This window comes from Nostoc sp. (genome assembly GCF_036916975.1).
GTDB lineage: Bacteria > Cyanobacteriota > Cyanobacteriia > Cyanobacteriales > Nostocaceae > Nostoc.
In genome coordinates this window covers 1-57,671 of record NZ_JBALFF010000059.1, presented here as the reverse complement: position 1 = coordinate 57,671, position 57,671 = coordinate 1, and the positions used below count along the sequence as shown (strand labels likewise).

The window sequence follows — 57,671 nt, the reverse complement described above, 5'->3', positions numbered from 1 at the left end:
TACCAATGGGCAGGTGACAGCTGGATTGTGCTGTTCTCTCACCCTGCTGATTTTACACCTGTTTGCACAACAGAACTCGGCACAGTTGCCAAGCTAAAACCAGAATTTGACAAGCGCAATGTCAAAGCGATCGCTCTGAGCGTTGATGATGTAGAATCTCACAAAGGCTGGGTGGGAGACATTGAAGAAACGCAAAATACCACCCTTAATTACCCAATTTTGGCAGATGGCGATCGCAAGGTTTCTGAGCTTTACGACATGATCCACCCCAATGCTAACGCGGCGGTGACAGTGCGATCGGTTTTCGTGATTGACCCCAACAAGAAACTCCGTCTCTCTTTCACCTATCCTCCCAGTACCGGACGGAATTTTGATGAAATTTTGCGGGTAATTGATTCTCTGCAATTGACTGATAATTACAGCGTGGCGACACCAGCTGACTGGAAAGATGGAGACGATTGTGTAATTGTCCCCTCACTCAAAGATCCAGAAGTACTTAAAGAGAAATTCCCCAAAGGCTACCAGGAAGTCAAACCCTATCTGCGCCTAACTCCTCAGCCTAACAAGTAAATGTAAATCTGAAAATGATTTCGGATAAAAAAGCAAAGACGCAAAGTTATATCTTGGCGTCTTTGGTTTTTGCGTGAGAATATAATAATAGGACTTAGGCTTTCAAAGCAGCGAAAGCCCTGAATCCTTACGGGGAAATTCATGAATTGCCCCTACATTTGGTACTTGATGCGTAAGTCCTATAATAATTAGGCTAGGCATCTAAAGCTGAAGGAAATACCTATGTTTTCATCTCCTTTGGTTTTGCAAATTCCGTCATCAATGCAAATGACAGACGAACAATTTTTTGAGTTCTGTCAAATTAATCGTAATTTACGCATTGAGCGAAATAAATTCTTACTGGTTGTACCAGCTTTTTCGCCACTGCTGCATTTGTTTAATCTCTGTATTTTGTGCTTTGATAATTTCTTGGGCTAATTGCTTGATTTCAGGGCGCTTAGACTTACTCAAAACATCTTTTGCCATTGTTACAGCCCCTTCGTGGTGAGGAATCATCGCATTAATAAAGCGCAGATCAAATTTAGCATCAGATGCACCTAAATCCTGACTCATCATCATAGCTTGCATCTGATCAGATGACATTTCCATCATGTGGCCCATTTGACTGTCATAAGCCATTGGTTTATTTCCCGCCTTGGGATACCAAGCTTGTCGCCACTGCTTCATCTGGGTGATTTCTTGGTTTTGCGATTTGATGATATTGTCTGCTAGCTTTTTGATTTCAGGATGTTTTGATTTCTGCTGTGCTTCTTTAGCCATTTCCACAGCCCCTTGATGGTGCGGGATCATAGCATCGATAAATCGTAAATCAAAATTAGCATCGGCTGGGCCTAAATCCATTCCCATGCTGTGGTTCATCATGCTACCGCCGTGGTTCATCATCTGCTTGTCGTTAGCATTGGTGGTGGTTGCTTCTGGCGCTTGGCTTTGGATCTGGGAATCAGTACTAGTACAGCCTGTGATTAATCCACCTGCTGAGGCGATCGCACTAAAGGTTAACACCAAAAAGCCATTCCTCAAAGATAGCAGTTGCATAAGTCTCACCTAACAGTTTCTTAATTCTATATTTACTCCTTATTTTTGCAGCCAGAGATGAAATTAGGATGAATCGCCACTCCCGGATCTGAAAATCCTGGTGTTTACGAAGAAATTGTGGACATTTCATGCTATTTTCTGACTTATTTTATAGTAAATTTCATATAAAATGGACAATGACGAGAGTATTATAGAAATTCCTTTACGACCTCTGGTTTGGATGGGAGACTCTCTCAAAAATATCCGTTCATTCCCTGAAGAGGTGCGTGCATCAGTAGGCTATGCACTGCAATTGGTGCAAGCAGGGGAAACACCAATGGATGCCAAGCCTTTTAAAGGGGTTGGAAGCGGCGTGTATGAAATCGTCAAACGCTACGATACCGATACTTACAGGGCAGTCTATGCGGTAAAGATTGGAGAGAAAATTTATGTCCTGCACGCTTTTCAAAAGAAATCAAAGCAGGGGATTAAAACTCCACAGGCTGATGTTGATCTGATTAAACAACGCTATAAGGACGCGGTAGCCAGGGAGAAACAACAATGACACAGGAACCCGTTTTTCAAGAAAGCAGTGGCAACGTATTCGCTGATCTTGGTTTAGAGGATGCGGATGAACTTTTTACGCGGGGCAAGATAGGGGTTCAGGTACTGCGCCTTCTGAAACAACGCAACCTGAAACAGCGCGAAATCAGCGAACTTCTTGGCATTTCCCAGCCAGAAGTATCTCATTTAATGAAAGGAGAGTTTCAACGCTTTGGCGAGGGTAAACTCCTCATTTTCCTCAAGCGACTCGATACGGAAATCACCTTACATCTTCGCCCTCGTCATGCGTCGGGCCAATCTGCTGAAACTATAATATCGCTATAGGGCAACAAACTTGGGCCGAGCGAAGTTGAGGTATTACGAATTACGAATTATGAATTACGAATTATTTATTGGTCACTCAAAATTGTGTAAGCTTCATTAACTAAATGCATTTTCTCTTGAGCTTGTTTTTGTAGTTGCGGCTGATTCACAAACAAATCTGGATGCCATTTTTTTACTAAAGTTCGATAAGCCTGTTTTACCTCAGCCAAAGAAGCATTTGTTTGTAATCCTAAAATGTTGTAAGCGCGAGTAGTCTTATCTTTTTGGGCTTGGGTTTTTGGTTGATTGGGTGCTTTATTGCTTTGAGTTGTATTTTCCTGTTTGCTAGTTTGATAACCAGGCATTTGCATCTCTGCTTTCATTCGCGCTATTTCTTCATTGAGTTCCCAATCACGAAATTTAGCCTCTAACTCTTCAGGACGTGGAGAGGGAGAAGCTTTTGGCGGTGGTGGTGGAGAAACAGATTTTACCCTTGTCCCAGTATTTTTAACACTATTTTCCTGTTGTTGCTTAACACCAGGATCTTTTTTAGTATAAGTTTGAACTCTTTCCGGCTGTGGCGAATATTTTCTATTAGTATTCGTGTATTTAGGTATTTCTTTATAAGGTTGATGATTTGAGAGAATTTTAGCTTTTTCTAACTCTCGTAGCAACTGATTAAAACCCTTTTGTAACTGCTGCAAATTTTCCCGTTTTTGAGTAATTTCTCTCGGTTCTTGACTAAATTCAAAACAAATTACTTTTTTGGCTTGCTGTTCATATTCAGTCAAAATTGATAAGCTTTGATTACTGAAGTGAGAGAAATAATCTTCAATTGCAGTTATGCAAAGTTTAGCAACTTCCTGATGATAAGATTCTTGTGCTAATTGTTCGTCTTCTTTTTCGATGTTCTTGTTTAACAAATAAGAAATACTCCCGACGACAGCAGCGCCTACCGGGCCACCTAACAACCAACCAATACCACCACCAACAGCGATAGAACCTGGTTCACTTAAATTATCAGTATTGCTTGGTTTTGAGGGTAGTGTTACTTGTGGTTCGCTAGGAAAGGGAATTAATAAATCTTGTGGTCGTTCTTGTTGGAAAAATTCGTAAGCTTGATAAAGCCATTTGACCACAGCAAATTGCAACTGAGTCAGGTCTTTTTTAAGAGTATTTATTTGCCAATTTTTAAAGTTATTTTCTGCCAATGCAACTGCTGCATCAGCTTGATATTTTGTGAGTAATTTGGGCAGTGTTAACCAATCGTGTAACTCTTGGATGCTAGTAAAAAACCCTTTATAAATTAAATTGGCTGCTTTTTGTTTAATTTCAATTTTAGTATTTTCTTTATCATCAAAGGATTTTATTTCAATAGCGATCGCGTCAATTTTAGCTTTTAATGAGAATTGGATTTGAGAAGCGATCGCTTGCAATCTTGGCAACCGCACACTACCACGATTTGGTTGCAAAATCCCCACAATATTTTGCAAAGCTGTTTCAAAAGCCGCTAACCCGCTACTATTAGCAGCCGCTACATCGCCTTTTAATCTGGCTCTTAAAGCAGGTAAAGCATCAACGCGATATAAATTACTAAAACCTGGAGGTAATTCGGATCGAAAGCTTTCCGCAACAAACAGCAGACGATTTTGGACTTGTTTTTGCTCGTCGGGTTCGAGTAAGTTAAGAAAATTGGCAACAAATATAACTGTTTTAATACCGCGATCTAATAGCCAATCTCGTAAATTTTCCCGTTCACCCAAAGTCATTAATTTCCGTGCATCTAATAATTGAATAACTAAATCTACACTTAAAAGTTGTTCTCGAACTAAATTATCTTGTTCATCTCGATCATTAGTTCCCGGTAAATCGAGAAATTCTACACCTGTTTCCAAAAATGGATGCGGGCAAAAAACTTCTACAGATGCTACATCTTTTCGCATCTGCCTATTTCCATCAAGAATTGCAAATTGCTGTAAAACTTCTGTGCCACTGCGGTAGATTTCTGTACCATCTAGCAACATGATCCGAGTCCGCACATCAGAGCCATATTTAACAGTAATTGCCGCGCCTGTGGTGGGAATTAAATCAATTGGTAAGGTGCGATTCCCCAACATGGCATTCAGCAAGGTAGATTTGCCATGATTAAATGGGCCAAATACCGCAATCCGAAAGCTAGGATTAACTAGATGATTGCAAATGGTAATTATATCTTGATGTAGTTGCGATTTGCGCTCTAAATTTAGTAATGCAGATGCAAATTTCAGAGAATCTACTAAATCCTTATAACCTTCATACTGTTGTTGCATAATTCCCCTATCTTCCTCGTTCCCAGTGTTCAGGCTGGGAATGCCTACTGGGAGGGCTTCCGCCTCCGATAATCATAAGAATGTGAGGCGGAGCCTCAATGAATTGCATTCCCAGCTTCTTAGCTGGGAACGAGAGTGACGAGAGTAATCAGATATATTAGCTATAATAAGCTAATAGATTGCTGTATGCCGCCTCAATTTTTTGCAACTGAGCTATTACATCTTCCTGTAAATTTTTTAACCGTTTGAACTCACTCTCACGATTTATTTCGCGGGTTTCTTTTTGTTTGACTAGATTATCTAATTCAGATTTACGAGATCCAATATCATCGTTAATCCGCTTAGTCACTTCTTTTTCGTAAGAGTCAAAACACTCTTTTACAGCATTGTATACAACTTGAGATTGCTCGGATGCTACTTGGGGTAGATGTTTAACTAACTCTTTTTTAGCAGTTTTAACTAACTCTTTACGTGCTTGGTCTGCTTGCAAAAATCCTACTCCTAAACCTAGCAGCGCAAACCCAATTGGCCCAAGTAAAATACCTGTAAATGCCGTAATTATACCACCAATGCCAATTACAGTAAAGTAGTTTAGCAAGATATTTTTCCAATCAAATCCGGCTCCGGCTAGTGCGAAACCAGCAAGATTTCCGTTAGACAGCGATAACAATCCCATTGCCCATTTTGCCCAGCCGGGAGAATTGTCTTCTTCAGCAGTTGTAGTGGTATTTACCTTTACGTCTTGTCCGGTGAGCTTTTCGGTGATTTGATCTGTGATTTGACTGTAAGACGCGCCATATTGTGCAGCACTGCGAGAAAGTTCTCTAAAAGCTGCATTGATATCTTTTTCAGCTGTTAATGTCCAAGCCGCAGATTTGTCAGTGATATATTGCTCAAAGGCTTTTTGTAGGGCGATGTTAAATGCTTCTCGTTTACCGCTACTGAGAAAATCAAACAGATTTAATTCCGGCTGATAGCGTAAGAAATCGTTTTCAAAGGTATTACCTAAATTTAAAACGTAGCTGCGAAAAGATTCAGAAATCATTCTTGCTTGAGTGTCTCTGGTATTGATAATTTCTTTTTGGAATTCATTCCGAATACCTGTGAGTTTGTTAAACTCTGGTTCCACTGAATCAATCCGTTTTTTCAATTCATTTACATCTTGATCAAGTAATGGTATGCGTCTAGCCACTGCTTCGCGGGTATGATTGCAAACTTGTCTTGCTAAAGTTCTGACTTGACGGAGTTCTGCGATCGCCCGTTCTCTGGTAAGAAAAGTATTAAGCGAATCCATAAACTTGGGAAACCCAGTCCCCTCTAAATCAGCTTGGGGATTTTTTAACCGTCGTCTAAGTGCTTGAATTGACGAAAGCTCAAACACCCGTTCGTCATAAATATTCTGACCTTCTACAGTACAATATTCTGTTAAATTCGCCTGAAATACTTGTCGTAATCTATCCTCAGATGCTTTGAATTCTTCCACATCATCAGGATCAATCAATGATTCCCGCACTTGATCCCAAGCATTAACTAAAAAGAAAACCGTCAACCCTCGACCTTTGATATAATTTTCTAGGTAGCGACGCTCACCCAAGGTACAAGGTTGAGAAGCTCTCATCACAAACAAAATCGCATGACAATTATTTACATAACCCAAAGATAATTCGTTTCGCGCTTCTGTATCATTCAATCCTGGACTATCGACAATTTCAATTCCCTTTTCTAGTAAGGTTAAAGGATACTCAACTACTGCATAATCAACATCGGGAAAGGCTTGTTTTTTCTCCTGCTCTAATTTTTTAGCTTCCGATGGATCAATGGTATATTTATATTTAAAATTCTGAAAATCTAGCTGTTGGGGACTTTTCCCATCATTAAAATGAATCGTAACTTTCTTTTCTGCGCCATAGCGTAAAACTGTTAACACTGCGGTACAAGGGTTAACATCGCTGGGTAATAAGTTTTCCCCAATTAAGGCGTTGAGAAAGGTACTTTTTCCCCGTTTCATATCTCCCAATACCAAAAGGCGAAATACACCTTGGCTGAGGTTTTTACTAGCTATCGTAATATCTTCGATATCTCGTTCTAAACTGAGTTTTCCTGATGAATAATCTCCAGCCAATTCAGCTTGATTAATTGTTTGTGCCAGCTTATTCAAACATATAGACATCTGCGATCGCACTTGACCAACACGCTCTAAATCTTGGATAAATCTGTCACTTGCTACTTGATCAGTCATCATAGTTACACCTTTATTAAAGATTGGTTTTCTTTGAATCAAAAAATAATTTATAACACATCCACACCAGGATTGTAACAATAATAAACCCAGCCAACACTGAGGCTATTTTCACTGCAACCAGCGCTACCACACCAAGAACAAACAGCTTCCCGCCCAAAATCACTTTTTTCATCCAAGGCTTCTGGGAATTTTCCGGCTGATGCTTCACAGTTTGATGAAAAGCCGCATCGGTAGCATGGATATTACTTTCCATTTCCCGGAGTCGTAATTCAATTTCTCGTTCTCGGAGTAAACGTTCCCGGTGTTCAAGTTCTTTTTCCCTATCTCTTTCAGATGTCATCGGTGTTCACCCCATCTAAGACAATGAAATGATATCAGCATTCACTTGCTAATCATGCAGTATACTAACTTACCCCAATATTGACTAACCCCAGTAAAATTACTATTTTAATCTTGATCGCTTGTGAAACTGAAGCTGGAAGTTAGATACGATAAAATGCGATCGCTTTCGGTAAATTTTTAGCCAAAACGACTATTCCCGCTATTATCTTTCAATCCCAGCAGCCCTCAAGGTTAATAACTTGCGTGAGAATAAGAAATACAAGCCAATCGGATAGACAGCAAAACCTAGAGGAAATCATCATGCTTTCATCCCCTTTAGTTGTGCAAATTCCTCCCTCAATGCAAATGACAGACGATCAGTTTTTTGACTTCTGTCAGGTGAATCGCGACTTACGCATTGAACGGAATCAATTTGGAGAAATATCAATTATGCCGCCCACTGGTTCAGAGACAGGTAATCGTAATTTTAACTTAGCCGGTCAATTGTATATTTGGGCAGAAAAAGATGGTACAGGTATTTGTTTTGACTCCAGCACAGGATTTAAGCTATCAACGGGTGCAGAGCGATCGCCTGACGCTTGTTGGATTAAATTGGAACGGTGGAATGCTCTCTCGCCAGAACAACAGCAAAAATTTGCCCCCATCTGTCCAGATTTTATAGTTGAACTGCGATCGCCTTCTGATAACCTCAAACCGTTAAAGGAAAAAATGGAGGAATATATGAAGGAGCCAGGAATACAGCTAGGCTTGTTAATTGACCGCAAGCATCGCCGAGTCTATATTTATCGTCCTGGTGTACCAGAGGAATGTCTGGAAAATCCCGCGACTATTAGCGGTGAATCGGTATTAACTGGGTTTGTTCTGAATATGAGTAAAGTGTGGTAGGAGCAAATGAATACCTAAGTCTTAAATCATTAGTAGAATCCCCATTTAATGCTTGCTGAATTCAACAGCAACAATGATTTGCGTGAGAATAAGAAATACAAGCCAGTCAGGTAGACAGCAAAACCTAGAGGAAATCATCATGCTTTCATCCCCTTTAGTTGTGCAAATTCCTTCCTCAATGCAAATGACAGACGAGCAGTTTTTTGACTTCTGTCAGGTGAATCGTGACTTACGCATTGAACGGAATCAATTTGGAGAAATATCAATTATGCCGCCCACTGGTTCAGAGACAGGTAATCGTAACTTCAACTTCGCCTTACAGCTAGGAGTTTGGGCAGAAAAAGATGGTACAGGTATTTGTTTTGACTCCAGCACAGGATTTAAGCTATCAACGGGTGCAGAGCGATCGCCTGACGCTTGTTGGATTAAATTGGAACGGTGGAATGCTCTCTCGCCAGAACAACAGCAAAAATTTGCCCCCATCTGTCCAGATTTTATAGTTGAACTGCGATCGCCTTCTGATAACCTCAAACCGTTAAAGGAAAAAATGGAGGAATATATGAAGGAGCCAGGAATACAGCTAGGCTTGTTAATTGACCGCAAGCATCGCCGAGTCTATATTTATCGTCCTGGTGTACCAGAGGAATGTCTGGAAAATCCCGCGACTGTTAGCGGTGAATCGGTATTACCTGGGTTTGTGCTGAATTTGAATAAACTGTGGTAGGAGCAAATGAATACCTAAGTCTTAAATCATTAGTAGAATCCCCATTACAAAACAAAATTTATGAATTACGAATTACGAATTACGAATTATTTTAATGCTTGCTGAATTCAACGGACAGGTAAGCTATGACACACACAAGCGTGATCAACCAATCCCTCGCTTTGTTTTAAACCAAGGAGATATTAAATGAAGTGGCGTGTAATTCTTGAACCAGATCCAGAAACAAGTGACTGGGCTGTTTGGTGCCCAGAGTTACCAGGTTGTGTCTCAGCAGGAGAAACAGAGCAAGAAGCCTTAGAAAATATTTGTGAGGCGATCGCACTTTATCTTGAGCCTGACACTATCGACCTAGCACCAGGTGCGCTGACGCGCGAGGTCACTGTCGGATGAGCCGTACCCGACGGATGAATGCTGATGATGTTGAGAGTATTTTACAACGTTACGGGTTTGAGCTAGTTTCTCAAAAAGGTAGTCATCGCAAATGGCGAAATATTGAGCGACAACTTCAGGTAATTGTGCCATATCACAAAAGTCGTGATTTACCCATAGGAACGCTACGCAACATCATGATGGGAGCAGATATCCCAGAGTTTGAATGGAAAGCGTAAAATATAGGATTTTAGACAAATCAGTTGTAAATCATGCGATCGCTATCATAGGACTTACGCTTTCAAGGCAGTGAAACCCCTGAATCCTTACGGGGCAATTCATGAATTGCCCCTACATTTGGTACTTGATACGTAAGTCCTATATCAGCCAAAATTTTTATAGATACTCACACAGGTATACTCAAAATGGATATTAAGAATGGCTTCCTCGGTGCTGTTGGTAACACCCCTCTGATTCGCTTAAACAGTTTTAGTGAACAAACAGGATGTGAAATCCTCGCTAAAGCTGAATTTCTCAATCCTGGCGGTTCCGTCAAAGACCGCGCTGCACTTTATATCATCCAAGACGCAGAAGAGAAAGGTTTACTCAAACCCGGTGGCACAGTAGTAGAAGGAACTGCTGGTAATACTGGCATTGGGCTGGCGCATATTTGCAACGCCAAAGGCTACAAATGCCTAATTATTATACCCGATACTCAGTCACAAGAAAAAATAGACGCACTAACAGCATTAGGCGCAGAAGTTCGTCCCATCCCTGCTGTACCCTACAAAAACCCAAACAACTACGTCAAGCTATCTGGCAGAGTCGCTGCTGAGTTGGAAAACGCTATTTGGGCGAATCAGTTTGATAACTTAGCCAACCGCCGCGCCCACTACGAAACCACAGGGCCAGAAATTTGGAAACAGACAGATGGTAAAATAGATGCATGGACAGTTGCAACTGGTACTGGTGGTACTTATGCTGGTGTAGCGTTGTACTTAAAAGAACAAAATCCGGCGATTAAATGCGTTGTTGCTGATCCGCTAGGTAGTACACTTTATAGCTATGTCAAAACCGGCGAAATCAAAATGGAAGGAAATTCCATCACCGAAGGCATCGGTAACGGTCGTGTCACAGCCAATATGGAAGGCGCACCTGCTGATGATGCCATCCAAATCGATGACAAAGAAGCTTTACGGGTAGTTTACCAACTGCTAAGGAAAGATGGGTTGTTAATGGGCGGTTCAACAGGTATTAATGTTGGCGCAGCTGTCGCCCTAGCGAAACAGTTGGGGCCAGGACATACCATTGTCACCATCTTATGTGATAGTGGTTCCCGCTATCAGTCGCGGATATTCAACCCTGAATGGCTAGCCTCAAAAGGACTTTCAATAGATTAGTCATTTGTCATTAGTCATTGGTCATTAGCTTCCGACTTTTGACAAAGGACAAATGACAAAGAATAAAGAACAATGGACAAATGTCAAACATAACTCAACCATCAAACTTCCCCAGAATAGACCAACCCTCTTCTCCTAAATGCGTGCGGGTTTGTCAAAATCGCACTTGCAAAAAGCAAGGTGCAGTTAAGGTTTTAGCAGCATTTGCAGCTTTGCCAATCCCTGGTGTAACGATAACGGCTAGCAGCTGTTTGGGACAATGCGGCAATGGGCCGATGGTGCTGGTATTACCCGATATGGTTTGGTATAGCGGGGTTCAACCCGATGAAGTATCTCTACTGATAGAAAATCATTTGCTAGGTGGTCAAACAGTCCAACAGATGCTCTATTATCGGTTTCATCCCCAGAAATCAAACTAAATTTTCAATATTAATGTCTGCAATCTTGTTGAGTGAAGTGAGGCATCCAATGAATATCCAACAGCTGCGTCAATCCTTAAAACAAAACTGGCTAAGTTACTACGAGCAAAATATTTCCTGGCTGGTCAAAATGCGAATTTGGGGTACTTACAATGGTCTGCGCCGTCCTTTGTCCGGTTTTATTTTGGCAACACTCTCTGTTTTAGAACCCCAGTTTGATGAAATACTTGCTTTTATGGTGGAGTTGAATAACGATCCAGATAAAATAGTCGCTGCTTTAGGTCTTAACTTCAATCCCGATCAAGAGTTACGTTTAATAAAATCAGACGATTCTATGGCTATAAGCCAAGTTGAAAGCGAACCGCCAGATGAGAATCATTCTGAGGATGAATATCTGTCATCGGCTGTAACTACCAGCAACATTGCGCCTCATTCTCTTGCCAAGACTCTAGATTCTAACTTTTCACGCGCCGATGAACTTGTGCCATCAATTACAGCTACAACTGAAGTAATTCTTAAACGCAAACCGGAGTTGGTAGTTGCTGCAACTAAAATTGCTCCAGATACTCCGGTAAAAACGCCATCCTCCGGTTTGCTAAGGGAATCTCAAGCAGTACGCTGGCACTCTGGTCAGTTACCTTCAAGAGCATCGGCGACAATGACTGCTGAGGTTAACAGCAAAGCTAAAACTATGCCATCTGTGGCATTAGCTACTGAGGTTAAAAGTAACGCCCCATCTGTCAGAATCCCTGTGGGCGCATCATTGGCAATTACCACTGAGATTTCTAGTAATCGTAAACCAATGCGATCGCCCCTTGGGCGGCTCCCTTCAAAAGCATCGCTAGCAATTACTACTGAGGTTAAAAGCAACGGCAAGCATCCGAATATTCAACCAGAAGAAGTTAAAAGCAACGGCAAGCATCCGAATATTCAACCAGAAGAAGTTAAAAGCAACGGCAAGCATCCGAATATTCAATCAGAAGATGTTAATAGGAAAGCGAATCTAGCAACCACTAATGCCCGTAGTATAGCTTCTTGGGTAGATGAATTTTGTTACGGCGCTAGCAATAAAGAAGATGTTTTGACTTGAATTAGTTATGGGTAATCGTGAGAAACAAACGGGATTTCTATGACTTCACCTTCAGTTTCTCCCACTTTGACTTTTAACCCTACGCCACCAGCTTTAGTGCGAATGTAACCTAGTCCAAAGTAACCATCAGTGGTTTCTGTGTAACTGGTAAGTTTACCGACTTTTTCATCTCCAACTGCGATCGCACTTCCAACTTCAGCAGGAGCATTGAGCCTTATACCTAAAAGGTGTTGTTTTACACCTTTATATGTATTTAATCGAGCAATAGTTTCTTGCCCAATATAGCAACCTTTAGTAAAAGAAATTGTTTGCCACAAACCAACTTCCAGAGGATTGTAATCATCTGTGAGCTCCGCATCTGGGGCGGGGCGGCCTTGTAAAATTCGCAAAGCATCCCAGGCGCGATCGCTCATCTCTACCGCCCCAGCTTCTAACAATTTGTTCCACACCGAAGATTTGTCAGTATAGGGGAAAGTAAAAGTGTATCCGGGAGCCGCTAACCCACTACCTACAGCAATCCGCACTCCTTCAGCCGCAGCAATGGTGTATACTTTGTGACTACCGTAAGGTTGCCCAATCAGTTCGCCAATACCCAACTTTTCTAAAACAGCGTCACTTCCTGGGCCAATCAGGCTGAAGGTATTGGTGTATTGTGTAATATCAGATAATTCCACCTTATCGGCATAGAAAATATATTTATCCAGCCATTCCATCAGATATTGGCGGCGGTTGGGTGAAACTAGCAAGATTACTGCATCTTCTCTAACGTAGGCGGTTGCTAAATCAATTGTTCTGGCTGTGGAAGTGACAAAAACCGTATCACAACCTTGTCCAGGCTTGAGTATTTGGAAATTGTTAGTACTTTGGTTGTGTAAGAAATTGAGGCGATCGTCGCCAGCTACTTTGATCCGTCCCCAGGCGGTGCGATCGCATATCGCAACCCCAACTTTGGCGGCTTCGATAGCTGCTGCGTCTTTATCGTCAATTGTAGATGTTGGCATGGTGATGAGAAGTTGCCCTGTTTGAATATTGTCGCACTGAAAATCTTAGCAAATAAGCGTTTGCGGCTTCAATGCATCTCCGATTTTCTTCTAGCCTATAATTAAATCAAAAGAAAGTGCCGAACAATAAAAACTTATGAAACGAACTTTTACTGCAAGTGTATGGCAGGAAGGTAACTGGTTTGTGGCACAGTGCTTGGAGATTGATATTGCTAGCCAAGGTGAGGCTGAAACTGAGGCATTGGCTAATCTTGAGGAAGCTTTGTCACTACATTTTGAACCACCAGTAGCTACTGTTCTTCCTCAGATTAAGACACTTCAGGTAGAAATAGCCGCTTAAACCATTATCTTATCGTGAGGTTAAGCGTAGATTAGAGGCAGCAGGCTTTGAGGAAGTTAGCCAAAAAGGAAGTCACGTAAAGTTTGTCAAATTTACCGAAGAAGGAACCCGTACTGCGATCGCGCCTCGTCATCGAGAAATTACTATTGGTACGCTGGGCAGTATTATACGACAAGCGGGGATAAGTGTAGAAGAGTTTGAGGTTTTGTAAGGGCGCTTAGGCGTGAAAGGGGTTATGCTTAAAGCGATCGCTTTACGGAAAGTATCTGTAAACATCTTTCCTATACAATACTCTCACAAAAATTACTATACTCTCTGATACTGCAATTCCAACTCTGTAGTCTCCAATTCTGACGTGATAATAGTTGCCATCAGCTTGGACTTTTTTTATATTACTTATATCCGCTAGATTTTCGGTGTTTTGTACTTCTTCAATTACCGCTTTAATCTTTTTAAGTAAGGCTTCGTCCCGAATATTATTTAAATCTTTCTCAAAGCTTTTTCTGAAGTCTATATTCATCCTTTAGTTTCCAAAATTTGGAAAATAGCTTCGCGGCTGACAGTTTCACTATTTTCACCTTCTTTAATAGCTCTTTCTAAAGCTATATCTTCTATAATTTCTGTCAATAAATCATAAAGTACTTCTTTCTGCTCTTGAAGTACCTCAGCAATTGCTGTTTTCAACAGTTCTTTATTAGTTTTAGCCTTAACACGTTGTAAAGCATCTAAAAGACGTGCTGCATTCTCAGCTGACTGAAACAAATATGCTGTCTCTATGATGCTATTAAGTTCCGCAGTAGGAATTATAGACACGCTTTCCGCACCTTCACGATTCACAACTACAGGTTCACGACTGTTAATTACCTCTTCGTAAATTTTATCAAAATTATTGCAAGCTTCAGTGTAGTTTGTTTGGTGAGACATTTTTTGTTCCTTAATTTATCTGTTACTCTTTGCTGGTAGATAACTAAAGAGTTGCTTTCGCTTGAATTTCTTGAATTATAGTTAAAATTTCTTCTTTCGATTCGATGTGCTTTGCTAGAACTTCAGCAGTTGATTCAAGTACCCGTTCAGAAAATAATTTAGCTAAATCTTGCCGCAAACTCTGCCCAATGTAAAACTTGATTAATGCTTCAAGCGTCATATCTCGATTAGCTGCAATTTTTTTGAGCGATTCTAATGCATCTGTTGGTATTTTTATTGGTACTGTTTCTGTAGTACGGGGTTTTAAGTATAGTTCGAGTTCTTCATCATGCTTGTTCATATAACTTTCTTTCTGTGTTAGTAGCTGGACGGGCAGAATAAAGAATATTTACCTAATATGTTGTATGTAAGATACGCTCAAAATTTTAATGCTTATCCATTAAAATTTGCCCAAAATAACTAAGAAAGTCTTGCAGGATTTCCTTTAAATTAATGGATACCTTCCACATATTCCACTTATCATTAAAACGCTCGTCGTAATTGACTATTAAGTAAGCGCTACCATCACTTAAAGTTTCCGGGTTAAATTCCTCTAAGGTGGTATTGGAGAAAGCAATGTATCTGCGTTCGTAGTCTTCGTAACCATTCATAGCAGCCCACATTATTTCAAGTGGAGGATCTTTCTTATAACATGTATTTATGCAACAATCGCCCACTGTTTTACCTTCAGCTTGCAAGATGTGCCAATAATTAAGATGGAGTGATTCTAAAAAAATATCTTTCTTATTAGGTAATACCCAAAACCTTCCCTTTGTACAAAGGCATATCTCTTCTACAGCATTACTATATTCCCAATACTTCAGGTTGAGTAAATGTGGTTCTAAAATATCTAATGGGATAGAAATAAATAAACGATCTTTCTGTTTTAATAAAATAAGTTGATAAGGATTACTTCCTTTTTCAGGATTTTTAAGTTGATAGCCTACATATTGCGATGTCTTGCTCATCTTAAACTTTTGCTCAAAACCAATCTGCTGAAGCATATTGGTAGCCAAAAACATTAATTCTTCCCCAACTTCTTCTAAAATTTCGTCACCTGACAAAGCTAAAAAAGCCACGCCGTCATAGTTTATCCTTTCCGATTGGTTGCTAGCTTCATTAGTAATAGCAGGAGAGCAATTACTTACCCATTCAGGTTTATACTTGAGAAATAGATCCTTTAACTTGTCTCTTAAAGGGCGATCGCCTGGAAATTCGCTTTTAATACCAAAATCCTTATATATATTTGAGATTTGCTTGCGTACAGTTCCTTCTGCACGTCCCCTAGACTGAGCAATCTCATCATTAGTGTATCCAGTCAGCAACAACTTCAACACCTCTACCTTGCGAGGTGCTTTCCTTAGCTTTTCCAGAGCTTCATTAAACTGCCGACTATTCATACTTTTCAGAATACCGCATTTTCTTTAATCTGCGTACTTTGCGTATTGTGCGTATTCACATTTATTTTATGGGTGTCCATTGCTTTGCGTATCTGCGTAATGAGCATGATATACACAGAAGCGTTTGAGTGAACCAATGGAAAATAATTTTAGATTTGTTCAATTAGAAATACCAGGAATGGAGCAATTTCTTATCCAAAAGAAAACTGTCTCAGAAACAAGCAAGATGATTCTACAAACTATTACAGATATTTCGGCTAAAAGTCAGAACAATCAAATCACATTCCATCAATTAGAAATACTAGGGATGGAAAAATTTCTCGCCAAATTAAAAACACAGTCAGAACCTAACAACTCAATTGACTATAGCCGCATGAGTGAAGATTTTGCTGCTTGAGGAAAAAGCGTAGGCGCAGCCCGCCGTAGGCATCGCCTTACTCATAAGCCCATGCAAGTGGGCTTAGTTCGTGTATTTTATTTTCAGGGCTTCAACTTTCTGGCAATTTAGCAAACGCCTGCTTAACTAACTCCTTTGCCTTAGCATCCAAACGCAGCCAATCCACTTCACCGAGTTCATCAATTAAACTACTATCAATATCAGCAGCTTCCTTCTCTGAGGTGTATTCAACAAAACACACCTGATAACACAGTTCCCACAAATCGATACTTGCTTCTTGCTGTTGACGCTGCAAACGTAGATGATATCCTGGATGGGGCATCGGCAGACGAGCCAGAGTTCCTCTGATTTCATCCGCTTCTTGAGGTGTTGCAGTTTCTATTGCTTGCAACAACTCAGTCACCAATGCTTTGATCTCATCAGTGGTGCTAGGCGGCCAAATCAGGACATCGTGGTAAGTTCCCGTCCAGTCAGATTCATCAAGCTGCTTGCGGATATTGTCGATAACGCGGATGAAAGCAGGCTGCATGAGGATTTCAGCTTGCTGCCATGCAACTGAGTTTGTTATTTTAGGTGGCATTGGTAGTAAACAGGGACACTAAAAGAAAAATAAACAGTCTGTGTTTATTAAAAAGCTGCGTTTTTAATCTAAATCTTTTCTCAAGATAGCGGATTTCATTGAAGAAAATTTGGAGATATTTATTACCAGCTGGAAAATTAGGTAATAACTCTGGGGAGGGAATATGATCGGCAAGCTACTAGACCATCGTTACCAAGTAATTCGAGTCCTCGCAATGGGAGGATTTGGTCAAACCTACATTGCCCAAGATACTAGGCGTCCCGGCAATCCTCTCTGCGTTGTCAAGCACCTCAAACCCGGAACTGACCCTAGAGTTTTTGATACTGCTAAACGTCTGTTCAACAGCGAAGCCGAAACTTTAGAAAAACTGGGCAATCATGACCAAATACCCAGGCTGCTAGCATACTTTGACGAAAACCAAGAATTTTATTTAGTACAAGAATATATTGAAGGACATACCCTAGCTGAAGAACTTATACCTGGTAAGGGCTGGAGTGAAAGCCAAGTAATTCAACTATTGCAAGAAGTTCTAGAAATTCTCGAATTTGTCCACCGCCAAGGCGTGATTCACCGCGATATCAAACCAGATAATATCATCCGCCGGGCCTCAGATAATAAGTTAGTTTTAGTAGACTTTGGCGCAGTAAAACAACTGCGTACACAACTGGTAACAGTGGGCGGACAACCCTCTGCCACAGTGGTTATTGGCACTCCTGGCTATATGCCCACAGAACAAGGGCAAGGTAAACCCCGTCCCAACAGCGATATCTATTCTCTTGGCATCATTGCTATTCAAGCATTAACAGGATTACAGGCAACAGAATTGCAAGAAAACCCGGATACGGGCGAAATCATCTGGCAGCAATCTGTAACCGTGAACTCTCGACTAGCGGCAATATTGTCTAAAATGGTGAGTTATCACTTTAAAGACCGCTACCAAAACGCCACGGAAGCGCTGCAAGCATGTAAAGAGGCGATTATACCAGCACTTTCCCCACCTCAAGAATCTGCCAAAACTTCTAGTTACCAAACTGTCAAATCCCAGCCTCAAGTTTCTCGACTGCAAACTGTTGCAGTTGCACCAGCAAATCCTGTCCCCGCTAAACCTGCGCGTAAAGACTCTGAGAAATCCGACCCATGGCCGATATTAATTGCGATATTATTGGCAGGTGGTACGGCTGCTTTGGTAGCAAATATATCTCCAAGTGTGAAAAATTTAGCTTTTAATCTTACAGGTAAGGATACTGCCTTAGCAAACAAATGCTCGGCTGTTGTCGTCAGAAATTCTAATATTCGTTCTGAACCTAGTTCGATAAATTCTGATATTGTGCAAACAGTTGGTGATGATAACACCAGTTTCGAGGTGACTGGCAAACGCACAAAACAAGGTTGGATAGAACTTAAACTTAACTCTGGTGATTTGGCTTGGGTACGCTCGTATGTGATAACCAATAATCAAGAATGGGGTTCTTGCCTGCGCGAAAAAGGCATTGCAACTAAGATTGTAGATGATAGTAGCTTGGTTGCGACTCGATCGACTCCCAAGGGAAAACCAAAATCTAGCGATGTAATAACTGCATTACCAGAAAAGCCGAAGGGGTCAACTGACGATGCTGGTAAAATAGAGCGATCGCAGCCTACTGATAACAGTGCCAATATTATAGAACAAGCAAGACAGAAGTATGAATCAGGAGATATAGTTAGAGCGATCGCACTTTTAAAATCGGTTCCAGCAAATGCCGCTTCTGGTATCAAAGAAACCGGCAAAATGATTGCCCAGTGGCAGCAAGATTGGACTAAGGCGGAGGCATTCTCTAATGAAATCAACAAAGCAATAGATGATGGTAAGTGGGATAAAGTTTTAGATTATAGAAACCATCCAGAAAAGTTGCCTAATACTAAATACTGGCGAAACAGAATAGAACCATTATTTAAACAAGCAGCCGAAAATCTGGCAAAACAGGCACTAACTAAACTAGAAAATCAAGGTAATCAAAAGACTACTCAACATAAACTTCCCAATACTAACCAACCTGCCACTACAAAAAGTCCTAATGCTACAGAAACTCCAGAAAGTGGCTTTTAAAGACTGTTTACCTCATTACCAGCCCTCTTGCTGCTAATGCCTAAAATTAGACTTTGCCTCCTGAATTTGCGGCAGTAATATCAAGTTCGGGTAATTACTTATAATAAAATCTATCATGTAGGTTGGGTTGAACTAAAGTAAAATCTCTGTATTTGGCTCGTAGTTGCGCTTTAGCGCATCCGGATAAAGATGCGCTAAAGCGCAACTACAAACCAGTGATGATTATTTGCGCCGACTTACTTAAGTCCTATAAGTGTTTAACCGAACCGAGTATAACCCAATAAAAAACATTTCCAGGTATAACCTGGAAACGAGATTTTAAATCGGTGTTTCTCTGTGGTTTGATTTTCCCTACTAGTAGAGGGTGGCGTAAATCAAGCTACAATTTTAAAACTTGCAAAAGCCTTGATATACAAAACTTTTGACTGCGTGAATGCGTGACTTCCGGCTTGCGGTGCTAGTGCATTTCGTCGTATTCTGGGGCTTCAACTCGTCTTGCTTCCATCCGCGAAGCAGGCAAAAACTCAGCGCGACGCACTGGAACCAAAGGCGGTGTATTTCCTTGGTAGGGGTGAATCACTTGTACAGTACGGGCTGGACGCTGCCGAGGTGAGAATAAAGCCAATACGCCAGCAACGACAACACCACCACCAATAGTGAGAGTTGCGCCTCCTACAGCCCAAAGCACGGGTGAAGACCACCAAGAATTTTGCGGCTGGAGTGCTGTTACTTTTTGTTGGTTATACTGCTGCTGGGCTTGTTGCCACTGCTGCTGAGTATTGAAATTTTGAACTTGACCTTGGAGTTGTTGATTTTGCACCTTCAGCTGTTCATTGTCGTTTTTTAAACGTTCCAACTGCATCTGCGTGTTCAGCTTCTCCATCTCCACACGCTGGTCAGCATTGGCACCAGTGGATGGCTGACTGGGATACATTGGTTGCCCATAAGGCCCATAAGGATACATTTGTGGCTGTATTCCCGGCGCTACTACAGCCCCTGGCATTTGCGGAGCAACAGCAAAGTTAGACTGTAGGGGGGTATTTGTTCCTTTGAGCAATACGAGAGCCGCCAGCCCAGCTACGGCAACCCCGCCGATAAACGCCATACTCTCACTCATCGCCTTTGCTCCTCAATTGCGACCTAATTATAACCATTTGTGACTGACTCACTCTCACACTCATAAATTATGCCTACTTGACTTCACATAATACTCAAACTATAAGCTACCGGGTCAGCTAGTTTTTTTACATCATGATATCTGATGTTAATATTCAAAACCATAACGGTCAAATTGTCTACCAAAAGCATAGAAAAACTACACTGTTATACTTTTTTTAATCTAGTTTTCCCGTCTAATCAAGAGGAGTATTTGTACTGGTGCTGTTGGTCTTGATGGCAGCCTTGAGACTTTGGCAAAATTGAGCGATCGCCGAAAGTCCCTGTTCTGGGGTACCTTCTGCTAACCGTTTTACAAAAGCGCTACCGACGATCGCAGCATCCGCGCCCCATTCCTTTACCTGACGGGCTTGTGCAGCTTCAGAAATACCAAAGCCTACACCGATGGGTTTATCAGTAACACTACGAATTTGTTTGAGTAAATCAGACACGCGGTTTTCTAGTTGCGATCGCACCCCTGTAACTCCGGTGACGCTGACTAAATAAATAAATCCAAGCGATGAATGAGCGATCGCTTCTATGCGTTGGGCAGAACTGGTGGGCGCTACCAACAAGATTACGTCAATTCCCATCTCACTAGCTGATTGGATCAAGCCTGCTGCTTCTTCCAAGGGCAAATCTGGTACTACCAATCCCCCCACCCCAGCAGCCGCAACTAAAGAGAGAAATTTGTCAATTCCCCGGTGCAGAATTGGGTTGTAGTAGGTAAATAGGATAATAGGCGATCGCAATTTGGGAGTAATTTCTTGCAACATTTCTAGAACCTGCTCTAATTTCGTACCCCTTTGCAAGGCGCGAGTAGCAGCAGCTTGAATTACTGGCCCATCAGCCAGAGGATCGGAATAGGGTATACCCAATTCTATAATGTCGGCTCCACTACGATCTAGAATCTGCAACGCTTTTGCTGTTGTTTCTAAATCTGGATCGCCAGCAGTAATAAACGGAATTAAAGCGCACTCACCATTTTGCTTAAGGGTTTCAAAGCAATCAGAAATTGCAGTCATTAGTAATTAGTCATTAGTCAGTGGTTATTGGTCATTAGTCGTTGGTCATTTGTAACTAAACAAAGAACAAATAACAACTGACCAATGATAACTTTACACCTGAGATTGTTCTTCTTGTTCTATTTCGGCTTGAATTCGTGCTAGTTCTTCGGGACTAAGCTCATCTAACCGCTTTTGCAGAAAGTCTTGCTCATACTGTTCCCGTTGTTGGTGGTAGGTCATTTTTTGTCCCACCGCGCGGAAAAAATAGGTGGCTAACCAGCCAACTAACCCACTGATTAGTAAGACTTGGCTCCATATACCAGCTTTTTGATTATCCAAACCGACTAGCTGTAATCCTACATAAGCCAAGCCGCCAGCAATAAAAACGCCCAAGCCAATTCCAATAGCGTCAATCCGTCGCATGAGAGTTATGACCTACCAATTTAGTTAAACTTCAATTTGTCGCCGTTGGGGCCGAAAATTTAGAAACGGCGATAGAACCAATAAACCCGGAAAGAAGAAGAACACCAAAAAGTACATAAAGGTACGCTCGATGGAGGTAGCTACATACCAACGCTGCTTCAGGTACAGCAAAATAGCAATTGGGATTACCAGAAGGTAAGCTCCAGCCAAAGTCAGATACAACAGGGCGACAATCATAAACTTTCAAGTCTTAAGCATCTGTTTTCCATCATAGGCTGAAGAGCGAAACTGAGGAAACTATAGTCATGATGCTTTCAATATAACTACCCCAAAATTCCTCTATGTCCAAATTGATTGACAAAAGGTAGTGTTATGCTATAATAGAAAATCTGCTGACAAATAAATGCTATAGTCACAACAAGATAGAAAACTCATCCAGATTGATTACGAGGAAGCTTGGAAAAGTTGCAACTCTAAAAAGCGATCGCTCAATCTGGAAAAAATATTTTTAATCTAGTTGGACAAAAGACACAATTGATGGTGGAATAGATGAGGAGGTATTTGCTGCCTCCAAAAAATAACTAGTTATGCTAGTTGCAAAACACCTGCGGGGGTGTGGCGGAATGGTAGACGCTACGGACTTAAATAATTGAGCCTTGAAGGAGAAATCCCTCAAGTGGAAGCTCTCAAACTCAGGGAAACCTAAATCTGGTGACAGACATGGCAATCCTGAGCCAAGCCCAAAAATTTTAGATTTGCGATTTTAGATTTGCGATTAGTATACAATCCAAAATTCAAAATCTAAAATCCAAAATTGAGGGAAGGTGCAGAGACCCGACGGGAGCTACCCTAACGTTAAGCCGAGGGTAAAGGGAGAGTCCAATTCTTAAAATCTGATGCTAAAACTATCAGGTAGTAGTGAAAACTGCGGGAGAATGAAAATCCGTTGACCGTAAAAGGTCGTGTGGGTTCAAGTCCCTCCACCCCCATTTTAGAACCGAAAGTACTCTTATACCTTGTATAGGAGTATTTTTGCATAATGATAGATGAACACTTCTGAGGGACACGGTAATGCCCATTGGTGTCAACTTAACCTAAAACTCATGTCCTTAGCTTACCTCACCCTCAATCCCTCTCCGATATATTGGAGAGGGAAGCTAGATATTCGAGAGGGAAGCTAGATATTGGAGAGGGAAGCTAGATAGAGGATGAAGTTTTGCATTTTATTTAATCCACGTTCCTAAGTATATACCTAAGAATCTTTAGTCTACTCAACTAGACTTTAGCTAAAAGCCAAAGAACTTTAGTTCCAGGCGGGTGAGGAAGCCAACAGTTAAGCTTAAGCTGACACGTATGGATAATACCGTGTCTCTACCCATGTAGCGTATGCAAATAAAAATCTTTATAAGAGTAAGCAATTCCACTGAAGGATTTGATAAAGGATTAAACAATTTATGTTTAATCCTTTATTTATAGGCGGAGTTTATCAAATTTGTGTAAAAAGATTACTGAATATCTCAAGAATAGATTGGTGCTAGTGTTCACCCAAGTTAAGCTGATAATAATACCAACATTAAACCTTTTCTTTTTATCCTGATAACTGAAATGACCGCTAATAGTTTATCAATTAGTCAGGAATACCCCCTTTATATTACGTCTACCTTTAGACAGATAAATGTGCAATTTGCACAAGAAGAGGTTTATACTTTCTTCATACAAATTGTCCATGCAATGTCGCCAGATGAAGTTTTACGCGAATTTAAAGCTTTATTTCTAGATGGTCTTGATTCAGAATTTTGTTATTCTATACCTGGAATATACAAGATTTTTTTAGATGACAAAGAAGATGATTTTCATCATACACTTAAGCGCTGTATATATATAATAATAAACAATTGGAAAACTAATAGAAAAGAAAAATACATCCAAAAATTAGTTAACTTGTTTATTATTCTAGATTTAGAATTAAAACCAAATTATTTGCCAGCAATAAATATCTGCAAAACCTGGCTTAATAATTTTATCAACAGCAAAGACTATCAAGAAATAAAACTATTTGCTGCTAAATATGACGAATTATCTAAAGGTCATTGGGCTAATCGTTACACTTCCTATTTATTAGTTGCTCAATCTGTTAATGATGATAATCCAAAAGAGCAACAAGAAGCTGCCAAAAAGCTTTATAGACAGATAAAAGAAAAATTTAAGTTTGAATTGGCGATGTATATTGCTCGTTCTCAATCTGCCGCATCAAGCACAACACGCTACAAAAATCCTAGTGTGTTAGGAGATAATGTTTTGCATTTAATAAAAGCAATTGTTTTAAAAAAAGGTGTGTTTAGCCATGAGAATATTGCCAATATATTTATCAAGCAAACTCAAGGACAAACCCTTGAAGAATTTAAAAAAAGTATAGAAAAATATCTATTTTTCTCTGTAGATAATCAAGAATTAGTTAAGACTTTGCGGCAGCAGTTTGCCGAAAAATTATCTTTATGGAAGAAAGATTATAATCAAGAAGTAATCACTAAAGAATTATTTTTGAGAACATGTAATCGAGTGATTGATTGTTTGACAACAGAAAACGGCAAAGAACCTTCGTTGTTATTTATATTATTACTTACCCAAGGTCACTCTTTAACATTGGTTATTATCCTCTTAAAGACTATTTTAATTTGTAGAAATTCTCGTAGGCATTTAGAGATTAAAATTGCTCATCTGATTCGTTATTACGAAAAATCTCCTGAAGATGAGTGTAAGTGGGTAATCAATTTTATGGAAATTTTTAATATAACGTTTGCAATTTACACAGAAAATGTAGAATATAACTTGATTAAGATGGAAAAAGACCAAAGCAGTAATCCGTACTTAAATCTGGATGCTTATCGGGTGTTTTCACAGATGAAGGTAGATAAACAAAAATGAGTGTCGTTTGATTCATGATTTAGCAAGGCGTTCGTCTAACCAAGCCAAAGCAGCACCCGCAGTTTCAGCTAGAATACTAATGAGGCGATATAGAGCGATCGCACCAAATACTAAAGCAGATGGAAAATGGTGTCGTAAAAGTTCATACGCAGTCGCTTCAAACACACCTAACCCACCAGGCGCACCCGGAATCACAAGCCCCAATAACCAAGCGCAGCTAAAAGCCCCTAATAACAAAGGAATTTGATTCACATTCAACGAACCCAAGGCGAACATAGTTAATATAAACCCAGTGGCGCGTAGTCCCATAAAGCCCAATTCTCCTAACAAAGGGCGTAGGGGATAGCTTTTAAGACTCAAGGGAACAGTTGTCTCAGTGGTAGCAGCAGACTTTTTTGCTTTCAATCTGTAGAAAAAGCGAATAACGGGGTTTAAAAACCAAGGATGAATCGCACAAAGGACTACAGCTAAACTCAGCAATTGGAATATTTGTAGAACAAAACTACTATTAGTTGCTGCAAATTGGCTACTGCATAAGACAATGATAATTAAAGCAGCCGTTAGCATGAGTAGGGGTTCTAGCAAAACGCTTAAGGTGGCTGCACCAGCAGAAACATTGGCATTTTTGGCGGCGACAATTCGCCCGTAGTAATGCCAGATATTACCTGGTAAATACTTAGCTATGTTCGTTTTTAGATAAACCTGGATCAATTGGGGAGGCGATACAGGTTGATTTAACTCTTGCAAAATCCAAGTCCAGATCCAGCCAGCCCAAGTATGTGCTAGTAAAGTGATGCCTGTAGCGATCGCCATAATTGCCCATCCTACCCCATCAATGCGGATAGCAGTCACTCCAATCCAATTATCTTTCAGAGCTTTCGCTAAAAAAAACAGCGTTCCGCCCAGAATTATCCAACGTAAAAATTGCTTCATGAATTTAGTAATTTAACGATTAGGGCAACCAGGGGCCAATGCCTCACCTATTACAGTACATCAGTTATTTATTCAAAGCTTTTGAAGTATCAAACAGGTTGATAAATATAAAACCTCACCCTGTCTCAGGCTTCCCCCGACAATAATAAAGAGAGGGATTGAGGGTGAGGTTTGATCTTATATTTAACGAACTTTGGGGGTTTAAGTCCCCTGTCTCTACAGGCAGCACGTTTTGATGCCTCAATCTAAATCCCCGTCACAAAACGTAATTGCGTACAGCCCAAAGGGCCATGAAAACCGCGTAGCGTGCCGGAGGCTCTATGGGCGAAAAAGCGAATTGCGAATTGGTTTAATTACGCCTACCTACTTAGTTCTTTTTATGCAACCTATATTACCTTATTTTATATCTCTCTAGAGTTAGATAAAAATATTATTTTTGTAGTAATTAAAATGTAGCCTGCGCTAGAGGTCAAGTGGATTTTATTATTCATATCCTTAAAAAGGTTATCGAATGAGCGAACCAAAACAAGCACAAATTGCTGACCACTCCAAAGATTCAGCAAATTCTTAACTTATTAATATTTTGGTAAGGAGGACTACGTGAACGCTGTGAGACTATTCTTGAAAAAAATAAGATTGCGCCAGATAGTAACTATCTTTTTAGCTGGACTATTGTTGATAGTTAGCACTGCTTGTAGTGGGGCAAATGCTCAAGGTGCAAATCCACAAAATCCTGCTGTACAAGCTGGTGGAGCAAACAATCCTTATAAGAATGGAGGAGACAACTATACCAACAATAGATTGTCTACCGATCCAAAAATAACAAATCCAAAAGCCAATCAGGGACGCGACCAAGCTAGCTTACAACCAAGTTCGGAATTGTTGATTGCTACAACAAATAGAGAATCGAAGATACTCTATCCTGGTGCTGAGACACCAGCAGGTCGAATCGAGAAAGAAGCAGAACTACCAATTATCACAGACAAGGACTTCCAAGAACCTGAACCAGGTGGTTTGATTCAGGATGAACCAAAGGTAGGAGAGCGGATTCAAGATCGGATTGAGACTGTAAAAGAGAATCTTGAAGAAGCTTCGGGCTTTTTGAAAGATAAGGGTGATGAAGCTGCTGCTAGACCGGAATTACAAAAAAATCCAGCAGTAGGCAGATAAAACTCTTATTTTTCTGAATGCCTTGGATGTAAAATTAATTGCAAATGCCATCTTGGTTGAAGTTTAACTTAGTCACAAAAATGCAAGGAGTAGAAGTATGAAAAAAGCAATGAATTGGCTCAAAAGCATTCGTCCCTTAAAAGTTTTAACTGTTTTTTTGGCAGGAACATTCTTATTTGTGGCCCAAGCTTGTAGTAGCCCAGGAATAGCAACAGAACCACCACAGCCTGAGTCACCTTATACTCAACGATACGATTCTACAAAAGATTATCCTCTCTCCTCTCCGGCAGGTGGGATGAATAACTTTAGTGATGTAGATCCCAGAGCGAAATTAGATGAAAAGGCAGCTAACGACAGGTCTGATGCGCTGGCAAAAAATTCTCAAAAAAATATTGACCAGAAGGGAATTGACAGCCCAGAACAATATGGTAGAAATTACAAACAAGGTACACCCCTTGGTGAAAGAGTGAAGAACTTGGGTGAAGATATCGGCAGTTCAGCTAATGAATTGGGAGAAGGCGTAGTTAAGGGTACTCAACGAGGAATTGAAAATCTCAAGGGAAATACCCAGAATGCAACCGAAGGCGTGACAAAGAATGTTCAGCGTGGGGCTGAAGATGCTGGTAAAAATGTTAAGCGCACAGCTGAAGATGCAAGTAATGCAGTGAAGAAGGCTGTTGATTGAAATTAGTTATTCAATCTGCTGCAAAAATATAAAAGCGCCCACAGAGTTTTGGTCTGGGGTTATGTAAACAAAGCCTGCTTAAGCAGGCTTTGTTTGAGTTTTTGGTGGGTAGGAGGGTTATGCAAGCTTATTTGTTTTTTAGCTTATTACGCGGTCTTTGATCGCACCCTTGAAGTAACAGCCTTTGTTAAACTGAAGCTATCCGCTAAACACTGGACATTAGTGGACAACTAATGCAAACCATTGTAGAGGTAGCCAGTCTAAGTCCCTAGTGGGCTACGTTGTAAGGGTCAAGATACCAAAGAATGCTTTCCAGTTCTTTGCTCTATCGTTCAGTTTTAAATATCTGTACTTAGCTAAAGAAGTGAACTGAGCATGACAAGCCCTAACAACTTTGACGAGGAAAAACTTACCTGAGAAATCAGAGGACAATCAATGTCTAATTTTGTTTTTGTGATTGACGCTAACAAACAACCACTCATGTATGGGTTTTCCACAAATGTCCGGCGAATCAGTGATTAGAGGCATACCGATCGCTAATTAACGTGAGTTCGATTAACCCTTCCCTGACTGGATGATTTGCTGCTTTGGCCTTGTTCAACGATTTGGTAAAGTTTCTCTTCAAGTTTTTGCATACATGCCGACCAATCAAATTCGAGTATCGAGGGGCGAGCGTTCCGAGTCATATCTGCTTTCAAATCGGGATTTTCTAAAATCGCAATCACCTTTTGGGCGAAGTCTGTGGGGTTGTTGGGTTGGGCAAGAAAGCCGTTACGACCAGGAGATACCTGTTCTGAGGTTGAGGGTGCAATAACTGCAACCAGAGGGGTTCCAGACGCTAGTGCTTCGTTATTTGTAGTGCAGAAGTTTTCCGTAATCGAGGGATTGACAAAGACATCCGCTCTGGCAAACCAACCTAAAAGTTCTGTACCGTGAGACTCGCCCCATACAGTAATACCCGATCCAAACTTTTTAGCACGCTGACGAATTTCCTCATCTAGTGGACCACTACCAACAATCACTAGATGAACATCAGGGATTTTGGCAGCGATCAGCGGAAATATATCAAGTAGTTGGTTGACATTCTTTTCCGGGGTGATGCGTCCCACAAATAAGAGAGTTGGTCGGTTGTCGTTAGGAATTGGGTTATAACAAATGTTTCGCGGGTGAAATTTTTCGCAATCAATGCCTTGATAAGGGACATATTCGGCACGTTGGCATTTCAGTTCTTCGTATTTAGTGAGTTGTTCTTTAGAAGAAAAGTAATTGAAGTCATAAGACTCACTAAATTGCTTAACTAAAGTGGGGATGATGGGACGAACCAAATTAAAGAATTTATCCCCAAAGTAATATTTGATATACGCAACGATATCTGTATGGAAGAGTGATATTATTGGGGTGCTTGTTCGTTTTGCGTATTCAATGCCGATTGGGCGACCATAACCTTGCAAGAAAAATGAGTATAAACCTCTCATTTGCGCGGCTTCTTCAACTATGATAATGTCAGGCTGAAATTTCTCCAGTAACTTGGTATCGCTCCAATGACGATAGCTCAACGGTTGAGGCAGAGACTTGTAAAATAGTAGTGGTTGTGTGGGGAATGCGTAAGCAGAGAAATTGGAGAAAGACTGAATTTCATTTAAACCTGGCATCGGGCGATCGCCTACATTTTTGGGGTAGCGATCGTTGATTTGTGGATGGATTAGAAAAACCTCATGTCCCTGCTCTAGCAACCAACGAACCCGTTGGTGGACTGCTACGGAAACTCCAGTTAAGAAAGGAGCGTACAATCCTGTAAACAGTGCAATCCGAAGTAGTTTCTTAGTCATAAAAAAAGGAATATTTTACGAAAATGCTGGTTTTGAATTTAGGATTTACGCAGTAAATGTTTCATGAAAATCCTGATTGTTTAACTGACAAATTCTCACTAATACAGTTAGGCTAAGTATTTACGCATTTTCAACTAAGTAAGCGGGTGCAAATAATCATCACTGGTTCGTAGTTGCGTTTTAGCGCTAAAGCGCAACTACGAACCAAATACAGATATTTTACTTTTCGTTACATAGTTTGGTTTTATCTTGTCTACCTACTTAGCCGAAGTTTTAGATTGTGAAGAGGATGTTTATAAACCTGGATTAGAAACCATTAAAACCTCCAAAATATTAAGCCAAAATTCCCCTTAATATATTTGTCTAAACCCTTGCCATTAATACAAATAGATTTTGGTAATTAACAAGCCAAAACGGGTATTTTGACAAAGGTTATAACTAAGATAGTTATACTAAATATAAGATTATATAATTTGAAGACTAGGGAATGTTTAGTGTAATAACTTTCATGCCCTAGTTCATATTTAACGATTTAGTTCAAAGAGAAACCTTGCTATCAATAGGCTGATCCAACCATTGATAAGGGCGATATTCGACTAGCCGGACATTCCACGGTCCCTGAACCCGATAGGAAACGCCGCGCCAAGTAACTGTTGAAACCCACAGGGATGATAGCATTGCTAACCCATAAACCCACTGTGTCAAGGGAATCGCAATCAACATTTTGATGATTTTAGCAGCTGATAATTTTGCGTAGACGTGCAAGGGCTTGCCGATAGGCATCGCCTGGTTATTAGAGCGAACCACTCGCTGTATCTCTAATTCCAACACGAGCATTATCAACAGTAACCCGACAGTATAAACTCCATAGCAGCCTAACAAGAGAGCCGCACGTTCCCATTTTGCCTCTAATAACGACTCAAGAATTAAAATGATGACTGTAGTCGGAAACAAAATGCTAGAAACAGCTTCACTAACTAAAGCTAACCAACGTGGGTGATACAGTCGAGAAAAAAGCATGAGGCGCTTGAGATCATCTATTAAGTTGAATAAATTAGTCTCTTCACGATTTACAATCAGCAGCGAAGGCACAAACTTTACCTGCAATCCCTGTTTTTTGAGGATATCGTGCATCATAAAATCTTCGCCTAAAGCTTGTCCCCACTTATCTAGCAGTTCTGTTTGGCGAAGTACTTCTGTTTTTATAGCTAAAGTCCCACCCCAAGGAATTTGGAAGAGAAACATTTGCACAACAGTGGCTACATTACCGGCGTAGCGTACTATAGATCCCCAATATTTACCTGTAGGTACATACCAACGATTACCTGTTGTTGCTCCTACTTTCGCATCCCCCAAAGGACTAACTAGTTCTCGCAACCAATTTACATGGACTATAGTATCAGCATCTACTAAAGCAACCACTTTGTAAGAATCATCTAACTCACCGACAGCTTGGATTAAAGAACTGCATTTGAGACTACAATTGTTGCGTACTATTCTCAAAGGGCTGATTTGAACGTTGGTCGCTTCTTGCTCTGTGATCGTTTCACTGGCAATTTTCCAAGCGGGGTCTTCGTGACTATCAACGATCAATTTTAAATCATACTGGGGATAGTTTTGATTTAGGAGCGATCGCAAACATCTAGGCAAAAACGGATCGGCTCCGCGTAAGCAAAGAATCACTGCTGTTTTGGGTAACTGCTCATCTGGTAATAATTTTTTTTTAGATGAGCGCAAATACCATATAAAGACAAGCGTTAAACACACCTGAATAACCAGCCAACCCATCAAAGACTTAGACAAAAATATCGCCAAATCTTCCATTAAATTTTTAGTCTCCGACAGAATAAGGGATTGGGGACTGGGGATTAGGGATTAGGGATTGGGAATTAGAAATATCTTTCTTGTAGAGAGCCAGTCCCCAGTCCCCAGTCCTTTACGAATCCAGCGAATATTTCATGATGATGTTGATAGTTGTATTTTTATTTACAACAAAACTGGCATCACGAAACTTTGGCGAACCTGTTTGTATAGACACAGTTGGATTTTTGGAAATCCCAAAACCTTCTTTAGGAATACCGAAAAAGTCTTTATTGAGTTTGCGATCGCCATTTTGATCGTCAACTACAGCGACAGCATAAGTTCCAGGCTTCAAACCGGTAAATTGTTTTTTTACAGAATTGCCAGTAATCTTAACGCAGCCACTTTGAGATCCACTAGAATTACTCATCGGAAATCCTTGTTCACTTGCGTAAACTCTGAAGCAAATCTCACCTTTTTGGTGATGTATTCCATTTACTACAACATTAAGTGTTGCAGTTGGCTCTGCATTCACTGTTTTAGCAAAGCTGATGCTCGCCAAAGTAGCAAGCAAAACATGACAAATTTGAGATAGTTTCAACATAGCTATTGTGGTGAATAATAGGTGATTCGTGGGTTGAAAAAAAGCTGTATTTGCCAGCTTATTTTTATGACCTTATTCGTTCAAAGTCTGACTTGCTGTTTTTTAATTGATGCTGCTTGCCAACCTTTCCAAAGTTTTTGCACCACCATTAGCAAATCTTTCAGCAGAAGATATTCTGTCCCTTTTAACTGCTGATGTAAACTTCTATGACAACACAGCCGCTCATACAAACTCAAGGGACTCCGCCATATAGAGAGTACATACTCCCAAAGTATTCTCCAATGTGGCAATAAAATTTGTCCTTTCTTTGCTGAATCAAACCACACTGCATACGCATAAAAATCAGGCAGCATACTCAATGAGTGTTTTTTACTGTTGTTAGTAAACAACAAATAATTAGGAAAATACATACTCATCGATTGTTGTGGGTGGCTTCTGGCAAAAAATAGGTATTCAGGAATTTCATAAAACCTACCGAGAATACCAAGTCTTAACAAGAAAATTCCATCTGCATTACCATAACCACCCATAGGCGGTGTCATTCTCAAGGCACTGGCACGAATTACACCGTAACATTGATAACATAAATGTTTGGTCAGCAATTCATGAAAACGTTCGTGTGGTTTTAGTGCATCTGCCTTGAGTTTGATATCGTAGTTTTGGAGAAAACTCCCCTTTTCATCAATGAAATATGTCTGGGAGTGACACAAGATTATAGTAGGATCTTGGTCAAGCACCTCAATACACTTCTTGATAAAATCTGGAGCATGTAGATCATCATAGGCTGCCCACTTAAAGTACTCACCCGAAGACAATTTAAAAACTTGATTGAAGTTACGGGCGCAACCGATATTATTGTCATTGCGGTAGTAAGAGATACGTTGGTCTTTCTCGGCATAAGCTCTACAGATTTCTTCAGTTTTATCTGTAGAGGTATTATCTGAAATAATTAGTTCAAAATCTTCAAAGGTCTGAGCCAAGAGTGAATCTATGGCTTCTTTGAGAAATTTTTCACCATTATATACAGGTAATCCGATGCTCAATCGTGGCTGATTGCTACTCATCATATAAAACAAGTATTCTGAAAATCTGTGGATTATTGCTTAATTGCAGATAATTGTTAGGCAGATGCAACGTAATAATCCAGAAGTCAGAATCTAGTAGCTTGGGTTGAGGAACGAAACCCAACATTAATTATCAAAGCTTTATTGGGTTTGACTTACGCTCAACCCAACCTACTATTCTAATTCTTCTATTCTCCCCACTCCCTACTCCCAAAAGACTATTTCATCAAACTTTGAATATCTGTTTTTTGCAGCCATTCGTGTGTTCGCTGCATTCCTGATTCTAGGTCAATTGTTGGTTTATAATTTAACAGATTTTGGGCTTTGACAATAGAACAAGCATAGGGACGAGTCATAAAATCTATAGACTCTGGTAAAATATCAACTTTTTTCCGAAAAAGTTTTTGCCCTTGAACACGTAGCTTTAGAAACAACTTGATTTCATCTTTTGATAATGAAAGGGGTGCTTGTAAACCTTCCATTGCTGCTAAACGCATAAAATATTCTTTCCAGGAAGTTTCTTGTCCGTCGGTGATATTGAATATTTCGCCATAGGTTTCTTTTTCTATCGCTAGAAAGATGCCATCAATCAGGTTATCTATATATACATGATTAATAACTCCTTTAGCATCATTGGCACAGGCAAATAATTTTTGACGCATCATCAAAATCGGTCTGACTATCCAGGGGATACTTCCTGGGCCATAAATATCTCCAGCCCTAATCACGATGATGCCAAAATCTGAGGGATTATTCAGTTCTAAAACTGCTTTTTCAGCTTCTATTTTAGTTTGACAGTAGGGATTATTTTCGCCAGAGAGAGGTCCCGATTCTGTAACACCATCAGGATAGTTGAAACCGTAAACCATCACACTAGATAGATGCACAAATATTTTGACACCAGCCTGTTTAGCGGCTTTAGCCATATTGACAGTACCGCCAACATTGATATCACGAAAATGGCTAATTGAGCCAGCTTCTTCGGCAATTTGCTCTGTATGTAAAACTATATCTACTCCCTGACAAGCCTTTTGAATAATAGCAGAATCACTGATATTACCAATAATTATCTCAACACCTAAATGCTCTAATTGTTTGTTCTTTTCTGGAGAACTTTGTAGTCCACGAACCTTCATTCCTTGCGCTATTGCTAACTCGGCTGTACGCAAACCGACAAATTGATCAATTGCAGTAATTAGGAGAGTTTTGTTGTTGAGGTTCATATATTAGGGGTTATACCAATTTGAGATTTTGGATTAAAGCAAAAGCCTAGTAGCCCATCACACCAACGTTGATGGGTGAATAAGTTTGTAGTTAAGACTTCAGTTTTTGATTTGAGCGCTTTAGCGCTGACTACAAACCTAGTATTGTTGACTTGAGAGATAGTAGACTGTAGCGAAATACCTACTTTTAAAAAGTTGCTCAGAACAACTTGTTTTATTTAGAAAATATCTCCCGGATCTGCGGAGCGGAGTTTATTGATAGCAAGCGCTCCTGAAGTTATACACATGAGAATTGTTGAAGTTAAGACAATCAGTGCATTATTCATGGTCATAAATATTGGTAATTTAGTTGCTTCTGCTGCAAAGCTATATAACAGAACAGAAGTAATAAATCCGGGGATATAACCTAAAATTGACAAAATTAAAGCTTGGTGAAATACGACTTTCAACAAATATCTATTGGCATAACCTATGGCTTTTAAAGTGGCGTAAGCAACGAACTGGGTAGCAATATTGCTGTAAAGAATTTGATAAACAATAACTACACCAACAACCGCAGCCATTGTCAACATCAAGTTAAGGATAAAACCAATGGGTGTTCTAACAGCCCAATATTTTTTCTCAAAATCAATGAAACCTTGACGTGTAAAAATTTGGACATCATTCGGCAAAGTTGCTTGCAAATTTTTTAATACTGTTTCTGGATTAGTACCAGGTTTGAGCGAAATCAAACCGATATCTATCATATCTGCCGGACGACTATTGGGATTTATCCTCAAGAAAGTTGAGTCACTGACAAGTAAATTACCGTCTACCCCAAAGGAAGGCCCTAAGCTGAATAAGCCACCAATTCTAACTCTATAGCCAATTAATGAATTGAAGGGAAATATTTCAATTGTCTGTGCAGTATCTCCCGCATCAAATTTTTGAGCTATTGGGCCAAACTCTGGGCGAGAACTCCGGTCAAAAAACACGACATCGGGAATTTTCAGTTTATCTAAATTTTTCTCAACTTCTGGGAGATTTATCACAGGTCTACCGGGATCGAAACCAATAACGTATATTGAATATTTCTCACCAGTTGCTGGATTTTTCAGTTTGGCAAATTGCAAATACATGGGGTTAACTGACTCTACGCCATCAAACCCCAGAGATTCGTACAAACGAGTCCGCGAAAAACTTTGATTTGAGGTCAAAGATTTATATTGAGAACTAACTAAAAATAAATCTCCTTTGAGATTCTGATGTACTGCGGTCGCACTTGAATAGAGAGCATCTTGAAAACCAAGTTGCACAAACATTAGCAGCACAATAAAACCAATCCCAGCTACAGCTACTAGTAAACGAACTTTTTGCTGGGCTAGCTGTAGCCATCCTAAAGGAATTTTGAAAATCATGGATTTATTTGTTATTTGTCATTTGTCATTTGTTATTTGTGAATGACCAATGCTCCATCCCCAATGACTAAATATGAATGGCTACATCTACCTGTAAGTTCGTGAAACGAGCAACCTTTTCACTATCTGCGGGACTATCGATAGAGATTTTAACTTCAATTATTCTGCGGTCTGTATCTGAGCCAGGGTTTAGGCTGAAGATGTTTTGCTTGTCTACTTGCCAACCAATCTCTTTTACAGTTCCTTTTATTGTTCCAGTAAATGCAGTGCTGGTAATTGTCGCTTTTTGTCCTACACGCACTTTTTGAACATCGGTTTGATACACCTCTGCAATCACATACATTTGAGATGTCTTACCTATCTCAGCAAATCCTCTGGTGGTGCTGATTACTTCTCCGGTTTTGGCGTGAATTTTCAAAATTTTGCCATTTATAGGAGATTTGATGTAACTTAAATCCAAGTCGGCTTTTGCTTGTTGAACAGAAGTTGTTGCACTGTTGACTTCGGTTTGTGCTACCTGAACATCTACACTACGCACTTCACTAATACTGGTGAGTTGCGCTTGTGCTTGCTTGCGTTGTTCTTGGTAGGTGTCTTGAGTCCGCTTGAGGGTGGCTTGGGCTTCTGTTAGCTGCTGTTGTGTAGTCTTGAGTTGCAAAGCTTTGGTATCTGCTACTGAAGCCGCGATCGCACCTTGTCTATATAATTGCTGGTAGCGATCGTTTTCGGCTTGAGCGTTGTCTACTTGGGCCTGGATACGGGCGATTGCCGCCTGTTGGGTGGCAACGTCTCCTTTATATTGTGGCTCTAAACGGGCGATCGCTGCCTTTTGAGCATTGACATCTCCGGTTTTCCCTCCAGATTTCACCTGCGCTAGTTTAGCTTTGGCAACTTGCAGTTGGTCTAAAGCTTGTTGCAATGCGGTTTTAGAACGACCATAATTTTCTAGATATGCCAGTACTTGCCCTGCTTTAACCGTATCGCCTTCTTTTATCAACAGTCTTTCTACTCGCACCCCGTTATTAGAAGCCGGAGCAGTCAAAGAAGTAACTTCGCCTTCTGGTTCTAAACGTCCCAAGGCTGTCACAGCAAGTTTCACTGGAGTGGCAGCTTTTGGAGAATGCGCTTGCGGTGTCACAACTTTAGGTTTAGACCAAAACGGTATCAAACTATAAAAAGCTATTAATCCCGCCGCCAAGGTGAGAGAAGCTGCTAAAATTACTTGCGATCGCCCTACGGGTTTTGTGAATAATCGGCTTTCTTTATTTACTGCCATATTTTCATTCCAATTCTGTTTTCTAGGGGATAGCCTGGTTATATTTAGTTGCTTAGATATAGACTCATCCGCAAATTACCAAGAGGGCTTTTCCTCTAAGATTTCTACCTTAATCAAGTAGATGGGTCTAAATTAGTTTTATATCAATTGTTGTACGCTTTTGCCGCCCAAACTCACTCTTGGGGCGTGAAAATTAATGGTGGCGTTACTTCAAAGCTTCCTAAGTTATATCCTAATTTGACATCTAATCCCGTAGCGTAAAATACAATAGCGGTAGCCAGAAAATTTAACTCTCAAGAACAACGAAGCGCCAGTAAAAATGAACTCAAAAATTAGATAAACTTGTCATTTAGTATGGCAATAAAATTCTAATTTGTCAAGTACCTTACTTTGTATAAGTCCTGATTATCTAACTAAAATATTTCATCACACTCAGATTATAAACTGAATAAATTTACTCATTACTAATTCCTTGCCTAGTAATTTAATCCCAAAATATAAGTAGGTAGACGTAATTAAACATATAATAAACCTCACCCTCAATCGCTCTCCTTAATATTGTCGGGGGAAGCCGGAGGCAGGGTGAGATTTTATATTTAATTTCACCCACTTACTTAGTTAGTTTTTAAGCAGATTTGATATTACTAACAGATTATTCTTAGCAAGGTTGTGTACTATTAGACATTATTATCAGCTTTCTTCATAGTAATTAAAAGCATGAAGTGATACCTTTGGTACGTTACGTCAACGCATATCTAAAAATACACGACTATACTGTGAGAAAAGTTTATTTACTTTTAACAAGGGGTCAATTTTACTTAAATCTTTTCCCTCACCCCCAGCCCCTCTCCCAAAAATGGGAGAGGGGAGACATAATTAATTCTAGTCCCCCTTCTCCCAAACATGGGAGAAGGGGTTAGGGGATGAGGGCAAACACAAGGTTTTTGCACCTGACGGGATGCTCCCCTCTTTTAAAGGTAGGACTTACGCTTTCAAGGTAGTCAAAGCCTTGATTTTCGGTAGGGGCAATTCATAAATTGCCCCTACATTTTGTATGTAATGCGTAAGTTCTAAAAGGGTGTAATCATAATTATGTTTATCAAGCAACATACTAAAAATTAACATTTGCTTTATAAATAACCGCTTTGCGTCTTAAGTTGACTTATATTGAAAAATAACCCAAAACTTTGATTCAATTATGATGTTTCTCTCTTGAAAACATACTTATGGTTATTCAATTTATCTATGTATTCATGGGATTGTTATTTACTAGACAACAGATTTGTATTGTTAACTTAATCCAGCAGAAATTTTTGGCTAACCCGTAGATAACAAAACATCTTACACAATTATTTAGTTATAAATTATACTTTATTGCTGAATTTTAGTAAGGATTTAGATCGGCAATAGTGGAAGTTTATTTATAAAATAAGTTTAAAGGAATGATTTAGTTTCTGTAAAGTATGCTAGTGTTTTTATTAATTCTATGCTTTAAAGTGGTTAGAGAAACTAGTTATTTAACTTAAATTTTGAAATTAAAAATAACTAGAGATAACTGCTTTTTTCTCACCTGGTTATCGTTTAAGTACTTTTTCAAGTTGCATAAATTCGGATTAGAGGTGGTGTCTTTTGTGTAACTAAATTGTCAACTTTCCTGGTTAAAATAGCATAAAATATATTATCCCAGACGCTGAAACTGGCTATGACATTGAACAAGATAGAAAACGTTGTCATTAATAACAGCTATGTTGCTGTGATTAGCCTAGATAATCAAACGGTTTTGGGTGAAAAAACGTTTCTGTTCTCTTAGCTACTCCTCAGTTCCCTTCACTCCAGTAGGATACCATTACTCAAAATCTTTACCATTACAAATGGATTAAATTCACAGGTCAAGCAGGTATTACACTCCAAGACTATTTTACCAGTTTTAACAACGTCATCGACCTATTGCCACAACATCAAAAGTCTAGCGTTGGATAAGATTTTTTAGCGATGTCTACGACGGGCTATTCGGCGTTGCAGTGTGCCAAAGTCGCCTGGAAACATAAGGCTTTACCCCGGCACTATGTATCGTGTGGTGTTGATTTCAAGACAAGCGTTTAGCAAATAAAACAAAAGCTAATTGCTTACCAAACCAGAGTTTTTCATTAATTAGTAGGCAACAGAATTACTGTATCTACACAATCCACAGTACTAACTATGCCCTATGTCTGCTTATTCAATTGATACTGCCTTAGCGGAGTTAGAAAGCCTTATCAATAATTGTGAGAAGGCTGTAATGAAGTCTATAGAGGAAAAAAACATGAAGTCAGATAAATCAGATAAATCAGTGTCAATCAACAGAATTAACAGACAATTACAACACAATCCTATAGCGATTGTGGGGATGGCTTCTCTATTGCCTCAAGCCCGAAATCTGCGGGAATATTGGCAAAATATTGTAAATAAAATTGACTGTATTACTGATGTTCCTTCCACGCACTGGAGTGTTGAAGATTATTACGATCCAAATCCCAGAACTACTGAAGATAAAACCTACTGTAAAAGAGGCGGGTTTCTTCCAGAGGTAGATTTTAACCCGATGGAATTCGGCATACCACCTAGCATTTTGGAAGTCACAGATGTATCGCAACTATTAAGTTTACTAGTTGCAAAAGAGGCGATGGAAGATGCAGGTTATGGCGAAAAACGTGAGTTTAACCGCGAGATGGTTGGGGTAATCTTAGGCGTGGCTATGGCCAAGCAATTAGGAATGCCACTTTCTGCGAGATTGGAATATCCGATTTGGGAAAAAGTTCTTAAAAGCAGTGGTTTATCTGACGAAGATACCCAAAAAATCGTTGATAAAATCAAAAGTGCTTATGTGAAATGGGATGAGAACGCTTTCCCTGGAATGTTAGCTAATGTAGTCGCGGGTAGAATTGCCAATCGCCTAAATTTTGGCGGGATGAATTGTGTAGTTGATGCCGCTTGCGCTAGTTCGTTTGGTGCTTTAAAAATGGCAATTAGTGAGCTAGTTGAGCATCGTTCTGACATGATGCTGACTGGTGGTGTTGATACCGATAACACCATCATGGCTTACATCTCATTCAGCAAAACACCGGCGGTTACTCCTAGTGAAAATGTCAAACCTTTCGATGCTAAATCTGATGGGATGATGCTGGGTGAAGGGATTGGGATGATTGTCCTCAAACGGTTAGAAGATGCTGAACGCGACAACGATAAAATATATGCCGTAATTAAAGGTATTGGTACTTCCAGCGATGGGCGTTACAAGAGCATTTATGCTCCGCGCAAAGAAGGCCAAGTTAAAGCTTTAGAACGTGCTTATGAAGATGCCGGTTTCTCTCCGGCTACTGTTGGTTTGATGGAAGCACACGGCACCGGTACAATGGCTGGAGATCCGACAGAATTCGGTTCTTTAAAAGACTACTTTGATGTACACGATCGCAAAAAGCAGCACATCGCTTTGGGTAGTGTAAAATCACAAATCGGACACACAAAAGCGGCTGCGGGTGCGGCGAGTTTGATTAAAACTGCTTTGGCTTTACATCACAAAGTATTACCGCCGACAATTAACATTACCGAGCCGAATCCCAAACTCAACATTAAAAATTCATCCTTTTATTTGAATACCGAAACTAGACCTTGGATTCGTGCTGAAGGGGAAACGCCAAGACGCGCGGGTGTCAGTTCCTTCGGCTTTGGCGGTACTAATTATCACGTTGTTTTAGAAGAATATGAAGCCGACCAAAACGCCGCTTACCGCTTACACACTGATGCTACTGAAATGCTGTTGTTTGCTCCGACAGTAGACCAATTGTTGAGCAAATCTGAAGATATTTTAGCTAAGTTGGGATCGCCTGAAGGTAAAACACACTACGCGCAATTAGTCAAGGAGTGCAAATCGCTACAAATTCCCCTCTCTGCTGCCAGATTTGGGTTTGTCGCTGAGAATCTCGAAGAAGCTTGCAAGTTGCTGCAAACTAGCATTGAGTGGCTGAAACACAAAGGTACAGCCGCATCTTGGGAGCATCCCCAAGGGATTTATTACCGTTCTTCTGGTATGGAGTTGGGCGGAAAAGTTGTCTCTCTATTTTCTGGTCAAGGTTCGCAATACTTGGAGATGGGACGCGAACTGGTGATGAATTTTCCTTTGATGCGCCGTCTGCATGGTTATATGGATAGCCTGTTAATTAAGGATAATTTGCAGCCGTTGTCAGAAATCGTTTTCCCTCATCCTGTGTTTACAGAGACAGAAAAAAATGTCCAAATTGCTGCCTTACAACGCACAGAATACGCTCAACCAGCGATTGGGGTGTTGAGTGCAGGGATGTACAGCATACTGCAACAAGCTGGGTTTAAGTCAGATTTTGTGGCGGGACATAGCTTCGGCGAACTGACAGCGCTATGGGCTGCGGGGGTTTTGAGTACAGAAGATTATTTGTTTTTGGTGAAAGCTAGGGGTCAAGCAATGGCGGCTCCCGAAGACCCGGATCATGATGCGGGTAGTATGCTGGCTGTTAAAGAAGATATCAGCAAAGTGGAAGCAGTGCTGAGACATTTTCCGCAGGTTGCGATCGCTAATCAAAATTCTCCGACTCAATTTGTCTTGGCTGGCCCTACCGCAGAAATAGCCAGAGTTAGAGAGGCTTTACACGAGAAAGGATATACAGCTGTATTGTTACCTGTATCAGCAGCGTTCCATACACCGTTAATCGCCTTTGCTCAGAAATCCTTTGCGATCGCTACCAAGTCTGTCAAGTTCCAAAGTCCGAAAATCCCTGTTTACAGCAATGTTACCAGTAAGCAGTATCCCAAGGAAGCGCAAAATATTCAAAAAATCCTGGAAACGCACCTTTCTAATTCAGTGCTATTTAAACAGGAAATTGAAAATATCTATGCGGCGGGTGGTACTTGCTTCGTGGAATTTGGGCCGAGGAGAATTTTGACCAACTTGGTAAAAGATATTCTTGGCGATCGCCCCCATATTACTGTATCTCTGAACCCCAGCACTCAAAAGAATAGCGATCGCTCTTTGCGAGAAGCGGTTGTGCAGTTGCGAGTAATTGGTTTGGCTTTGAATAACCTCGATCCTTACCAACTTCCCCAAACTATACCGCCAATTGAGACGAAGAAGACATTAAATGTCCGTTTAAACGGGATAAACTACAGATCCGAAAAAACAAAAAATGCCTTCGCTCTAGCTTTGCAGGATGGGCATAAAGTCACATTACCCACCCCCGAATATGCTGATGCGGCTCCTTTGTTTAGCAGTCCGGGTGTGACTCCAACTCTGGCTGCGATCGAGACTAACGGACATAAAAAAACAGATGCGATCGCTACTAAAATCATCGCCCAACCAGAGCAACAAATGAATCCTGTGACCCTTTCACAACCAGCCCAGGAATCTAAGATGCAACCAACGCCAGAAAAACTGACAAATTATCAACAACTTTTAGAAAGTTTAGAATATCTCCTGACACAGTTCCAGGAAAATCAAGCCGAGAATTTACAAGTTCACGGTACTTATCTCAATCATCAAATGGAATACGCCAAAGCATTTTTCCAACTAATGCAACAGCAGAATTCTTTGTTGAGTGAAAGTAAATCAACAGCCGAAACTGCCAAAATGAAGCTAGTTGTGATGGAAAGCTTAGAGCGGAGCATGATGCAGTTTCATTCCCAACAAGGTGAAACTTTACGCATCCATGAACAATATCTCCAAGAACAGTTGGAATATACCAAAAACTTTTTCCAACTCATCCAGCAAGAATATTCTCAAATCATCTCTGGTGAGGGAGCAACCAAACTCACGGAGAAACTAAGCGAGTTGATTCATTTCACCACAGAAGCACCAGTACCCGCCGCTACAAAGATAGTAGAAAGCCAACCTTTAGCTGTAACTGAGCCTGTTACAAAGATAGTAGAAAGCCAACCTTTGCCTGTAACTGAGCCTGTAGCTAAAAATGGCTTAAATGTTACTCAAGCACCTCTGCCGGCTGTTGTAGAGCCTGTAGTTGCTACTTCCTACGCCCCCCTTCCCACTCCCCACTTCCCCACTGTCGAGATAGAGCCTGTAGTCGCGCCACCTGTTCCAGTTGTAGAACCTCAAAGCGAGGTTGTAGTCAAAATTAGCTCACCTCCAGTCAGCGAAGTTGTTGCAGAACCAGCACCCACAACTGCTGCACCTGTATCTGGCGCAACCATCGATATTGTTGACTTGGATAAAAACCTGTTAGCCATCACCAGCGATAAGACGGGCTACCCAGTCGAGATGTTGGAAATGGACATGGATATGGAGGCTGATTTAGGGATTGACTCGATCAAACGGGTAGAAATTCTGGGAGCGTTACAGGAAATGTACCCCAATTTACCCAAACCCAATTTAGAAGAACTTGCAGAAAAACGCACCATCGGCCAAGTTGTCGAGTATCTGCAATCTCACGCTTCCAAAAGTATTACTGTAGAAATTGCAGTTCACGAAGTACAACAAACAACTGAGATTGCAGTAGAGACAGTACCCGTAGTTGAGGTAGTAACTGCACCTGAACCAAGCCTAGTTGTCACATTTACCCCAGAACCAGAACCAGAAGCCGCTATAAGTGATGAATTTGCAAACTTAGGTGAAACCCTGTTAGCCATCACCAGCGATAAAACCGGCTACCCAGTGGAGATGCTGGAACTGGAAATGGACATGGAAGCTGACTTAGGAATTGACTCGATCAAACGGGTAGAAATTTTAGGGGCGATGCAAGAAATGTACCCCAACTTACCCAAACCGAATATCGAAGAACTCGGAGAACTCCGCACCATCGGTCAAATAGTCGATTACCTACAGCAGTTGGCTGGAGGTGAAAAAAAAAAGTCTGAGCCTGAGTTTGTCCAACAGCCACCGGAATTAGAGCATAATATCGAGCGTCATCCGGTCAAACTCAGAAGCTTACCACAGCCCGATTATTTGGATTTTACCTTACCAGAGGGACACATCGGTTTAATTACCGATGATGGTTCCCTCACCACCTATAAATTAACGGAATCCTTAATCGAAAAAGGCTGGAAAGTAGTAGTTATCAGCTTCCCCCAATCGCTGATCGCCCAACAAGCGCCCTTACCCACAGGAGTAACCCGCGTCACCTTAGCAAACTTGAGTGAAGAACATCTCCAACAACAACTAGAAGCGATCGCATCTCACTGCGGAGCGATTGGGGCTTTTATCCATCTCCATCCGATATTTGTCGCAAATAACACCGGGACAATCCCTTATAACGAATCAGAAAAGGCGATCGTCAAGCACGTATTTTTGATGGCGAAACACCTGAAACCTTCCCTAAATGAAGCCGCAAAGCATGGACGTAGTTGTTTTTGCACAGTTGCTCATCTCGATGGAGCCTTCGGTTTAGAGTACAAAGTCAACTTCGGTGCGATCGCTGCTGGTTTATTTGGACTAACCAAAACTCTGAGATGGGAATGGCCAAAAGTTTTCACCCGTGCGATCGACCTAAGCCCCAGACTTGACGCTAAACAATCAGTACAAAACATCATCGCCGAACTTCACGACCCCAACCTTTATATAAGTGAAGTTGGCTACGGCTCACAAGGACGAGTCACCCTCATCGCCGATTAATCTCCTCCCTCCGCGCTCTCTGCGTCTCTGTGGTTCGTTAAAAAAAAACCGCAGAGGCGCAGAGGACACAGAGAAAGAGATAAAAAACAACTTGTCTTAATTACGAATTACGAATTACGAATTACGAATTAATCAGAGGATTTATGATACAAACAGCCCCATCATCAGTCTTTGTCGTGAGCGGCGGTGCAAAAGGGATTACGGCTGAGTGTACTATCAAACTAGCCCAGCAGCAACCCGGCAAATTCATTCTCCTCGGTCGCTCCGAATTATTAGAAACTGAGCCAGATTATGCTCAAAATTGTGACGACTCCGCATTGAAAAAAAGCATCATGGAAAATCTTCTTTCTCAAGGGGAGAAGCCCACACCCATGAATGTCCAAAAAATATATAACAAAATTACCTCCAGCCGTGAAATTAAAAAGACTCTAGCAGCAATTGAAAAAACCGGGGCGAAAGCCGAATATATCAGCGTTGATGTTACAGATACCCAAGCTTTACAAGAAAAACTTGCGAATGCTGTACAACATTTCGGCCCAATTACCGGAATCATCCACGGCGCTGGTAACTTAGCTGATAAGTTAATTGAAAAGAAAACAGAACAAGATTTTGAAAAAGTTTACACTGCTAAAGTTCAAGGTTTAGAAAACCTGCTAAATTGCGTCAACCTTAATCAACTTCAGCATTTAGTTTTGTTTTCTTCAGTCACCGGCTTTTACGGAAATCCTGGACAATCTGATTATGCGATCGCAAATGAAATTCTCAACAAATCAGCCCATATATTTAAGCAAAGTTATCCTTCATGTCATGTAGTCGCTATCAATTGGGGCGCTTGGGATAGTGGGATGGTGACAGCAGAGTTAAAGAAGATTTTTCAAGAGCGAAAAATTGAAATAATTCCGATTGCAGTTGGGGCGCAAATGCTTGTTAAAGAAATGGGTAACGCCAATCATGCAACCGCACAAGTTGTTATTGGTAGTCCACTAGTTCCAATGGCTACAGAGTTAGATTCAGAATTACGAACTTATCGGATTCGTCGCCAAATGACATTGGAAGCCAACCCTTTTTTACACGATCATACGATTGCTGGTTCTCCAGTTTTACCGGCAACTTGTGCAATGACCTGGATTATCAACGCCTGTGAACAATTATATCCTGGTTATAGATTATTTTATTACCAAGATTTCAAAGTTTTGAAGGGGATTACTTTTAATGAAACCTTGGCGAAGGAACATATTTTAGAAATAGAAGAAATTTCTAAAGTTAATCTTGAAAAAATCGAACTCAAAGCCAAAATTTCTAGTAAAAACCCCGAAGGTAAAACCCATTTTCATTTTAGCGCTCAACTTAATCTCCAGCGAGAAATCCCTATTCCGCCCATCTATGAATCTCTCAATCTTGAACAAGATAATATCATTACCGCTACTGGCAAAGACTTTTACCAAAATGGTGAGGCTACATTATTTCACGGCCTAGGTTTTCAAGAAATCAAAAGAGTTTTAAACATCAGTCCTGAAAAAATTACTACAGAATGTCTCTGGACAGAACTCACTGCACAGCAACAAGGACAATTCCCGGTGCAATGGGTGAATCCTTACACAACTGACTTGAGTATGCATGCTTTATGGGTTTGGACACAACACTTTCATCAAGAAGGTTGTTTACCTGGAAAAGTCGAAAAGTTTGAACAGTTTGCGATGATACCACATAACGAAACTTTTTACGTTTCTTGTGAAGTAAAATCTAAGACGCCGAGTAGTGCGATCGCAAATTTCATCATACACGATCGCCAAGGTAAAATATACTCCCGAATGCTCAACGCCCACGCCATCATTTGGTCAATGAAACTCCTCAGAAGCTAATTTAAAACTCAACACCTAGAGCAATCCTAAACCATTTCTAAAAACTTCTCTCAATTCCTCTCTCTGCGCTCTCTGCGCCTCTGCGGTTCGTAAAAAAACAATTTTTACAACTCACATAGAACTGCTATAACTTGCCACTTAAAAGTTTGGGGAACGGCGTAAATCCTGCCTTGTAATTATCTCTTGCTAAATACCCAAACTCGGAGCATATCAACAGTGGAAAAAATAGCCATCATCGGATTATCATGTCTATTCCCCGATGCTAAAAATCCTGAAGAATACTGGCAGAATATTGTTAATCAAAAAGATTCGACATCCTCTGCAACTGCCGAAGAAATCGGAGTAGACCCAACAATTTTTCACAATCCAGTTAAAGGTACACTAGACAAAACCTATTCTATTAAAGGTGGGTACATCCGCAATTTTCAATTCAATCCATCTGAATACAATTTACCATCAGAGCTTGTTGCTGGTTTAGATAATACCTTCAAATGGTCATTGTATGCGGCTAAACAAGCAATTGTACACAGTGGTTATTGGGGTAATCAAACTGTTCTCTCAAAATGTGGCGTAATTTTAGGTAATTTGTCATTCCCAACCAAATTATCTAACCAGTTATTCTCTCCAATTTACCAGCAAACTATTAACCCTGCTGTCAGAGAACTTTTGCAAGCTGAAAATTTTGATTTAGCTGCTATCCCAACTGCAACTAAAGCGTCTTTTCACAATGCTTTGATATCTGGTTTACCAGCATCTATAATTGCTCAAGCTTTTTCACTCTCACAGATTAATTTATGTCTTGATGCTGCTTGTTCGTCATCATTCTATGCAATTAAATTAGCATCTCATTACTTGTGGTCACACAAGGCTGATGTGATGTTAGCTGGAGCCATCAGTTGTGCTGATTCCCTTTTCGTGCGGATGTTATTTTCCGGTGTTCAAGGATATCCCGAAAACGGCATCAGTCGCCCTTTAGATAAGTCCTCTAGAGGGTTAATTCCCGCCGATGGTGTGGGAATGGTGATGCTGAAAAGATATTCTGATGCCGTTAGAGATGGTGATAATATTCTCGCTACTATTTGCGGTAATGGGCTTTCAAATGATGGCAAGGGTAAGCATTTACTCAGCCCAAATCCGAAAGGACAAATTTTAGCTTTTGAACGAGCTTACAATGAGGCAAATTTTAGTCCCAAAACCATCGATTATTTAGAGTGTCACGCTACCGGGACATTATTAGGAGATACAACCGAATTCAACTCGATAGAAACATTCTTTGGTCAAAATCAAGCTGCGCCTCTGGTGGGTTCTGCTAAGGCGAATACTGGTCACTTGTTAACTGCTGCTGGCATGGTTGGCTTGACTAAGGTGATTTTGAGTATGTCGCATGGTGTAATTCCAGCAACGATGAATGTTTCGGAACCTTTAACGTCAGAAAAAAGTACAATTTTCGCCGACAAAATTGTTAGAACAGCTACGACATGGCCGAATAATAATGCACCAATTAAACGGGCGGCTATTAGCGCTTTTGGTTTTGGTGGTACTAATTCTCATCTGATTTTAGAACAAGGAAATACAACAGAATCAGTTGAATCAACTCCACCTGTTCCATCTGTAAAAATTGCGATTGTGGGCATGGATGCCTTTTTTGGTAACTGCAATGGCTTAGATGCTTTTGAACGCAGTATTTATGATGGAACACAACATTTTACTTCCCTACCACCTCAAAGATGGCATGGTATAGAAAATCAAGAAAGTTTACTTAAAGAGTACGGTTTGGCAGATGGTAAAGCGCCAGTTGGGGCATATATCAAAGATTTTGAAATCGATACTTTAGCGTGCAAAATCCCACCGAATGAGATAGATAAATTAAACCCACAACAATTATTGCTTTTGAAGGTTAGCGATCGCGCCCTCAAAGATGCGAAACTACAAGAGGGCGGCAATGTCGCTGTGATTGTCGCTGCTGAGACAGAATTTTCAGTACATCAGCTACAACAAAGATGGAATCTATCTTGGCAAGTTAAGGACGGCTTACTCAACCAAGGAATTTCTTTACCTGCTGAACAATTGGCGCAACTGGAAACTATTGTTAAAGATAGCATTCACCAACCAGTAGAAATCGGTGAATATGTCAGTCATATCGCCAACATCATGGCCAGCCGGATTTCTGCTTTATGGAATTTCACTGGCCCTGCATTCACCGTCAGCGCTGGCGAAAATTCTGCCCTCAAAGCGTTGGAAGTTGCCCAAATGCTACTCGCTACGGGGGAAGTAGACGCGGTGGTTGTGGGTGCGGTAGATTTGGCTGGTGGTGTGGAAAATGTCTTATTTCGCAACCAATTTGCCCCAATTAATACGGGTGTCAATACCTTGGGTTATGACCAGCAAGCTAATGGCTGGACGGTTGGCGAGGGTGCCGGTGCTGTTGTCCTTAAGCGCTACGAAGCTGCTAAACAAGAGAATGAACGCATCTATGCAGTAATTGATGCCATGAGTTTTGCACAAAGTAATTCTACTTTGGTAAAACCTGATGCTTCAGCTATTAGCAATGTCTGCAACCAAGCTTTCCAAATGGCAGATATTCAACCCACAGAGGTTAACTATGTGGAAGTCTTCGGTAGTGGCGTTCCCCAGCAGGATGAAGCGGAAATCACAGGTTTACTGCAAGCTTATCCGCAAGTAGGTAATGGTTTGCACTGTGCATTGGGTAGTGTCAAAGCCAATATCGGCCACACCTATACAGCATCGGGAATTGCTAGCTTAATCAAAACGGCTCTGTGTCTTTATTACAGGTATATTCCCGCCACCCCCAAATGGTCTGGTGTCAAAACACCGCAAGTATGGTCAGGTAGCCCCTTCTATGTGGCAATGGAATCAAGACCTTGGTTTGTCGATAAAGATGCTACACGCAGAATAGCAGCAATTAATAGCATCGGGATAGATGGCAGTTACGCCCATTTAATCTTATCGGAGGAACCCAGCCAAGAGGAGCGCGACAACAGATATTTGCAACAAATGCCTTTTCATCTGTTCCCTATTGCAGTTAGCGATGTCTACGACGGGCTACGCCTACGCACCACTATTTCCGATCTTCTCAACAATCTCCAACATACCATAGAAGCGAGTTCTTCTTTATCAGCTACCGCCAGCGAGACATTTGCTAATTTTCAACAGCAATCTGATGCCAAATACGTCTTATCTATCACAGGACGTAACACAAAAGAACTCCTCAAAGAAATTGAATCCGCCCGCAAAGGTGTAAATAATGCTTTTGAAAACGGTACAGATTGGCAAACACCAATAGGAAGTTATTTCACAGCAAAACCATTGGGTAAAACTGGAGCAGTTGCTTATGTTTATCCCGCAGCAGTCAATTCTTATATTGGCATTGGTCGTACTGTCTTCCGGTTATTTCCGAAAGTTTTTGAAGACTTAAAAAGTAACAATCTCTACAACCGGGCTGCCGATGTGGAAAAGTTGGTTTATCCTAGAAATTTACCAAAATTGACAACCAGGCAACTAGAAACACTCGAAAAGCAATTGTTAGATGATTCACTGGCAATGTTTGAAAGCGAAATCGCCTTTGCTAGATACATGACAGCAATTTTTCGAGATGATTTTCAAGTCAAGCCGCAATGCGTTTTTGGGTATAGCTTGGGTGAAACTAGTATGATGGTTGCCCAAGGAGTTTGGAGTGATTTTGAGGGTGGAAGTAACACCTTAAACTCATCACCTTTATTTGGCGATAAGTTATCTGGTCCAAAAAATGCTGTGCGTGAATATTGGGAATTAACAGATTCACCAAACAACAATTTTTGGAATACTTATGTTCTCATGGCTACTCCATCCCAAATTAGAGAATGTCTGAAACATGAGAATCGTGTCTACTTAACTCAAATCAACACACCAGAAGAAGTATTAATCGCCGGTGAAGATGCCGCTTGTAAGCGAGTGATTGCAACTTTAGGCTGTAATTCTTTCGCCGCTCCCTTCGATCATGTGATACATTGTGAAGCGATGCGATCGCAGTACGAAGAAATTAAGAAAGTAAATACTTTACCATCACAAACTCTCCCAGGTATTGTTTTTTATTCAGCCGCCGATTATCAACCAATTGTACTTGAAAGTGATGCGATCGCTCACAACATTGCCAAAGGATTGTGCCAAGAACTAGATTTTCCGCGATTAGTTAATCGTGTTTACGGTGATGGCGTGCGAATATTTTTAGAAGCGGGCGCTGGTAGCGTTTGTTCCCGATGGATTGATAAAATTCTTGGGAACAAAGAACACATCACAATCTCTCTAAATCGTCGAGGGATGGATGACCATGCTTCAATAGTCAAAGCATTAGCAAAACTACTCAGTCATCAGGTGAACGTCGATTTATCACCACTGTATAGCAAAGCCCAAGAAACCGCTAATCAAAATAAAGCAACATTGAGAACAGTTAGCTTGGGTGGAAAAGCAATTGCGGCTACAATTTTGAGCGACGAGAATCGCAAAATAGTTGAAGATTTAGTTGTGGATATTAGGAGCGAACGCTTCCAAAAACAGCATCCAAATATACCTAACATCCAACAATCTGAAATCACAGATTATCTTAACACTTCCAACGAGATAATCCCAGAAAATATCTTGCCATCCGCAACTCAACCAGAAGAAGTAAAACCGAAAAATATCATTGATAACGGTTTTGAAACGAAAGAACAATTACAATCTTCTGAGTCAAGCCCAATCAAACAACCAATTCCTCAAAAAATTAGTAGCATCATCAGCATGTTCGATTTAAATAAGACCCAGTATCAAAAGCTCAATGCTAATAATTCAAAAATAACCAAAGCACACACAACCTTCTTACAAGCTAGACAAGATTACAGTCAACAAATGAGCGAAATAATTCAATTGCAACTAGCTTGCGCCCAAAACTTGCTCAACGACGAATCTTAATATCTTATACCAATTCTCTCTAAACCTTCTCTTCCTTCTCCTCGATACGCTGCGCGAACGCGGTTCGTTTAAAAATTATTACGTGCATCTCCTAGAGAATTGGTATTACTCCCTTCCTCTGTGTTCTCTGCGCCTCTGCGGTTCGTTAAAAAAATAAAACGTAGACCCTTCAACTTTATCATCCATTGTTTGTAAACCGAGGGATAACTGCCGTGACAACCGTAGATACGGTACTAAGTAAACACGATAATGGCCTTAACTTCTCCACCTGGTCTTATAACAAAAACCAAGTTTGGAAAGGTTCATTAGAAACTGTATCTTTTGAGCAACAAACCATCAAAAATAAATTGATGGTATTAGATAAACCCTGCTACATCGTGAAAATTGCCGGAAAAATCGGAGTCACAAATGAGGGATATTTATCCCCAGGTGATAATGGCACAACAGCACAAATAGAACTGCTAACATTTGCCGCCCCAATCCGCATCCAACAATTTGGAGATCCCAACTTTCTCTCCTCTTATGGAGTAAAATATGCTTACGTTACCGGCGCAATGGCTGGCGGAATTGCTTCCGAAGAAATGGTCATTGCACTTGGAAAAGAGCAAATATTGAGTTCCTTTGGTGCAGGTGGTTTAACTCCAGAACGTTTGGAAGTAGCCATAAATCGGATTCAACAAGCTTTACCTCAAGGGCCTTATGCATTTAATTTAATTCACAGCCCTAACGAACCGGCGATTGAACGTCGGGCTGTGGATTTATATCTCAAATATCAAGTCAGAACAGTAGAAGCATCTGCATTTCTCGACTTAACCCCCAACATTGTTTATTACCGTCTTGCTGGATTGGGCTTAAATAACGCCAATCAAATTCAAATCAAAAATAAAGTCATCGCCAAAATTTCTCGCCGAGAAGTTGCTACAAAATTTCTGCAACCAGCACCGGCGAGAATTGTCAAAGAACTTCTTGAACAAGGATTAATTACTGAGTTACAAGCAACTCTTGCAGCTAAAGTTCCGATGGCTGATGATATTACCGTCGAAGCTGATTCGGGAGGACATACAGATAACCGTCCCCTGGTTTGTTTATTACCTTCTATTATTGCCTTGCGGGATGAAATTCAAGCCCAATATCATTACAAAACACCGATTAGAATCGGCGTAGCAGGGGGAATTGGTACACCACAATCAGCATTAGCAGCCTTTATGATGGGTGCTGCTTATATAATGACTGGTTCCATTAATCAATCATGCGTTGAATCTGGGGCTTGTGAACATACCAAAAAGTTATTAGCCCAAGCAGAAATGGCTGATATGATAATGGCCCCAGCAGCAGATATGTTTGAAATGGGAGTCAAATTGCAAGTTCTAAAACGGGGTACAATGTTTCCCATGCGAGCGCAGAAATTATTTGAACTCTATCGCAGCTATAACTCAATTGAAGACATCCCTCTTGCAGAAAGAGAGAAGTTAGAGAAACAAGTTTTTCGCAAAACTATTGCTGAAGTATGGGAAGGAACAGCGGCTTATTTGTCCCAAAAGAATCCTGAGAAACTGGGGAAAGCCGTTAATAATCCTAAGCTAAAAATGGCGTTGATTTTCCGCTGGTATTTAGGATTATCTTCTCGTTGGTCTAGTTCTGGTGAAAAAGGTAGAGAAGTAGATTATCAAATTTGGTGTGGCCCTGCAATGGGCGGTTTCAATGACTGGGTACGGGGTTCCTACCTGTCTGAACCAAATAATCGTCGGGTAGTTGATGTTGCTAATCAAATTATGACTGGTGCAGCCTTTTTGTATCGTGTCCAAAATTTGAAAATTCAAGGATTGCAAGCTTCCGATTATTACAGTCAGTATCATCCTGTTCTTTCTACATTAACGGAGATTTAAACATGACTATAAAACAGTCTTTTACAGCAGCCGATATTCAAACATTTTTGGTATCTAACTTAGCTAAGTTGCTAAAAGTACCAACTGATGAAATAGATGTCAAAGAACATTTAGAAAACTATGGTTTAGATTCAGCCCAAGCAATGATTCTAGTAAGCAACTTAGAAAAATTGCTCGGTTTTCAACCATCTCCTTTGCTGCTATGGCATTACCCAAATATTGAAGCTCTTTCACAGCGTTTAGCTGAAGAAGTGCAAGATGGTTCACCAGTTCAAGATACAAAGGCAGCGTCCTCTAATGCCAACGCTGCACCCTCAATTCTAGATTTAAGTGCTGAGGCTGTTCTTGACCCCACTATCCATCCTGGTGCGGCATCTAATCTGCTTGTGGGTGAACCTAAAAACATCTTTTTGACTGGAGGAACAGGCTTTTTAGGAGCTTTTATCATCCGGGAATTGCTACAAGAAACCAATGCGGATATCTATTGCTTAGTGCGTGCTGCTAATGCCGAAGAAGGCAAAAGCAAACTCCAAAAGAATCTGCAACAGTATGCAATTTGGCAAGAAGAATTTAACTCCAGAATTATTCCTATTATCGGCGATTTATCTCAGCCATTGTTAGGTGTTGGTTCGGAACAGTTTCAAAGTTTAGCGGCCAATATTGATACTATATATCATAGTGGTGCTTTGTTGAATTATGTTTTTCCATACTCAGCACTGAAGGCAGCCAATGTTTTAGGAACTCAAGAAGTTTTGAGGCTGGCATGTCAAATTAAAGTCAAGCCTGTACATTACGTTTCTAGTGTTGCTGTGTTTGAATCCACAGCTTATGCTGGCAAGGTTGTTAAAGAACAGGATGAATTCAATCATTGGGAAGGTATTTATCTTGGTTACTCACAAACTAAATGGGTAGCCGAAAAGTTAGTCAAAATTGCTCGTGACCGTGGACTTCCTGTAACTATCCATAGACCACCACTGATTTCAGGTGATAGCAAAACAGGCATTTGTAACACACATGACTTTATCAATTTGATGACCAAAGGCTGTCTACAAATGGGAAGTTTCCCTGATGTAGATTATATGTTAGATATGTCTCCTGTGGATTATGTAAGTAAAGCGATCGTTTATCTATCACGACAACAAGAATCCATAGGTAAAGCTTTCAATTTACAACATCCCCAACCTGTTTCTTTGAAAACATTAGTTGAGTGGATACGTTCTTTTGGTTATTCAGTTGATATGATTCCCTACGAAAAATGGCAATCAGAGTTAATCAATAATGTGTCTTCTGTAGAGAATCCTTTATATACTCTACGACCATTTTTGCTAGAACGCTGGTCTGATGAACAACTGACTATTCCTGATTTATACTTACAAGCTAGAAGACCCCACATTAGCTGTCAAGATACTCTCAATGCACTAGTAGGCAGTTCTATTGTTTGTCCTCCAATTGACTCTCAATTGTTTATGACTTACACCGCTTACTTGATTCAAACCGGTTTCTTAAATATCGCTTAATAATTCCCAAATCGCGTAGGATGTGTTAGTAACCTAACGCACCATTCAGGATAGTTTCGGTGGGTTACGGAAGCCATAACGCATCCTACAAAATAATTTGATTTAGTTCATTTTTTAAAACTCAGTACTACTGAATATCCAATATTTCAGATGCCAGCAACAACTCATACATCAACAGTGGCAATATAATTGCCCTGTTTTTTTATGCTCAATAATGTAAATTTTTAGGATTCACCCCTTGACAGAAGTAATTGAGGATAGAATGTTAGTGTCGGGCATAAAAGTTTGATTTTACCTGCTTGGTTTTGTGGGTAATCAAAAGCCAGCGCTAGTAGTTTGAAATAACCAAACTTTTTTAATGCCCAACTTCTTCGATGCATAAATCCTAAATTTACGTTTGGATTGCTACATCTATTCAACGCATTACACAAGCAATTGAAAGGGTAATAACTTAAGACATTTATTGTCAATTCAGATATTACGCGTACTTAATTGTAGGGCAACAACCACTCTAAATGCAACGCAGCTTCATCAAGTTGAATTCACCAACATTATTACATGAACACAACACATCAAATTCAGGGCAAACAAACTGCTCTTATTACTGGGGCAGCCGCTGGAATTGGCTACGAATTAGCATGTATTTTTGCTGCTCATGATTACCACCTGGTCTTAGTAGACAGAAACGGGTTAAAATTAGTAGAAATTGCAGCTAAATTTCAGGAAAAGTTTGGAAATCTTGTCAAAACTATTGTTAAGGATTTATCGATATCAACCGCTCCTGAAGAAATTTTTGCAGAGTTGCAACTTGCTAATATTCAGGTTGATGTGCTGGTAAATAATGCTGGATTTGGCATCTATGGATTATTTCACGAAACAGACCTAGCTACTGAACTAGAAATGCTACAGGTAAATTTGGTGTGTCTCACTCATTTAACTAAGCTATTTGTGAAACACATGGTAAAGCAAGGTGAAGGCAAAATATTAAACGTTGCCTCAGCTGCTGCTTTTCAACCAGGGCCGTTGATGGCGGTTTATTTTGCTACCAAAGCTTATATCTTATCTTTTTCAGAAGCGATCGCTAATGAATTAGAAGGTACAGGTGTCACTGTGACAGTTCTTTGCCCAGGCTCAACCGCATCTGCCTTTCATGAAAGAACCGGAATGGCTGACTCTAAGCTGCTCAAGGGCAAGAAAATGATGGATGCAAAAACAGTAGCCGAAATTGGTTTTCGCGCCTTAATGAAGGGCAAAACCATTGTCATTCCAGGTTTTATGAATAAACTACTGGCAAAATGCGTCAGATTTGTACCCAGAAACCTGGTGACAAAAGTTGTGAGAAATATGCAGGAAGATAAGTAAGCAGGGGGAGCAGGGGGAGCAGGGGGAGAAAGAGTAATTAATAACAAATAACAAATAAAAAATGACAAATGACAAATGACTAATACCGCCAACATTTTAAATTCCAGCCAAAATTCTCTACAGCAACAGCCGCAACATAATTGTTAGCAGGTACTAGTTCAAAAAGACTCCAGTCTTCAGATATTTGTAATTTAGCTGGTTCTGTGAGAGTCAGCGATACTTCAACTTGCTCTAATTGGGATAGTCCATCTCCAGTTGCTTTTAAATAAGCTTCCTTACAAGTCCAATAACGGAAAAATACTTCTTGCTGTTGGTTGAGAGATAGCGATCGCAACATCTCATATTCTCTCGGTAAAAAGAACCGTTTGGCAAGAGCTTCTAAATCAGACATCGGGCGAATATATTCTAGGTCTACACCAATTTGGCGGGTGCAATTCACCGCACACAAACCCAACCCTTGAGAATGAGACAAGTTAAACTCCAGTCCACTATCGGCAAATGTATCTGCTAATACTGGTTTGCCACGGTGTTGATAATTAAACTGCACTTGTAGCGGACCGATACCCAAATAGCGACCTAATATAGTTCGCACAATACCACGACCAGCGATGAAACGCTGCCGATGTTCCTGAAAATAGAACCGTTCAGCCCGAGCAATTTCGTCACCAGAAAGAGTTGCTGCTAAATTTTGCAGCTGTAGTTCTGGTTGGTCAAGTTCTATGCGCCAGAGATGAATCTCATCCTGTAATAGAGTTAAATCTGTCGGTGCAGGTAGCCAAATATCATTAGAAGCGGTCATTGAGTCAAAAAGTCAAGGGAGTTGTAGTTTAGCGCTACTATATTATGCGCCAGACCAATGCGATCGCCTGCCTACTTATCACTTTAGGACTTACCCTTTCAAGGCTTTCAGCCCCTTGATTTCTCGTAGGGGCAAGTCATGAATTGCCCCTACATTTCGTATTTGATACATAAGTCCTACACTTGTCCACTTTTTAACCAGTAGAGAATTTGTAGTCGGTTTTTACCGTAAATTAAAGGGTTTAAGACCCAGGGCAAACGCATCTAAATTACTCTTAATCGCAACGAAGGTTAAGAACCAACGAAAAAATCAGAATTTCGCGGCTGATTATTTTTTAAGCCCCAAAGCGATCGCTAAATCTATGTCAATAAGTAGGCATTAATGCGACTGCTTTGGAGTCTATTGAGAATAAAAGTTTTTTATTGACATGATGCGTTCGCCCTGTACTAGTTGGCGACTTGAATCACGCTAATGAAAGATTAAACAACCACAAAATTGTTTTTGCTTACTGACAATCCAGCAGATAATTGTGCAAATTGTACCTGAGTAAACCCAGACGCACTGCCATCAAGGTCAAAGAACAGTCCACCTGTAGCAGTGTTGTAGATAAATCGCTCTTGGTTAGTGGTTGCAGATGCTCCGAGGGTAAACTGATTAGCTGAGAGTGTACCTAATGATAACCCGCCACCAAAACCAGCAGCCGATACTTGAATCAGTTCATTAGTCGTGGTTGCGTTGAAGTCATAAATAGTATCAATGCCTTCATTGAAACTATTGAAAACAAAGGTATCATTACCAGATCCTCCAATTAGGCTATCATTGCCATTGCCACCTGTAAGGTAGTCATTGCCATCGCCCCCAAGCAGCCAATTATCGCCAAGTGAACCACTAGCACTCAAGCTATCGTTACCTGCACCTCCTTCTAGGGTGTTATTGCCAGATGAGCGAGAGTCCTGACTAGGGGAGTAGCGGCCAGAAAGGTCAAGAAAATCATTGCCATCGCCCCCAAGCAGCCGATTATTGCCAAGTGAACCACTAGCACTCAAGCTATCGTTACCTGCACCTCCTATTAGGGTGTTATTGCCAAATGAGCGAGAGTCCTGACTAGGGGAGTAGCGGCCAGAAAGGTCAAGAAAATCATTGCCATCGCCCCCAAGCAGCCGATTATTGCCAAGTGAACCA

At 40.6% G+C, this 57,671-nt stretch carries 46 protein-coding genes and 3 pseudogenes (1 of these 49 running past the window's edge); 25 read left to right on the top strand and 24 right to left on the bottom strand.

Annotated features, from left to right (window positions below):
• Together V7K73_RS14355 and V7K73_RS14350 are read left to right on the top strand one after the other, a co-directional pair.
• Positions 1-570: the 3' portion of a peroxiredoxin gene (locus V7K73_RS14355; protein ID WP_334880988.1), read on the top strand. The gene continues 69 nt to the left of window position 1, outside the view; 570 of the gene's 639 nt are visible here — the last part of the coding sequence; its start codon lies beyond the left edge, outside the window; its stop codon occupies positions 568-570.
• Between the two features lie 222 nt (positions 571-792).
• A pseudogene (locus V7K73_RS14350) lies at positions 793-906 on the top strand (Uma2 family endonuclease); the annotation flags it as partial.
• On the opposite strand, the gene V7K73_RS14345 reads toward V7K73_RS14350, so the two are convergent.
• Positions 907-1,605 carry a DUF305 domain-containing protein gene (locus tag V7K73_RS14345; protein WP_334880987.1) on the bottom strand — a complete coding sequence of 233 codons (699 nt, stop codon included), beginning with the start codon at positions 1,603-1,605 and terminating at the stop codon, positions 907-909.
• Between the two features lie 169 nt (positions 1,606-1,774).
• Between V7K73_RS14345 and V7K73_RS14340 the strand changes: the two genes are divergently transcribed.
• Complete coding sequence (locus tag V7K73_RS14340) at positions 1,775-2,149, top strand: type II toxin-antitoxin system RelE/ParE family toxin (RefSeq protein ID WP_334880985.1); 375 nt, start codon at positions 1,775-1,777, stop codon at positions 2,147-2,149.
• Positions 2,146-2,472 (top strand): helix-turn-helix domain-containing protein, encoded by a 327-nt coding sequence (locus V7K73_RS14335; protein WP_334880983.1) that lies wholly within the window; start codon positions 2,146-2,148, stop codon positions 2,470-2,472. The genes V7K73_RS14340 and V7K73_RS14335 overlap by 4 nt, the downstream gene beginning before the upstream one ends.
• Positions 2,473-2,537: 65 nt before the next feature.
• Here the strand turns inward: V7K73_RS14335 and V7K73_RS14330 are convergent, their stop codons facing one another.
• The 3 genes from V7K73_RS14330 to V7K73_RS14320 form a co-directional block, all read right to left on the bottom strand.
• A complete protein-coding gene (locus tag V7K73_RS14330; protein WP_334880981.1) occupies positions 2,538-4,760 on the bottom strand; it encodes a dynamin family protein in 2,223 nt (740 codons plus the stop codon).
• Between the two features lie 157 nt (positions 4,761-4,917).
• Complete coding sequence (locus V7K73_RS14325) at positions 4,918-6,999, bottom strand: dynamin family protein (protein WP_334880996.1); 2,082 nt, start codon at positions 6,997-6,999, stop codon at positions 4,918-4,920.
• Positions 7,000-7,015: 16 nt separating this feature from the next.
• Positions 7,016-7,342, bottom strand: coding sequence for a DUF3040 domain-containing protein (locus tag V7K73_RS14320; RefSeq protein ID WP_334880979.1), 327 nt, complete (start codon positions 7,340-7,342; stop codon positions 7,016-7,018).
• 302 nt (positions 7,343-7,644) lie between these two features.
• Between V7K73_RS14320 and V7K73_RS14315 the strand changes: the two genes are divergently transcribed.
• The 7 genes from V7K73_RS14315 (at position 7,645) to V7K73_RS14285 (ending at position 12,231) form a co-directional block, all read left to right on the top strand.
• Complete coding sequence (locus tag V7K73_RS14315; RefSeq protein WP_334880977.1) at positions 7,645-8,229, top strand: Uma2 family endonuclease; 585 nt, start codon at positions 7,645-7,647, stop codon at positions 8,227-8,229.
• Between the two features lie 139 nt (positions 8,230-8,368).
• Positions 8,369-8,953, top strand: coding sequence for a Uma2 family endonuclease (locus V7K73_RS14310; protein WP_334880975.1), 585 nt, complete (start codon positions 8,369-8,371; stop codon positions 8,951-8,953).
• Positions 8,954-9,139: 186 nt separating this feature from the next.
• Positions 9,140-9,343 carry a type II toxin-antitoxin system HicB family antitoxin gene (locus tag V7K73_RS14305; protein WP_334880973.1) on the top strand — a complete coding sequence of 68 codons (204 nt, stop codon included), beginning with the start codon at positions 9,140-9,142 and terminating at the stop codon, positions 9,341-9,343.
• Positions 9,340-9,561, top strand: coding sequence for a type II toxin-antitoxin system HicA family toxin (locus tag V7K73_RS14300; protein ID WP_334880971.1), 222 nt, complete (start codon positions 9,340-9,342; stop codon positions 9,559-9,561). Before V7K73_RS14305 ends, V7K73_RS14300 begins: the two co-directional genes overlap by 4 nt.
• Positions 9,562-9,747: 186 nt before the next feature.
• Positions 9,748-10,722, top strand: coding sequence for a cysteine synthase A (locus V7K73_RS14295; protein WP_334880969.1), 975 nt, complete (start codon positions 9,748-9,750; stop codon positions 10,720-10,722).
• A gap of 80 nt (positions 10,723-10,802) precedes the next feature.
• Positions 10,803-11,141: a (2Fe-2S) ferredoxin domain-containing protein gene (locus tag V7K73_RS14290; RefSeq protein WP_334880967.1), complete on the top strand. Its 339-nt coding sequence runs from the start codon at positions 10,803-10,805 to the stop codon at positions 11,139-11,141.
• Positions 11,142-11,190: 49 nt separating this feature from the next.
• Positions 11,191-12,231, top strand: a complete 1,041-nt coding sequence (locus tag V7K73_RS14285) for a DUF5331 domain-containing protein (protein WP_334880965.1) — start codon at positions 11,191-11,193, stop codon at positions 12,229-12,231.
• 5 nt (positions 12,232-12,236) lie between these two features.
• Here V7K73_RS14285 and ygfZ read toward each other — a convergent pair whose 3' ends face one another.
• Complete coding sequence (gene ygfZ / locus V7K73_RS14280) at positions 12,237-13,232, bottom strand: CAF17-like 4Fe-4S cluster assembly/insertion protein YgfZ (RefSeq protein WP_334880963.1); 996 nt, start codon at positions 13,230-13,232, stop codon at positions 12,237-12,239.
• Positions 13,233-13,368: 136 nt separating this feature from the next.
• Between ygfZ and V7K73_RS14275 the strand changes: the two genes are divergently transcribed.
• Positions 13,369-13,572: a type II toxin-antitoxin system HicB family antitoxin gene (locus V7K73_RS14275; RefSeq protein WP_334880961.1), complete on the top strand. Its 204-nt coding sequence runs from the start codon at positions 13,369-13,371 to the stop codon at positions 13,570-13,572.
• A gap of 70 nt (positions 13,573-13,642) precedes the next feature.
• Positions 13,643-13,783, top strand: a pseudogene (locus V7K73_RS14270) (type II toxin-antitoxin system HicA family toxin); the annotation flags it as partial.
• Between the two features lie 42 nt (positions 13,784-13,825).
• On the opposite strand, the gene V7K73_RS14265 reads toward V7K73_RS14270, so the two are convergent.
• From V7K73_RS14265 to V7K73_RS14250, 4 genes are all read right to left on the bottom strand, one after another.
• Positions 13,826-14,092 (bottom strand): type II toxin-antitoxin system RelE family toxin, encoded by a 267-nt coding sequence (locus V7K73_RS14265; RefSeq protein WP_334880959.1) that lies wholly within the window; start codon positions 14,090-14,092, stop codon positions 13,826-13,828.
• Complete coding sequence (locus tag V7K73_RS14260) at positions 14,089-14,496, bottom strand: type II toxin-antitoxin system Phd/YefM family antitoxin (RefSeq protein WP_334880957.1); 408 nt, start codon at positions 14,494-14,496, stop codon at positions 14,089-14,091. Before V7K73_RS14260 ends, V7K73_RS14265 begins: the two co-directional genes overlap by 4 nt.
• A 43-nt stretch (positions 14,497-14,539) precedes the next feature.
• Positions 14,540-14,836 carry a hypothetical protein gene (locus V7K73_RS14255; protein WP_334880955.1) on the bottom strand — a complete coding sequence of 99 codons (297 nt, stop codon included), beginning with the start codon at positions 14,834-14,836 and terminating at the stop codon, positions 14,540-14,542.
• An 85-nt stretch (positions 14,837-14,921) separates the two neighbouring features.
• Entirely contained in the window at positions 14,922-15,935 is a 1,014-nt protein-coding gene (locus tag V7K73_RS14250) for a helix-turn-helix domain-containing protein (RefSeq protein WP_334880953.1), read from the bottom strand.
• A gap of 136 nt (positions 15,936-16,071) precedes the next feature.
• On the opposite strand from V7K73_RS14250, the gene V7K73_RS14245 reads away from it, so the two are divergent.
• Complete coding sequence (locus V7K73_RS14245; protein WP_334880951.1) at positions 16,072-16,332, top strand: hypothetical protein; 261 nt, start codon at positions 16,072-16,074, stop codon at positions 16,330-16,332.
• A gap of 91 nt (positions 16,333-16,423) precedes the next feature.
• Here V7K73_RS14245 and V7K73_RS14240 read toward each other — a convergent pair whose 3' ends face one another.
• Positions 16,424-16,912, bottom strand: a complete 489-nt coding sequence (locus V7K73_RS14240; RefSeq protein ID WP_334880949.1) for a hypothetical protein — start codon at positions 16,910-16,912, stop codon at positions 16,424-16,426.
• Positions 16,913-17,075: 163 nt separating this feature from the next.
• Between V7K73_RS14240 and V7K73_RS14235 the strand changes: the two genes are divergently transcribed.
• On the top strand, positions 17,076-18,998 hold the full coding sequence (locus V7K73_RS14235; RefSeq protein WP_334880947.1) for a serine/threonine protein kinase: 1,923 nt from the start codon (positions 17,076-17,078) through the stop codon (positions 18,996-18,998).
• A gap of 457 nt (positions 18,999-19,455) precedes the next feature.
• Here the strand turns inward: V7K73_RS14235 and V7K73_RS14230 are convergent, their stop codons facing one another.
• The 4 genes from V7K73_RS14230 to ndhL all read right to left on the bottom strand — a co-directional run bounded on the left by V7K73_RS14230 (position 19,456) and on the right by ndhL (position 21,820).
• A complete protein-coding gene (locus V7K73_RS14230; protein ID WP_334880945.1) occupies positions 19,456-20,115 on the bottom strand; it encodes a heterocyst differentiation related protein in 660 nt (219 codons plus the stop codon).
• A 235-nt stretch (positions 20,116-20,350) separates the two neighbouring features.
• A complete protein-coding gene (gene trpA, locus V7K73_RS14225; protein WP_334880943.1) occupies positions 20,351-21,178 on the bottom strand; it encodes a tryptophan synthase subunit alpha in 828 nt (275 codons plus the stop codon).
• A 93-nt stretch (positions 21,179-21,271) separates the two neighbouring features.
• Positions 21,272-21,583, bottom strand: a complete 312-nt coding sequence (locus tag V7K73_RS14220; RefSeq protein ID WP_069069199.1) for a DUF3007 family protein — start codon at positions 21,581-21,583, stop codon at positions 21,272-21,274.
• Positions 21,584-21,607: 24 nt separating this feature from the next.
• Positions 21,608-21,820: an NAD(P)H-quinone oxidoreductase subunit L gene (gene ndhL / locus V7K73_RS14215; RefSeq protein WP_334880940.1), complete on the bottom strand. Its 213-nt coding sequence runs from the start codon at positions 21,818-21,820 to the stop codon at positions 21,608-21,610.
• A gap of 1,368 nt (positions 21,821-23,188) precedes the next feature.
• On the opposite strand from ndhL, the gene V7K73_RS14210 reads away from it, so the two are divergent.
• A complete protein-coding gene (locus tag V7K73_RS14210) occupies positions 23,189-24,508 on the top strand; it encodes a hypothetical protein (RefSeq protein WP_334880938.1) in 1,320 nt (439 codons plus the stop codon).
• Positions 24,509-24,520: 12 nt separating this feature from the next.
• Here the strand turns inward: V7K73_RS14210 and V7K73_RS14205 are convergent, their stop codons facing one another.
• Positions 24,521-25,441: a lysylphosphatidylglycerol synthase domain-containing protein gene (locus tag V7K73_RS14205; RefSeq protein WP_334880937.1), complete on the bottom strand. Its 921-nt coding sequence runs from the start codon at positions 25,439-25,441 to the stop codon at positions 24,521-24,523.
• Between the two features lie 600 nt (positions 25,442-26,041).
• On the opposite strand from V7K73_RS14205, the gene V7K73_RS14200 reads away from it, so the two are divergent.
• Together V7K73_RS14200 and V7K73_RS14195 are read left to right on the top strand one after the other, a co-directional pair.
• On the top strand, positions 26,042-26,611 hold the full coding sequence (locus tag V7K73_RS14200; RefSeq protein ID WP_334880935.1) for a DUF6658 family protein: 570 nt from the start codon (positions 26,042-26,044) through the stop codon (positions 26,609-26,611).
• Positions 26,612-26,708: 97 nt separating this feature from the next.
• Entirely contained in the window at positions 26,709-27,296 is a 588-nt protein-coding gene (locus V7K73_RS14195) for a hypothetical protein (protein WP_334880933.1), read from the top strand.
• Between the two features lie 536 nt (positions 27,297-27,832).
• On the opposite strand, the gene V7K73_RS14190 is transcribed toward V7K73_RS14195, so the two are convergent.
• The 7 genes from V7K73_RS14190 to V7K73_RS14160 all read right to left on the bottom strand — a co-directional run bounded on the left by V7K73_RS14190 (position 27,833) and on the right by V7K73_RS14160 (position 36,489).
• Positions 27,833-29,125: a glycosyltransferase gene (locus V7K73_RS14190; protein WP_334880931.1), complete on the bottom strand. Its 1,293-nt coding sequence runs from the start codon at positions 29,123-29,125 to the stop codon at positions 27,833-27,835.
• 537 nt (positions 29,126-29,662) lie between these two features.
• Positions 29,663-30,949: a glycosyltransferase gene (locus tag V7K73_RS14185; RefSeq protein WP_334880929.1), complete on the bottom strand. Its 1,287-nt coding sequence runs from the start codon at positions 30,947-30,949 to the stop codon at positions 29,663-29,665.
• Positions 30,950-31,061: 112 nt separating this feature from the next.
• Positions 31,062-31,529: a DUF2141 domain-containing protein gene (locus V7K73_RS14180; protein WP_334880927.1), complete on the bottom strand. Its 468-nt coding sequence runs from the start codon at positions 31,527-31,529 to the stop codon at positions 31,062-31,064.
• An 80-nt stretch (positions 31,530-31,609) separates the two neighbouring features.
• Positions 31,610-32,593 carry a glycosyltransferase family 2 protein gene (locus V7K73_RS14175; RefSeq protein ID WP_334880994.1) on the bottom strand — a complete coding sequence of 328 codons (984 nt, stop codon included), beginning with the start codon at positions 32,591-32,593 and terminating at the stop codon, positions 31,610-31,612.
• A gap of 218 nt (positions 32,594-32,811) precedes the next feature.
• Positions 32,812-33,816: an NAD-dependent epimerase/dehydratase family protein gene (locus V7K73_RS14170; RefSeq protein ID WP_334880925.1), complete on the bottom strand. Its 1,005-nt coding sequence runs from the start codon at positions 33,814-33,816 to the stop codon at positions 32,812-32,814.
• 218 nt (positions 33,817-34,034) lie between these two features.
• A complete protein-coding gene (devC, locus tag V7K73_RS14165) occupies positions 34,035-35,213 on the bottom strand; it encodes an ABC transporter permease DevC (RefSeq protein ID WP_334880923.1) in 1,179 nt (392 codons plus the stop codon).
• A 67-nt stretch (positions 35,214-35,280) separates the two neighbouring features.
• On the bottom strand, positions 35,281-36,489 hold the full coding sequence (locus V7K73_RS14160; RefSeq protein ID WP_334880921.1) for an ABC exporter membrane fusion protein: 1,209 nt from the start codon (positions 36,487-36,489) through the stop codon (positions 35,281-35,283).
• A 1,702-nt stretch (positions 36,490-38,191) separates the two neighbouring features.
• On the opposite strand from V7K73_RS14160, the pseudogene V7K73_RS14155 reads away from it, so the two are divergent.
• The 7 genes and pseudogenes from V7K73_RS14155 to V7K73_RS14125 all read left to right on the top strand — a co-directional run bounded on the left by V7K73_RS14155 (position 38,192) and on the right by V7K73_RS14125 (position 55,690).
• A pseudogene (locus V7K73_RS14155) lies at positions 38,192-38,469 on the top strand (hypothetical protein).
• 226 nt (positions 38,470-38,695) lie between these two features.
• Positions 38,696-44,116, top strand: coding sequence for a beta-ketoacyl synthase N-terminal-like domain-containing protein (locus tag V7K73_RS14150; RefSeq protein WP_334880919.1), 5,421 nt, complete (start codon positions 38,696-38,698; stop codon positions 44,114-44,116).
• Positions 44,117-44,259: 143 nt separating this feature from the next.
• Positions 44,260-45,978, top strand: a complete 1,719-nt coding sequence (locus V7K73_RS14145) for an SDR family NAD(P)-dependent oxidoreductase (RefSeq protein WP_334880917.1) — start codon at positions 44,260-44,262, stop codon at positions 45,976-45,978.
• A 216-nt stretch (positions 45,979-46,194) separates the two neighbouring features.
• Complete coding sequence (locus V7K73_RS14140) at positions 46,195-50,925, top strand: PfaB family protein (protein WP_334880915.1); 4,731 nt, start codon at positions 46,195-46,197, stop codon at positions 50,923-50,925.
• Between the two features lie 212 nt (positions 50,926-51,137).
• Entirely contained in the window at positions 51,138-52,811 is a 1,674-nt protein-coding gene (locus V7K73_RS14135) for a PfaD family polyunsaturated fatty acid/polyketide biosynthesis protein (protein ID WP_334880913.1), read from the top strand.
• Positions 52,812-52,813: 2 nt separating this feature from the next.
• Complete coding sequence (locus V7K73_RS14130) at positions 52,814-54,328, top strand: thioester reductase domain-containing protein (RefSeq protein WP_334880911.1); 1,515 nt, start codon at positions 52,814-52,816, stop codon at positions 54,326-54,328.
• Positions 54,329-54,886: 558 nt separating this feature from the next.
• The gene (locus V7K73_RS14125) at positions 54,887-55,690 is read left to right on the top strand and encodes an SDR family NAD(P)-dependent oxidoreductase (RefSeq protein ID WP_334880909.1); all 804 of its coding nucleotides are present in this window, start codon (positions 54,887-54,889) and stop codon (positions 55,688-55,690) included.
• Positions 55,691-55,769: 79 nt separating this feature from the next.
• Here the strand turns inward: V7K73_RS14125 and hetI are convergent, their stop codons facing one another.
• Positions 55,770-56,489 (bottom strand): 4'-phosphopantetheinyl transferase HetI, encoded by a 720-nt coding sequence (hetI, locus tag V7K73_RS14120; RefSeq protein ID WP_334880907.1) that lies wholly within the window; start codon positions 56,487-56,489, stop codon positions 55,770-55,772.
• Between the two features lie 479 nt (positions 56,490-56,968).
• Positions 56,969-57,671, bottom strand: a 703-nt coding sequence (locus V7K73_RS14115) for a calcium-binding protein (protein ID WP_334880905.1), incomplete at its 5' end; no start/stop codon positions are given.

What these genes read in the sequence shown, in the direction of transcription:
- devC (WP_334880923.1), bottom strand. Translation starts at nt 35,213, where the DNA reads ATGATTTTCAAAATTCCTTTAGGATGGCTACAGCTAGCCCAGCAAAAA.
- V7K73_RS14240 (WP_334880949.1), bottom strand. Translation starts at nt 16,912, where the DNA reads ATGCCACCTAAAATAACAAACTCAGTTGCATGGCAGCAAGCTGAAATC.
- V7K73_RS14290 (WP_334880967.1), top strand. Translation starts at nt 10,803, where the DNA reads ATGTCAAACATAACTCAACCATCAAACTTCCCCAGAATAGACCAACCC.
- ygfZ (WP_334880963.1), bottom strand. Translation starts at nt 13,232, where the DNA reads ATGCCAACATCTACAATTGACGATAAAGACGCAGCAGCTATCGAAGCC.
- V7K73_RS14255 (WP_334880955.1), bottom strand. Translation starts at nt 14,836, where the DNA reads ATGAACAAGCATGATGAAGAACTCGAACTATACTTAAAACCCCGTACT.
- V7K73_RS14285 (WP_334880965.1), top strand. Translation starts at nt 11,191, where the DNA reads ATGAATATCCAACAGCTGCGTCAATCCTTAAAACAAAACTGGCTAAGT.
- V7K73_RS14175 (WP_334880994.1), bottom strand. Translation starts at nt 32,593, where the DNA reads ATGAGTAGCAATCAGCCACGATTGAGCATCGGATTACCTGTATATAAT.
- V7K73_RS14185 (WP_334880929.1), bottom strand. Translation starts at nt 30,949, where the DNA reads ATGGAAGATTTGGCGATATTTTTGTCTAAGTCTTTGATGGGTTGGCTG.
- trpA (WP_334880943.1), bottom strand. Translation starts at nt 21,178, where the DNA reads ATGACTGCAATTTCTGATTGCTTTGAAACCCTTAAGCAAAATGGTGAG.
- V7K73_RS14220 (WP_069069199.1), bottom strand. Translation starts at nt 21,583, where the DNA reads ATGCGACGGATTGACGCTATTGGAATTGGCTTGGGCGTTTTTATTGCT.
- V7K73_RS14325 (WP_334880996.1), bottom strand. Translation starts at nt 6,999, where the DNA reads ATGACTGATCAAGTAGCAAGTGACAGATTTATCCAAGATTTAGAGCGT.
- hetI (WP_334880907.1), bottom strand. Translation starts at nt 56,489, where the DNA reads ATGACCGCTTCTAATGATATTTGGCTACCTGCACCGACAGATTTAACT.
- V7K73_RS14265 (WP_334880959.1), bottom strand. Translation starts at nt 14,092, where the DNA reads ATGAATATAGACTTCAGAAAAAGCTTTGAGAAAGATTTAAATAATATT.
- V7K73_RS14305 (WP_334880973.1), top strand. Translation starts at nt 9,140, where the DNA reads ATGAAGTGGCGTGTAATTCTTGAACCAGATCCAGAAACAAGTGACTGG.
- V7K73_RS14160 (WP_334880921.1), bottom strand. Translation starts at nt 36,489, where the DNA reads ATGGCAGTAAATAAAGAAAGCCGATTATTCACAAAACCCGTAGGGCGA.
- V7K73_RS14300 (WP_334880971.1), top strand. Translation starts at nt 9,340, where the DNA reads ATGAGCCGTACCCGACGGATGAATGCTGATGATGTTGAGAGTATTTTA.
- V7K73_RS14335 (WP_334880983.1), top strand. Translation starts at nt 2,146, where the DNA reads ATGACACAGGAACCCGTTTTTCAAGAAAGCAGTGGCAACGTATTCGCT.
- V7K73_RS14310 (WP_334880975.1), top strand. Translation starts at nt 8,369, where the DNA reads ATGCTTTCATCCCCTTTAGTTGTGCAAATTCCTTCCTCAATGCAAATG.
- ndhL (WP_334880940.1), bottom strand. Translation starts at nt 21,820, where the DNA reads ATGATTGTCGCCCTGTTGTATCTGACTTTGGCTGGAGCTTACCTTCTG.
- V7K73_RS14330 (WP_334880981.1), bottom strand. Translation starts at nt 4,760, where the DNA reads ATGCAACAACAGTATGAAGGTTATAAGGATTTAGTAGATTCTCTGAAA.
- V7K73_RS14180 (WP_334880927.1), bottom strand. Translation starts at nt 31,529, where the DNA reads ATGTTGAAACTATCTCAAATTTGTCATGTTTTGCTTGCTACTTTGGCG.
- V7K73_RS14190 (WP_334880931.1), bottom strand. Translation starts at nt 29,125, where the DNA reads ATGACTAAGAAACTACTTCGGATTGCACTGTTTACAGGATTGTACGCT.
- V7K73_RS14195 (WP_334880933.1), top strand. Translation starts at nt 26,709, where the DNA reads ATGAAAAAAGCAATGAATTGGCTCAAAAGCATTCGTCCCTTAAAAGTT.
- V7K73_RS14340 (WP_334880985.1), top strand. Translation starts at nt 1,775, where the DNA reads ATGGACAATGACGAGAGTATTATAGAAATTCCTTTACGACCTCTGGTT.
- V7K73_RS14345 (WP_334880987.1), bottom strand. Translation starts at nt 1,605, where the DNA reads ATGCAACTGCTATCTTTGAGGAATGGCTTTTTGGTGTTAACCTTTAGT.
- V7K73_RS14230 (WP_334880945.1), bottom strand. Translation starts at nt 20,115, where the DNA reads ATGAGTGAGAGTATGGCGTTTATCGGCGGGGTTGCCGTAGCTGGGCTG.
- V7K73_RS14125 (WP_334880909.1), top strand. Translation starts at nt 54,887, where the DNA reads ATGAACACAACACATCAAATTCAGGGCAAACAAACTGCTCTTATTACT.
- V7K73_RS14210 (WP_334880938.1), top strand. Translation starts at nt 23,189, where the DNA reads ATGACCGCTAATAGTTTATCAATTAGTCAGGAATACCCCCTTTATATT.
- V7K73_RS14235 (WP_334880947.1), top strand. Translation starts at nt 17,076, where the DNA reads ATGATCGGCAAGCTACTAGACCATCGTTACCAAGTAATTCGAGTCCTC.
- V7K73_RS14320 (WP_334880979.1), bottom strand. Translation starts at nt 7,342, where the DNA reads ATGACATCTGAAAGAGATAGGGAAAAAGAACTTGAACACCGGGAACGT.
- V7K73_RS14205 (WP_334880937.1), bottom strand. Translation starts at nt 25,441, where the DNA reads ATGAAGCAATTTTTACGTTGGATAATTCTGGGCGGAACGCTGTTTTTT.
- V7K73_RS14245 (WP_334880951.1), top strand. Translation starts at nt 16,072, where the DNA reads ATGGAAAATAATTTTAGATTTGTTCAATTAGAAATACCAGGAATGGAG.
- V7K73_RS14260 (WP_334880957.1), bottom strand. Translation starts at nt 14,496, where the DNA reads ATGTCTCACCAAACAAACTACACTGAAGCTTGCAATAATTTTGATAAA.
- V7K73_RS14150 (WP_334880919.1), top strand. Translation starts at nt 38,696, where the DNA reads ATGTCTGCTTATTCAATTGATACTGCCTTAGCGGAGTTAGAAAGCCTT.
- V7K73_RS14295 (WP_334880969.1), top strand. Translation starts at nt 9,748, where the DNA reads ATGGATATTAAGAATGGCTTCCTCGGTGCTGTTGGTAACACCCCTCTG.
- V7K73_RS14170 (WP_334880925.1), bottom strand. Translation starts at nt 33,816, where the DNA reads ATGAACCTCAACAACAAAACTCTCCTAATTACTGCAATTGATCAATTT.
- V7K73_RS14145 (WP_334880917.1), top strand. Translation starts at nt 44,260, where the DNA reads ATGATACAAACAGCCCCATCATCAGTCTTTGTCGTGAGCGGCGGTGCA.
- V7K73_RS14130 (WP_334880911.1), top strand. Translation starts at nt 52,814, where the DNA reads ATGACTATAAAACAGTCTTTTACAGCAGCCGATATTCAAACATTTTTG.
- V7K73_RS14250 (WP_334880953.1), bottom strand. Translation starts at nt 15,935, where the DNA reads ATGAATAGTCGGCAGTTTAATGAAGCTCTGGAAAAGCTAAGGAAAGCA.
- V7K73_RS14275 (WP_334880961.1), top strand. Translation starts at nt 13,369, where the DNA reads ATGAAACGAACTTTTACTGCAAGTGTATGGCAGGAAGGTAACTGGTTT.
- V7K73_RS14315 (WP_334880977.1), top strand. Translation starts at nt 7,645, where the DNA reads ATGCTTTCATCCCCTTTAGTTGTGCAAATTCCTCCCTCAATGCAAATG.